The 57020-nt window shown below is 67.6% G+C and carries 47 protein-coding genes (2 of these 47 running past the window's edge); 24 read left to right on the top strand and 23 right to left on the bottom strand.

Features of this window, described 5'->3' with window-relative positions; genetic code table 11:
* The 5 genes from xdhA to ACJ7IV_RS07050 all read left to right on the top strand — a co-directional run.
* A protein-coding gene (gene xdhA / locus ACJ7IV_RS07070) for a xanthine dehydrogenase small subunit (protein ID WP_483866380.1) crosses the window boundary here: on the top strand, positions 1-386 show its end. Its footprint begins 1111 nt before the window's first position; 386 of the gene's 1497 nt are visible here — the last part of the coding sequence; the start codon falls outside the window, past its left edge; the stop codon is at positions 384-386.
* A complete protein-coding gene (gene xdhB, locus ACJ7IV_RS07065) occupies positions 370-2871 on the top strand; it encodes a xanthine dehydrogenase molybdopterin binding subunit (protein ID WP_483866379.1) in 2502 nt (833 codons plus the stop codon). The genes xdhA and xdhB overlap by 17 nt, the downstream gene beginning before the upstream one ends.
* Positions 2868-3713 carry a xanthine dehydrogenase accessory protein XdhC gene (xdhC, locus tag ACJ7IV_RS07060; RefSeq protein ID WP_483866378.1) on the top strand — a complete coding sequence of 282 codons (846 nt, stop codon included), beginning with the start codon at positions 2868-2870 and terminating at the stop codon, positions 3711-3713. Before xdhB ends, xdhC begins: the two co-directional genes overlap by 4 nt.
* A gap of 180 nt (positions 3714-3893) precedes the next feature.
* Complete coding sequence (gene guaD, locus ACJ7IV_RS07055) at positions 3894-5213, top strand: guanine deaminase (protein ID WP_483866377.1); 1320 nt, start codon at positions 3894-3896, stop codon at positions 5211-5213.
* Between the two features lie 36 nt (positions 5214-5249).
* A complete protein-coding gene (locus ACJ7IV_RS07050) occupies positions 5250-6617 on the top strand; it encodes an NCS2 family permease (protein ID WP_282040279.1) in 1368 nt (455 codons plus the stop codon).
* 69 nt (positions 6618-6686) lie between these two features.
* Here ACJ7IV_RS07050 and ACJ7IV_RS07045 read toward each other — a convergent pair whose 3' ends face one another.
* Positions 6687-7286, bottom strand: a complete 600-nt coding sequence (locus tag ACJ7IV_RS07045; RefSeq protein ID WP_483866376.1) for a protein-methionine-sulfoxide reductase heme-binding subunit MsrQ — start codon at positions 7284-7286, stop codon at positions 6687-6689.
* Positions 7287-7300: 14 nt separating this feature from the next.
* A complete protein-coding gene (gene msrP / locus ACJ7IV_RS07040) occupies positions 7301-8266 on the bottom strand; it encodes a protein-methionine-sulfoxide reductase catalytic subunit MsrP (protein ID WP_483866375.1) in 966 nt (321 codons plus the stop codon).
* Positions 8267-8498: 232 nt separating this feature from the next.
* Here msrP and ACJ7IV_RS07035 point away from each other — a divergent pair, with 232 nt between their 5' ends.
* The gene (locus ACJ7IV_RS07035) at positions 8499-9488 is read left to right on the top strand and encodes a cytochrome-c peroxidase (protein ID WP_483866374.1); all 990 of its coding nucleotides are present in this window, start codon (positions 8499-8501) and stop codon (positions 9486-9488) included.
* Between the two features lie 137 nt (positions 9489-9625).
* Here ACJ7IV_RS07035 and ACJ7IV_RS07030 read toward each other — a convergent pair whose 3' ends face one another.
* The 7 genes from ACJ7IV_RS07030 to ACJ7IV_RS07000 all read right to left on the bottom strand — a co-directional run bounded on the left by ACJ7IV_RS07030 (position 9626) and on the right by ACJ7IV_RS07000 (position 19804).
* Positions 9626-10618, bottom strand: coding sequence for an adenosine deaminase (locus ACJ7IV_RS07030; protein ID WP_483866373.1), 993 nt, complete (start codon positions 10616-10618; stop codon positions 9626-9628).
* An 83-nt stretch (positions 10619-10701) separates the two neighbouring features.
* Positions 10702-12678, bottom strand: coding sequence for a DUF4139 domain-containing protein (locus ACJ7IV_RS07025; RefSeq protein ID WP_483866372.1), 1977 nt, complete (start codon positions 12676-12678; stop codon positions 10702-10704).
* A gap of 38 nt (positions 12679-12716) precedes the next feature.
* The gene (cydC, locus tag ACJ7IV_RS07020) at positions 12717-14444 is read right to left on the bottom strand and encodes a thiol reductant ABC exporter subunit CydC (RefSeq protein WP_483866371.1); all 1728 of its coding nucleotides are present in this window, start codon (positions 14442-14444) and stop codon (positions 12717-12719) included.
* Positions 14441-16114 (bottom strand): thiol reductant ABC exporter subunit CydD, encoded by a 1674-nt coding sequence (gene cydD / locus ACJ7IV_RS07015; protein WP_483866370.1) that lies wholly within the window; start codon positions 16112-16114, stop codon positions 14441-14443. Before cydD ends, cydC begins: the two co-directional genes overlap by 4 nt.
* Before the next feature lie 4 nt (positions 16115-16118).
* Positions 16119-17120 (bottom strand): cytochrome d ubiquinol oxidase subunit II, encoded by a 1002-nt coding sequence (gene cydB / locus ACJ7IV_RS07010; RefSeq protein ID WP_483866369.1) that lies wholly within the window; start codon positions 17118-17120, stop codon positions 16119-16121.
* Between the two features lies 1 nt (position 17121).
* Entirely contained in the window at positions 17122-18534 is a 1413-nt protein-coding gene (locus ACJ7IV_RS07005; protein WP_483866368.1) for a cytochrome ubiquinol oxidase subunit I, read from the bottom strand.
* Positions 18535-18820: 286 nt separating this feature from the next.
* Positions 18821-19804 (bottom strand): calcium/sodium antiporter, encoded by a 984-nt coding sequence (locus ACJ7IV_RS07000; protein ID WP_483866367.1) that lies wholly within the window; start codon positions 19802-19804, stop codon positions 18821-18823.
* Positions 19805-19987: 183 nt separating this feature from the next.
* On the opposite strand from ACJ7IV_RS07000, the gene ACJ7IV_RS06995 reads away from it, so the two are divergent.
* The 9 genes from ACJ7IV_RS06995 to ACJ7IV_RS06955 all read left to right on the top strand — a co-directional run bounded on the left by ACJ7IV_RS06995 (position 19988) and on the right by ACJ7IV_RS06955 (position 28835).
* Positions 19988-21352, top strand: coding sequence for a PqiA/YebS family transporter subunit (locus ACJ7IV_RS06995; protein ID WP_483866555.1), 1365 nt, complete (start codon positions 19988-19990; stop codon positions 21350-21352).
* Positions 21349-23028, top strand: coding sequence for an intermembrane transport protein PqiB (pqiB, locus tag ACJ7IV_RS06990; protein WP_483866366.1), 1680 nt, complete (start codon positions 21349-21351; stop codon positions 23026-23028). The genes ACJ7IV_RS06995 and pqiB overlap by 4 nt, the downstream gene beginning before the upstream one ends.
* An 18-nt stretch (positions 23029-23046) precedes the next feature.
* Positions 23047-23652 carry a PqiC family protein gene (locus tag ACJ7IV_RS06985; RefSeq protein ID WP_483866365.1) on the top strand — a complete coding sequence of 202 codons (606 nt, stop codon included), beginning with the start codon at positions 23047-23049 and terminating at the stop codon, positions 23650-23652.
* A gap of 152 nt (positions 23653-23804) precedes the next feature.
* Positions 23805-25139, top strand: a complete 1335-nt coding sequence (locus tag ACJ7IV_RS06980) for a DEAD/DEAH box helicase (protein WP_483866364.1) — start codon at positions 23805-23807, stop codon at positions 25137-25139.
* Between the two features lie 69 nt (positions 25140-25208).
* On the top strand, positions 25209-25766 hold the full coding sequence (locus ACJ7IV_RS06975) for a hypothetical protein (RefSeq protein WP_483866363.1): 558 nt from the start codon (positions 25209-25211) through the stop codon (positions 25764-25766).
* Positions 25756-26964 (top strand): MFS transporter, encoded by a 1209-nt coding sequence (locus ACJ7IV_RS06970; protein ID WP_483866362.1) that lies wholly within the window; start codon positions 25756-25758, stop codon positions 26962-26964. Before ACJ7IV_RS06975 ends, ACJ7IV_RS06970 begins: the two co-directional genes overlap by 11 nt.
* Before the next feature lie 83 nt (positions 26965-27047).
* A complete protein-coding gene (locus ACJ7IV_RS06965; RefSeq protein WP_483866361.1) occupies positions 27048-27680 on the top strand; it encodes an ABC transporter ATP-binding protein in 633 nt (210 codons plus the stop codon).
* Complete coding sequence (locus ACJ7IV_RS06960; protein WP_483866360.1) at positions 27653-27781, top strand: hypothetical protein; 129 nt, start codon at positions 27653-27655, stop codon at positions 27779-27781. The genes ACJ7IV_RS06965 and ACJ7IV_RS06960 overlap by 28 nt, the downstream gene beginning before the upstream one ends.
* 4 nt (positions 27782-27785) lie before the next feature.
* Entirely contained in the window at positions 27786-28835 is a 1050-nt protein-coding gene (locus ACJ7IV_RS06955) for an ABC transporter permease (protein ID WP_483866359.1), read from the top strand.
* Positions 28836-29014: 179 nt separating this feature from the next.
* Here the strand turns inward: ACJ7IV_RS06955 and ACJ7IV_RS06950 are convergent, their stop codons facing one another.
* Positions 29015-30364: an RNA-guided endonuclease InsQ/TnpB family protein gene (locus ACJ7IV_RS06950; RefSeq protein ID WP_483866358.1), complete on the bottom strand. Its 1350-nt coding sequence runs from the start codon at positions 30362-30364 to the stop codon at positions 29015-29017.
* Positions 30365-30392: 28 nt separating this feature from the next.
* Between ACJ7IV_RS06950 and ACJ7IV_RS06945 the strand changes: the two genes are divergently transcribed.
* From ACJ7IV_RS06945 to ACJ7IV_RS06935, 3 genes are all read left to right on the top strand, one after another.
* Positions 30393-31334 carry an efflux RND transporter periplasmic adaptor subunit gene (locus ACJ7IV_RS06945; protein WP_483866357.1) on the top strand — a complete coding sequence of 314 codons (942 nt, stop codon included), beginning with the start codon at positions 30393-30395 and terminating at the stop codon, positions 31332-31334.
* A gap of 82 nt (positions 31335-31416) precedes the next feature.
* Positions 31417-32475, top strand: coding sequence for an asparaginase (locus ACJ7IV_RS06940; RefSeq protein WP_483866356.1), 1059 nt, complete (start codon positions 31417-31419; stop codon positions 32473-32475).
* A gap of 118 nt (positions 32476-32593) precedes the next feature.
* A complete protein-coding gene (locus ACJ7IV_RS06935; protein ID WP_161429873.1) occupies positions 32594-32830 on the top strand; it encodes a DUF2789 domain-containing protein in 237 nt (78 codons plus the stop codon).
* Between the two features lie 94 nt (positions 32831-32924).
* Here ACJ7IV_RS06935 and ACJ7IV_RS06930 read toward each other — a convergent pair whose 3' ends face one another.
* Positions 32925-33536 (bottom strand): anti-virulence regulator CigR family protein, encoded by a 612-nt coding sequence (locus ACJ7IV_RS06930; protein WP_483866355.1) that lies wholly within the window; start codon positions 33534-33536, stop codon positions 32925-32927.
* A gap of 115 nt (positions 33537-33651) precedes the next feature.
* On the bottom strand, positions 33652-35076 hold the full coding sequence (gene trhP / locus ACJ7IV_RS06925) for a prephenate-dependent tRNA uridine(34) hydroxylase TrhP (protein ID WP_483866354.1): 1425 nt from the start codon (positions 35074-35076) through the stop codon (positions 33652-33654).
* Positions 35077-35228: 152 nt separating this feature from the next.
* On the opposite strand from trhP, the gene ACJ7IV_RS06920 reads away from it, so the two are divergent.
* Positions 35229-35489, top strand: a complete 261-nt coding sequence (locus tag ACJ7IV_RS06920; RefSeq protein ID WP_483866353.1) for a YkgJ family cysteine cluster protein — start codon at positions 35229-35231, stop codon at positions 35487-35489.
* On the opposite strand, the gene ACJ7IV_RS06915 is transcribed toward ACJ7IV_RS06920, so the two are convergent.
* Positions 35486-35782 carry a hypothetical protein gene (locus ACJ7IV_RS06915; protein WP_483866352.1) on the bottom strand — a complete coding sequence of 99 codons (297 nt, stop codon included), beginning with the start codon at positions 35780-35782 and terminating at the stop codon, positions 35486-35488. The two genes, ACJ7IV_RS06920 and ACJ7IV_RS06915, sit on opposite strands and share 4 nt — an antisense overlap.
* Before the next feature lie 435 nt (positions 35783-36217).
* Between ACJ7IV_RS06915 and ACJ7IV_RS06910 the strand changes: the two genes are divergently transcribed.
* The gene (locus tag ACJ7IV_RS06910; RefSeq protein ID WP_483866351.1) at positions 36218-37027 is read left to right on the top strand and encodes a helix-turn-helix domain-containing protein; all 810 of its coding nucleotides are present in this window, start codon (positions 36218-36220) and stop codon (positions 37025-37027) included.
* 107 nt (positions 37028-37134) lie between these two features.
* Here the strand turns inward: ACJ7IV_RS06910 and ACJ7IV_RS06905 are convergent, their stop codons facing one another.
* The 8 genes from ACJ7IV_RS06905 to ACJ7IV_RS06870 form a co-directional block, all read right to left on the bottom strand.
* Entirely contained in the window at positions 37135-37515 is a 381-nt protein-coding gene (locus tag ACJ7IV_RS06905) for a histone-like nucleoid-structuring protein, MvaT/MvaU family (protein ID WP_483866350.1), read from the bottom strand.
* 366 nt (positions 37516-37881) lie between these two features.
* The gene (rpsA, locus tag ACJ7IV_RS06900) at positions 37882-39558 is read right to left on the bottom strand and encodes a 30S ribosomal protein S1 (RefSeq protein WP_483866349.1); all 1677 of its coding nucleotides are present in this window, start codon (positions 39556-39558) and stop codon (positions 37882-37884) included.
* 180 nt (positions 39559-39738) lie between these two features.
* The gene (gene cmk / locus ACJ7IV_RS06895; RefSeq protein WP_483866348.1) at positions 39739-40437 is read right to left on the bottom strand and encodes a (d)CMP kinase; all 699 of its coding nucleotides are present in this window, start codon (positions 40435-40437) and stop codon (positions 39739-39741) included.
* Complete coding sequence (locus ACJ7IV_RS06890; protein WP_483866347.1) at positions 40434-42713, bottom strand: bifunctional prephenate dehydrogenase/3-phosphoshikimate 1-carboxyvinyltransferase; 2280 nt, start codon at positions 42711-42713, stop codon at positions 40434-40436. The genes cmk and ACJ7IV_RS06890 overlap by 4 nt, the downstream gene beginning before the upstream one ends.
* A gap of 3 nt (positions 42714-42716) precedes the next feature.
* Complete coding sequence (gene pheA / locus ACJ7IV_RS06885) at positions 42717-43808, bottom strand: prephenate dehydratase (RefSeq protein WP_161429884.1); 1092 nt, start codon at positions 43806-43808, stop codon at positions 42717-42719.
* A gap of 7 nt (positions 43809-43815) precedes the next feature.
* The gene (gene serC, locus ACJ7IV_RS06880; protein ID WP_483866346.1) at positions 43816-44934 is read right to left on the bottom strand and encodes a 3-phosphoserine/phosphohydroxythreonine transaminase; all 1119 of its coding nucleotides are present in this window, start codon (positions 44932-44934) and stop codon (positions 43816-43818) included.
* A 49-nt stretch (positions 44935-44983) separates the two neighbouring features.
* Positions 44984-47662, bottom strand: coding sequence for a DNA gyrase subunit A (gene gyrA / locus ACJ7IV_RS06875; RefSeq protein WP_483866345.1), 2679 nt, complete (start codon positions 47660-47662; stop codon positions 44984-44986).
* A gap of 135 nt (positions 47663-47797) precedes the next feature.
* Complete coding sequence (locus ACJ7IV_RS06870; protein WP_483866344.1) at positions 47798-48217, bottom strand: acyl-CoA thioesterase; 420 nt, start codon at positions 48215-48217, stop codon at positions 47798-47800.
* Positions 48218-48372: 155 nt separating this feature from the next.
* On the opposite strand from ACJ7IV_RS06870, the gene ACJ7IV_RS06865 reads away from it, so the two are divergent.
* The 4 genes from ACJ7IV_RS06865 to ACJ7IV_RS06850 all read left to right on the top strand — a co-directional run bounded on the left by ACJ7IV_RS06865 (position 48373) and on the right by ACJ7IV_RS06850 (position 53264).
* Positions 48373-49296, top strand: a complete 924-nt coding sequence (locus ACJ7IV_RS06865; RefSeq protein WP_483866343.1) for a recombination-associated protein RdgC — start codon at positions 48373-48375, stop codon at positions 49294-49296.
* A 5-nt stretch (positions 49297-49301) separates the two neighbouring features.
* Positions 49302-50516 carry a 1-acyl-sn-glycerol-3-phosphate acyltransferase gene (locus ACJ7IV_RS06860; protein WP_483866342.1) on the top strand — a complete coding sequence of 405 codons (1215 nt, stop codon included), beginning with the start codon at positions 49302-49304 and terminating at the stop codon, positions 50514-50516.
* A gap of 77 nt (positions 50517-50593) precedes the next feature.
* Positions 50594-51310 (top strand): transglutaminase-like cysteine peptidase, encoded by a 717-nt coding sequence (locus ACJ7IV_RS06855; protein ID WP_483866341.1) that lies wholly within the window; start codon positions 50594-50596, stop codon positions 51308-51310.
* Between the two features lie 34 nt (positions 51311-51344).
* Positions 51345-53264 (top strand): bifunctional diguanylate cyclase/phosphodiesterase, encoded by a 1920-nt coding sequence (locus tag ACJ7IV_RS06850; protein ID WP_483866340.1) that lies wholly within the window; start codon positions 51345-51347, stop codon positions 53262-53264.
* A 78-nt stretch (positions 53265-53342) separates the two neighbouring features.
* Here ACJ7IV_RS06850 and ACJ7IV_RS06845 read toward each other — a convergent pair whose 3' ends face one another.
* On the bottom strand, positions 53343-53681 hold the full coding sequence (locus tag ACJ7IV_RS06845; RefSeq protein ID WP_483866339.1) for a tryptophan synthase subunit beta like protein: 339 nt from the start codon (positions 53679-53681) through the stop codon (positions 53343-53345).
* Positions 53682-53803: 122 nt separating this feature from the next.
* Positions 53804-57020, bottom strand: the final stretch of a protein-coding gene (locus ACJ7IV_RS06840; RefSeq protein WP_483866338.1) for a retention module-containing protein. It continues 5999 nt past the right edge of the window; 3217 of the gene's 9216 nt are visible here — the last part of the coding sequence; its start codon lies beyond the right edge, outside the window; it ends in the stop codon at positions 53804-53806.

Here is a 57020-nt window from a genome sequence, read left to right as displayed (position 1 = left end):
GACGACACCTGAAGGTCTGGAAGCTCTCCAAGCGGCGCGAGGACGATATCTCTGCGGTGCTCGGAGCCTTCGCCTGGCGCCTCGAGGAGGGCGTGCTGCGCGACGTGCGCCTCGCCTTCGGCGGCATGGCGGCGACCCCCAAGCGCGCCGCGGCCGCCGAGGCGGCCCTGGAGGGGCAGGCGCCCAGCGAGGCGTCCTTCGCGGCGGCCCGTGCCGCCCTTGCGGAGGACTTCCAGCCCATGAGCGATGTGCGTGGCAGCGCCGATTACCGCCGCCTCTCCGCCGCCAACCTGCTCGAACGCCTGCGCCTGGTGGTGACCGCCGATGGCCAGGACACGACTTCCACCAGCGCCCGGGAGGTGATGCTCGATGCGTACGCTCACTAGGCTTTCGACCCAGGCGCCCGAAGCCGCGCCGGCTCAGGCACCCGACACCCGCCCCGATGACCTCGATAGCAACGCCGCCGCGGCACGCCGCGACCTCGAGGGGCGTATCCAGGGCTCGGGCCCGGTCGCTCGCGAGACCCTGGGCCAAGGTGGCGCCGGCAGCGCCCGTGCCCACGAGAGCGCCATCAAGCACGTCACCGGCCGGGCCGCCTACATCGACGACCTCAAGGTGCCGGCGGACTACCTGCACCTGGCGCTCGCCCTCTCGCCGGTGGCTCATGGCCGCCTGACTCGCCTCGACCTCGACCGGGTCCGCGCCCTGCCCGGCGTGGTGGACGCCGTAGGCTTTCCCGACGTGCCCGGCCACACCGACATCGGGCCGGTCTTCCCCGGCGACCCGCTCTTCGTGGAGGAGGAGATCAGCTACGCCGGCCAGGTGCTCTTCGCGGTGGCCGCCGAGAGCCATCGCGCCGCCCGGGAAGCGGTGAAGGCGGCCCTTGATGCCGGTGTCGTGGAGATCGACGAGCACCCGGCGAGCCTCGACCCGGTGGCCGCTACCGAGCGCGGCGAGTTCGTGCGCCCCACCCATGTCCAGGAGCGCGGCGACTGGGCGTCCAGCCTGGAGGACGCCGCCCTGACGGTGACCGGCGAGCAGTTCGTCGGCGGCCAGGAGCACTTCTATCTGGAGGGCCAGGCCTGCCTGGTCACCCCTACCGAGGACGAGGGCGTGGTGGTGCACACCTCCAACCAGCACCCCAGCGAGACCCAGAAGCTGGTGGCCGAGGTGCTGGGCGTACCCCTGCATGCGGTTACCGTGGAGGTGCGCCGCATGGGCGGCGGCTTCGGCGGCAAGGAGACCCAGGCCTCGCCCTGGGCCTGCATGGCCGCCCTGATCAGCCGACGCACTGGCCGCGCGGCCAAGCTGCGCCTGCCCCGCGGCGAGGACATGCGGGTCACCGGCAAGCGCCACCCCTTCCACAACCGCTACCGGCTGGGGGTGGACGCGCAGGGCGTGATCCAGGGCGGCGAGATCACCGTGATCGGCGACTGCGGCTACTCCCCTGACCTCTCCGATGCCATCGTCGACCGCGCCATGTTCCACGCCGACAACGCCTACTCCCTGGGCCAGGCGCGGGTCACCGGCCATCGGGCGCGTACCCATTTCGCCTCCAACACCGCCTTCCGCGGCTTCGGCGGCCCCCAGGGGATGATGGTGATCGAGGCGGCCATGGACGACATCGCCCGGCACGTGGGCGAGGACCCGCTGACCATCCGCAAGCGCAACCTCTATCGCCAGGGTCGGGACGTTACCCACTATGGCCAGAGCGTGGAGCAGCTCGGCCTGCTGCATGAGCTGGTGGCGCGGCTGGAGGCGAGCAGCGACTACTGGACACGCCGTAGCGAGATCGCCGCCTTCAACGCCCAGAGCCCGGTGGTCAAGCGCGGCCTGGCGCTCACTCCGGTGAAGTTCGGCATCTCCTTCACCGCCCAGCACCTCAACCAGGCGGGCGCCCTGCTCCACGTCTATACCGACGGCAGCGTGCAGATCAACCACGGCGGCACCGAGATGGGCCAGGGCCTGCACACCAAGATCTGCCAGGTGGTGGCCCGGGAGCTGGGCCTCGACCTCGACGCCGTGCGCATTACCGCCACGCGCACCGACAAGGTGCCCAACACCTCGCCCACCGCCGCCTCCAGCGGCGCCGACCTCAACGGCATGGCCGCCCGGGACGCCTGCCTGAGGCTCAAGGAGCGCCTGTTCGACTTCGCCGCCGAGCACTTTTATCAAGGGCATGCCCTCGACCGCGAAGGCATGCGCCTGGAGGACGGCCACCTGGTGGCGGGCTGGGGTGAGAGCGAGCGGCGCATCCCCTGGGGCGAGCTGGTGCAGACGGCCTACTTCGGGCGGGTCTCGCTCTCCGAGAAAGGCTTCTACGCCACCCCGCTGATCCACTATGACCGCCAGACCGGCCAGGGGCGCCCGTTCTACTACTACGCCTTCGGCGCCGCGGTGGCCGAGGTGCGCGTGGACACCCTGAGCGGCGAGTACCGGGTAGAGGGAGTCGACATCCTCCACGACGTGGGTGACTCCCTCAATCCGGCCATCGACGCCGGCCAGGTGGAGGGCGGCTTCATCCAGGGCATGGGCTGGCTCACCAGCGAGGAGCTCAGGTGGAACGAGGGCGGACGACTGATCTCCGATGGCCCGGCCACCTACAAGATCCCCACCTTCGGTGACCTGCCGCCGCGCTTCAATGTCGCGCTGATGGAGGGCCACCCCAACTCCATGGCGAGCCTCTACCGCTCCAAGGCGGTGGGCGAGCCGCCCTTCATGCTGGCCATCTCGGTATGGTCGGCGCTGCGCGACGCACTGGCGAGCCTCACCGACTACCGCGAGTCGCCGCGGCTGGACACCCCGGCCACCCCGGAGCGGGTCTTGATGGCCGCCGAGGCGCTGCGCCGCCGCGGGGAGTCGACGCCATGAGCACCCATGCCGAGAGCTGGCATGCCGCCCTGCACCGGCTGCAGCGCGCGGGGGTGCCCCACGCCCTGGCCACCCAGGTGACCAGCGCCGGCTCCACCCCGCGGGAGCCCGGGGCGCGGATGGTGATCACCGCGGATGCCGTATTCGATACCCTGGGCGGCGGCACCTTCGAGTGGCAGACCATCGAGGCGGCCCGGCAGCGCCTGGCCGCCTGCGAGCCCGGCATGAGCCTCGAGGCTTTCAGCCTCGGCGGGCGCAGCGGCCAGTGCTGCGGCGGCTTCGTCAACGTGCTGCTCGAGGTCTTCCCGGGCAGCCCCGTAACCCTGGCGCTGTTCGGTGCCGGCCATGTCGGCCGCGAGATCGTGCGCCTGGCCGAGCCCCTGGGCTGGCAGCTCATCTGGCACGACAGCCGCGACGACGCCTTCCCGGCCTGGGCCGACGAGATCCCGCGCCTGGAGTGCCGGCGCACCCCGGACCCAGCCGCCGCCGTGGCCGAATTGCCCGCGGGCAGCCACGCCCTGGTGATGACCCACGACCACGCCGAGGACCGCGCCCTGGTGGACGCACTGCTGCGTCGCGACGACACGGCCTCGCTGGGCCTGATCGGATCAAGGAGCAAGTGGGCCAGCTTCCGCTCGCGGCTGTCAGACGCCGGCCATGATGCCGAATCGCTGGCCCAGGTGCGCTGCCCGATCGGCATGTCGACAGGGGGGACGGGCGGCGACAAGCGCCCCTACGCCATCGCGCTTGCCACCCTCGCCGAGCTGCTGCCGCTGACGGCCGACGCTGAGCGCCCCGACCAGCGCGGCCTGGACCCCGCCGTGCTGCGTGACCTGTTCTAGCCGGCGACCCCGAACGATCCACTGTGCCCCGAAACGATGGCCAGCGGGCGCCGGGAATAGGCCGAAGAGGAGGTCATTTGCCAATGATGGCAAATGTAGCGTCCAGGGAAGGATTCACAGCTCCTCCTCGAAGGCCTGTTGCCGGATGAGCCCGATGGCGGTAACAAACGAGCCCAAAAGATGACGAAAAACGACTCGCGCGTGCTGCGCGCCGAACTGCTGAGCTTCGATGCCGATCCCGGCGACGACGACACCCCTGCGCCGGGCAGCGTGCGCCACCACCCCGATGGCGCGGTATGGATCGAGAACGGCCGTATTCGCGCCGTGGACGACTATGCCACCCTGGCCCCCCTACTGCCCCCCGGCATCGAGGTGGTCGACCACCGCGGCAAGCTGATCACCCCCGGCTTTATCGACAGCCATGTCCACTACGTGCAGCTGGAGATCATCGCCTCCTACGGGCGCCAGCTGCTCGACTGGCTGAACGACTACACCTTCCCCGAGGAGCTGCGCTTCGCCGACCCCGACCACGCCGCCGCACTCTCCGAGGCCTTCCTCGACGAGCTGCTGCGAGTCGGCACCACCACCGCTCAGGTGTTCTGCTCGAGCCACCCCGCCTCGGTGGACGCCTTCTTCGCAGCCAGCCACCGCCGCGGCCTCTGCATGCTCGCCGGCAAGGTGCTGATGGACCGCCACGCGCCTGAGGGGCTCACCGACGACGTGGTGGGCGGCATCCGCGACAGCGAGCGGCTGATCAATGAGTGGCACGGCAAGGGTCGCCTCGGCTACAGCCTGACCCCGCGCTTCGCCCCCACCTCCACCCGCGCACAGCTCGACGCCACCGGCGCGCTGCTGTGCAACGACGAAAGCCTCTGGCTGCAGACCCACCTCGCCGAGAACACCGGCGAGCTCGACTGGGTGGCCGAGCTCTTCCCCGGCAGCCGCGACTACCTGGAGGTCTACGAGCGCTCCGGCCTGGTGGGCCCGCGCAGCACCTTCGCCCACGGCATCCACCTCGACCAGGAGATGCGCGGGCGGCTCGCCGCGCGCGGCGCCAACCTCGCCTTCTGCCCGAGCTCCAACCTCTTCCTGGGCAGCGGCCTCTTCGACCGCCAGGCCGCCCGGGAGATGGGGCTCAACGTCACCTACGCCAGCGACGTGGGGGGCGGCACCGACCTCTCGGGGCTCGCCACGCTCAAGGCCGCCTACCAGGTGGGCCAGCTGCGCGGCCAGCCGCTCACCGCCTGGCAGGGACTTTACGGCCTGACTCTGGGCAACGCCCGGGCGCTCTCGCTGGATGACCGCATCGGCCGCCTGGCGCCGGGCATGGACGCCGACCTGGTGGTCCTCGACCCCGCCGCCACGCCGCTGCTGGCGCGGCGCACCGCGCGCAGCCGGAGCCTGGCCGAGACCCTCTTCGCGCTGATGATGATGGGCGACGACCGCAGCGTGGCCGAGACCTGGGCGGCCGGGCGCCTACAGCACCGCCGCGACGACTGACTGACAAACTTCACTCACAACAACAACGGGTTCGACATGACAACCGAGACCTCCTCCCTGCCCGGCGAGGCGGCCACCGCCGCCTCAACCTCCGACGCCCCCTGGCTCGACCGCTTCTTCGGCGTCAGCCGACGCGGCTCCAGCCTCAGGACCGAGATCCTCGCCGGCATCGCCACCTTCCTGGCCTCGATGTATATCATCGTGGTGAACCCGGCGATCCTCTCCGAGGCCGGCATCCCCTTCTCCGCGGCGCTCTCCGCCACGGTGCTGATCAGCTTCATGAGCAGCCTGGCCATGGGCCTCTACGCCCGCAACCCCATCCTGGTGGCCCCAGGCATGGGCATGAACGCGCTGTTCACCTACACCCTGGTGCTGGGCGCCGGCCTCTCCTGGGAGGTGGCCCTGGGCTGCGTCTTCTGGTCCGGGGTGCTGTTCGCCCTGCTCGCGGTGTTCAACGTGCGCAAGGCGATCATCGAGGCAATCCCCGCCTCGCTGCGCTATGCCATCACCTGCGGCATCGGCCTGTTCATCACCTTCATCGGGCTCAAGAACGCCGGCTTCATCGTCGGCAGCGACGCCACCCTGGTGACGCTGGGCAGCTTCGGCCCGGGCCTGGTGACCTTCTTCATCGGCCTGATGGCCACCGCGGTGATGGTGATCCTGCGCATGAACGGCGCCCTGATCCTGGGCATCGCCCTGACCACCCTGCTGGCCACCCCCATGGGCCGGCTGTGGGGCGGCGAGATGGTGGTGGAGTGGAGCGGCCTGGCCGCCTGGCCCGACTTCGGCGCGGTGATGCAGGTCGACATCTGGGGCGCACTCAAGGTCGCCTACCTGCCCTTCATCTTCGTGATGCTGTTCACCAACTTCTTCGACGCCCTCTCCTGCTTCATGGCGCTCTCGGAGTCGGCGGACCTCAAGGACAAGGACGGTAACCCGCGCAACCTCAAGCGCTCCATGACCGTGGACGCCTTCGCCTCGATGATCGCCGCGCCGCTCGGCACCAGCGCCGCCCAGACCTTCATCGAGTCCGGCGCCGGCGTCGCCCAGGGCGGGCGCACCGGCCTGGTGGCGGTGACCATCGCCCTGCTCTTCCTGCCCTTCCTGTTCCTGTCGCCGCTGCTGTCACTGGTGCCCGGCATCGCTACCGCCCCGGCGCTGGTGCTGGTGGGGCTCTTCATGCTCTCGCCCATCGGCCGCATCGACTGGAGCCGCTACGAGGAGGCCTTCCCCGCCTTCCTGGCGATCATCCTGATGCCCCTCACCTACTCGATCACCCTGGGGATCGCCTTCGGTTTCCTGAGCTACGTGCTGATCAAGCTAGCCACCGGCAAGGCCGGCGAGATCCGCCCTGCCATGTGGGTCTCCGCGGCCCTCTGCGTGGTACTGCTCGCCACCACCTGAGCACGCCCCCCCTCTCACCACGTCGAAGGGCCGCCCGCGGGCGGCCCTTCGGCATTCAGGAGGCGTCGATCAGCGACGCTGCAGGGCCGCATCCACCAGCCGGAACAGCACCAGGGCGGCGAGCACGGCGACCACCAGCATCGGCAGTCGATAGTCCGCCCGGGTCAGGATCCACAGGTGAGTGGCACCCAGCGCCGCCGAGACGTAGACCAGGCGATGCAGCCAGTGCCAGGCGCGCTCCCCCATGACCTGACGCACTCGCCGGAAGGAGGTGAGCGCCAGCGGCACCAGCAGCACAAGGCCCACCACCCCATAGCGCACATAGGGCAGGTCCCACATGTCGTGCCAGATCCACTCCCAGGCCCAGTATTGTTCCAGCCCCATCCACGCCAGGGCGTGGGCGCAGAGCCAGGCGAAGGCCCATAGCCCCATCTGGCGTCGGGCGATCATGATGCCTACCCAGCCGGTGAGCCGGAAGGCGGGGCTGAAGGCGATGGTGGCCAGCAGCAGGACCAGGCCGGTGCGCCCGGTCAGGTGCACCACCGCCTCCTCGGGGACGACGCCGAGGTCATCCTGCCCCCAGCGCCAGGCGAGCCACAGCGCCGGCAGCAGGCCAGACGCCAGCACCAGCAGGCGGAACATCAACACCGGGCCATTGGCGATCGACATGAGACTCCCCGTCGTCAGAAGTGCTCGTTCAGGTCCATACCGGCGTAGAGCTCGGCGACCTCCTCGGCATAGCCGTTGAACATCAGCGTCTCGCGCTTGCCGCGCTTGCCGATACGCCGCTCCCGCGCCTGGCTCCAGCGTGGGTGATCCACCTCGGGATTGACGTTGGCGTAGAAGCCATACTCCTCGGGGTTCTGCTCCATCCAGGCGCTCACCGGCCGCTCCTCGGTGAGGGTGATGCGCACCACCGCCTTGATGCTCTTGAAACCGTACTTCCAGGGCACCACCAGGCGGATCGGTGCGCCGTTCTGGTTGGGCATCACCTCGCCGTACATGCCCACCGCCAGCAGGGTAAGCGGATGCATCGCCTCGTCGATACGCAGCGCCTCACGGTAGGGCCAGTCGAGGATCGAGCTCTTCTGGCCACGCAGGTTCTCGGGATCATGGATCGACTCGAAGTGCACGTAGCGGGCCCGGGAGGTGGGGGCGTGGCGCTTGAGCAGGTCAGCCAGCGGGAAGCCGACCCAGGGAATCACCATGGACCACGCCTCGACGCAGCGCAGCCGATAGATACGCTCCTCCAGGGTCTCACGCTTCAGCACCTCCTCCAGCGCCAGGGTGCCGGGCTTGCCCACCTCGCCATCGATGGTGAGTGACCAGGGGTCGGTAATCAGCTTGTGGGCATAGACCTCGGGATCACTCTTGCGGACCCCGAGCTCGTAGAAGTTGTTGTAGGCGGTGGCATCCTTGCGGGGCGTAAGGGTCTCGCCACCGGCGAATCCACGTGATGGCAGGTCGCCTTCGAGCCTGTCGGCCAGGCTCTCCTGCCAGGCGTAGGCGCTGCTCGGCAGCAGCAGCCCCGGCGCCAACGCCGCGGCGCCCAGGGCCGCCCCGCCCTGGATAAAGCGCCGTCGCTGGCGAAACAGCTCTCTTGGCGTCACCTCGGATTCGGCAATGACGGGGTAGCGGTAACGGGCCATGGCATCTCTCCCATAGGAAGGAATATTGCGCCAGCTTCCATGACCCGGCGTGACCGGTCCAGACGGCAATCCCTATCGGGGCAATTTCTTGATGCAGATCAAGCAGCGTCCTTATCCGAGTACTGCGCTAGGTTGATTAGACACAAGATTACTGCCTAACTGGCAGATAGAACGTTAACCATCGATTAACGGCTTCACTGCCTGACGGGTCATTACACAAAGGGGAATCATCATGTACAACAAGCGCCTGCTGGCCACGGCCGTCACCATCGGCTCGGCCCTCGCCATCTCGACCCCGGCCCTGGCCGATGACGGCCTCGGCGACTATCGCGACCGCTTCGAACCGCTGCCGCACCTGCCGGCGATTCCGGCGGACAACTCCCTCACCGACGCCAAGGTGGAGCTCGGTAACATGCTGTTCTTCGAGCCACGCATCTCCTCCAGCGGGGTGATCAGCTGCGCCACTTGCCATAACCCGGCGCTGGGCTGGACCGACCGTATCCCGCGGGCCACCGGCCACGACGGCCAGATCGGCGAGCGCAACACCCCCACGGTGCTCAACTCCGGCTTCCTGGGCTCGCAGTTCTGGGATGGCCGCGAGCCGGACCTGGAGGGCCAGGCAGTCGGTCCCATCGAGGCCGACGTGGAGATGGCCATGGATCTGGATCAGGCCCTGGAGCGCCTGGAGGGGTTCGAGGTCTACCAGCAGAAGTTCGCCGCGGCCTTCCCGGACGATGAGGACCCGATCAGCGCCGATAACCTGGCCCACGCCATCGCCAGCTTCGAGCGCACCCTCAATACCCCGGACTCGCCCTTCGACCGTTACCTGCACGGCGATCTGGACGCCCTGAGCGACCAGCAGAAGGACGGCATGGTGGCCTTCGTGGACAACGGTTGCATCGCCTGCCACCGCGGCCCGGCGCTGACCGACAGTCAGTTCCACCGCATCCAGGTACCCGGCTCCACCGATGTCGGCCGCTTCGACGTCACCGGCGAGGAGAGCGACCGCCATCGCTTCCGCACCCCGACCCTGCGCAACGTGGCAGTCACCTACCCCTACATGAACAACGGCGCCACCGAGACCCTCGAGGAGGCCGTGGCCATCATGGGTAAGGAGATGCTGGGTCGCGACTTCGAGGAGCAGACCATCGCCGACATCACCGCCTTCCTGCACAGCCTGACCGGCGGGCAGCCAGACTACGAGGTGCCGGCCCTGCCGTGACCCTGGCGCCGGGCTGTTGCGGCCCGGCCCTTGAGGAACATGGAATGCAACGCGGCCCCGAGGAGCTATCCCGGGGCCGCGTCGTGTTTCGCCACCGTGTTACACCACTCGTCGTGAGGTAGTGTGCGAGCCAGTGCCTACGCCTCGGCCAGCAGCCGGCGCAACTCGTCGCGGCGGGCCTCGTCGACGCAGGCCGCCTCGATGGCGTTGCCGGCCAGACGGCGGAAGGTAGCCTCGTCCCAGCCGAAGGCACGCTGGCAGGCGAGGAAGTTCTCCAGCATGCCACCACCGAAGTAGGCCGGGTCATCGGAGTTGAGGGTGACATTGAGCCCCTCGGCGAGCAGGCGCGGCAGCGGATGATCCTCGAGGCGTTCGACCACCTTGAGGCGCACATTGGAAAGCGGGCAGACGGTGAGCACCGTCTGTTCGTCACGCAGCCGGGCGACCAGCTCGGGATCCTCCAGGCAGCGCACCCCATGGTCGATGCGACACACGCCGAGGTGGTCCAGCGCCCCACGGATATAGGCGGGAGGCCCCTCCTCGCCGGCATGGGCCACCCGCGGGATCCCCAGGCACCGGGCCCGCTCGAATACCTCGGCAAACTTCTCCGGCGGGTTGCCCTGCTCGGCGCTGTCCAGCCCCACGGCGTCGAGCATCTCCCAGTAGGGGGCGGCCTCTTCCAGCACCTTGAGCGCCTCGTCGGCGTCGCGGTCGCGCAGGAAGGCCATGATCAGGGCGGTGGAGAGCCCCAGTTCGCGGGCGGCTTCACGCCGCGCCAGGGAGAGCCCCTCCATCACCACCTGAAGCTCGATGCCGCGTGCCAGGTGCGCCTGGGGGTCGAAGTGCATCTCCACGTGGACCACCCCCTCGGCGTGGGCGCGTCGGAAGTAGTCCATGGCCAGGTCATGGAAGTCCTGGGCGGTCTGCAGCACGCTCATGCCCTGATAGTAGAGGTCCAGGAAGGACTGCAGGTCCGAGAAGTCGTAGGCGGCGCGCACCTCCTCCACCGTGGCATAAGGCAGCGCGATCCCGTTGCGCTCGGCCAGGGCGAACATCAGCTCGGGCTCCAGCGAGCCCTCGATATGCAGGTGCAGCTCGGCCTTGGGCAGGCGGGTCAGGAAGTCACGCATGGTTCGTCTCGCTCTCCTCGGGTCCTATCATCACATCCTGATAGAAAGCGGGCCGCCGCGCAAAGCCCCGGCCTTCAACGCCCTCATGGCAGCCGGCGCAGGGTCTCGGCCAGCGCCTCGCGCCGCCGCTCGCGCTCCTGCTCGGCGCGCTGGCGCTGATCCTCCAGCTCGGCAATGCGCTCCTCCTGGTCCTCGAGGTCGGCCAGGTAGCGCTGGCCGAGCTCGTTGTCGGTGCCCACCGCCGCCAGGTTGTCGCGGATGCGAGCCTGGCCCTCTCCGGCCCGGCCCAGCCCCTGCTCGATACGCTCGAGTTCACGCTCCACCTCGGCCAGGGCCCGGCGCCGCTCCAGCACCGCCTCCAGCTGCGCGGCGGTATCCCCCTCGGCGCTGTCGCGCCACTCCACCAGCTGCGCCACTCCGGCATCCACCAGGGCCACGCTCTGGCGGCGGGTCAGCGTCTCCAGCGCCTCCACCTCGCCACTCTCGCCGGCGGCCAGGGTCAGTGCCAGACGACGATGGTTCGGCGTGCTCTCGACCAGGGCGTCGGAGGCGAACTCCCACCCCTCGCGGCGCGGATGCTCGATCAGCACCTCACGGCTCTCGCGGGCGTCGTTATCCACGGCATAGCGGGTCAGGCGCCGGGACTGGTGGGTGACGCGCAGCGCGCCGTCGACGATCACCATTCGCTCGAGCCGCTCCTCGGGACGGGTGCTCTCCACCACCCGCACCTGGCGGTCGGCGGCGAAACTGGCCAGCCGCGACTCACCGGCCGGGATGCCGGGCAGGTTGACGTCCCCGACGTGGCCGACCCGAGCCTCGTAGACGGTCACCAGGCCGGGCGGCAGCCAGGCATCGGTGGTGTTCTCCAGGCGAACCGCAGCCACCGGATGGCGCTCACCGCGCTCGGGCTGGTAGAGCGACACGCGCCGAGCGGGCACCTCGGCGTCGATATAGGGCAGCGACAGGGTGCGCCCCGCGGCGAGGTCGACCGCGTCGGGCAGCCGCCAGGTGGCGGCCGTCGCGCTCTCGACCACCTCGGGACGCGATGCCGGAGCCGCCGCCGGCATGCTGCGGCTTACCGCCGCGTCACCATAGGCCATCATGGATTCGGCCTTGGCCCCGCCCAGAGCGTCCATGGCGCCCTCGTCGGGCCGCACCGGGGCGGTGGCATCGGCACTCACCGGCACCTCCGGCCGGGACGCCCAGTAGCGCTCCAGCAGGCGCTGGGTCAGGGTCACCGGGGCGCCGCTGGAGAGGGTCAGGGCGACGTCGTCCCAGTCGCTGCCGCTGGCGTTCTCGACCACCGACCAGGCCTGCAGACGCGCGGCGTCGTCGGCCTCGAGCAGCAGCCGGTAGGCACTCTTCCACACCGGGGCGGCCACCACATAGGTCAGCGACACCTCACGCTCGCCCTCGCCATCGAGCTCGATGGCGATGCGGCGCATCTCCTCGGTGCGTGCCCGACCACTGACCTCGGCGGCCTCGCCCAGGCGTTCACGCAGGGCGCTATCCAGTACCTCCAGCCGCGCATCATCCCCCAGGCGCAGCGTCGCCACGCCACCCTCGGCATCGAGCAGCGACAGGGTGCGTACGCGGTGCCCCTCCTCGTCGGGTTCGCTCTCTGCCACCCCCAGCACCAGCCCCTCGAGGCGCTGACCGCCGGAGTTGACCCGCACCTCCACGCCCTGCAGGGTCGCGGCCAGGCGGGCCACCGAACCCAGGTCATCGGGACCGAAGGGTAGCCGACGGAAGGTCTCCTCCAGGGTCGCCAGGCCGTCGAGGCTGAGGCCCCGGATGCGGCCACCGGGGTCCCGGACGACGAGGCTCTTGAGTACATCATTGACCTGCTCGAGGGGCACCTCCAGGTAGAGGGTCCCGTCGCCGTCCAGGTGAGCGCTGCGCTGCACCTCGGCCAGGCCACCGGAGGAGAGGGTCACCGCCTCCACCGGCAGCTCCTCGGCCAGGACCGAGCCCAGTGGCCACACGGTGACCAGGGCGGTGGCGATACGAAGCGTGGAGTGGCGGCGATCCCGCCGGGGGGCTGCGTCCCTGACACTCATGGTCGTCTCCTTGGGTAGGCCGATTCGAAAAAACTGGTTCAGGTATAGCCTGCCAGCCGGCCTTCGACCAGCGTCAGGCGCCGATCGATCCCCGGCGGGTCGAAGACCCCGTCATCCAGCTGGTGCACCAGGAAGATCACGCTTCGCCCGGCCAGCCAGGCATCCAGGCGCGGCTTGAGGCGTGCCACGGTGCCGGCGTCCAGCCCGGCGAAGGGTTCGTCGAGCAGCACCAGGTCGGGATCCAGCAGGTGCAATCTTGCCAGGGCGAGGCGCCGCGCCTGACCGCCGGAGAGGCGCCTGCCACCCTCGCCCACCCGTGTCGCGAGCCCTTCGGGAAGGGCCTCCGCCCAGGCCGCCAGCTCGACCCAGGCCAGCGCCGCCCACAGCTCGCCCTCTCCCGCATCTGGCCTGGCCAGGCGCAGGTTGGCGGACAGGCTGTCATCGATCAGGTCGATGCGCTGGGTCAGCGCCGCCACGCGGCGACGCAGCTCGGCCTCGGGCCAGGCCGAGAGTGCCACCCCGCCCAGCCGGATCTCGCCGTCGGAGGGCTCGAGCTGGCGCAGCAGCAGCGACGCCACGCTCGACTTGCCCGCCCCCGAGGCACCGCACAGCGCCAGCCTCTCGCCCGGGGCCAGGCGCAGAGACACCGGCTCCAGGGCGGGCAGCAGCGCGCCGGGGTAGCGCAGCGATACAGCCTCAAGTTCTGCCGAGAGGGGCCCGGGAGGTGGCGCCTCACCCGCCGTCGCTTCGGTCCTACCCGCGGCCTGGCGCAGGCCGTTGAGCCTTGCTGCCGCGCCACGGGTGGCCCCCAGCCAGGTGAAGGCGGCGGACAGGCCGGCCAGCGCCTCGCTCATGGCCAGCACCGCCAGGGGCATCATCACCGCCAGGGGGCCCGAGAGTGCCCCGGCCTGCCAGGCCGTGGCGGCGAGCCACAGCGCCGCGAGCGCCGCCGCCCCGACCAGCAGGGCCGACAGGGCATTGCCCAGCGCCACCAGGGTGCCGAGCCGACGCTGGTCCCGGTAGAGCCCGGCCTCCAGGGTCTCGAGGCGGCGACGCTGAGCGTCCAGGGCCCCGTAGGCCTCCAGCTCCGCCAACCCCTGCAGCTGCTCCACGAGGCGCCCTCTCAGTGCCTCGCGGTCCTCGACCTGGCGCCGGCTGGCGGCCATGCCCAGGCGCGCCTGGCCGACCACCAGCCAGGCCCAGCCGACCAGCAGCAGCCCGCCCGCCGCGAGTCCCGCCGTCGGCCCCCACAGGGCGAGGAAGCCTGCCAGGCCGAAGATCGCCAGCAGCGCCACCGCGGCGGGTGCCAGCAGGCGCAGGAAGAGGCTGTCCAGGGCGTCGATATCGGCGGTCAGCCGGTTGAGCCAGTCGCTGGCACGACGCTGTGCCAGGACGTGGGCGTCAAGGCCGGCGACCACGCCGAACAGTCGCCCACGCAGGTCGGCGAGCAGGCGCAGCACCGTGTCATGGTTGTAGAGCCGCTCCAGGTAGCGGGCCACGGTGCGGGTCACCGCAAAGGTGCGGATGCCGCCCCCCGGCAGGTAGACATCCAGGCGCGCCGCCACGCCTGCGGCCAGCAGTATCCCGGTGAGACCGGTGGCGGTGATGAACCAGCCGGACAGCGCCAGCAGGCCGATGGCGGAGAGCAGGGTCAGCGCCATCAAACCTGCTCCGCCGGCCAGCCGCCCGCGGTGGCGGGCCAGCATGGCCAGCCAGGGCGCGAGCTCGGCCAGCAGGCCTCGGAAACCCTCGCCGGGTCGGCTCATGACGATGCTCCTGCGTCTGCATCCAGTACCAGGTGCCGGTCGGCCAGCGCCATCAGCGCCGGATGGTGGGTGGCGATAACCAGGCAGCGCCCCTGCTCGGCGAGCTCGCCCAGCGCGGTGATGACCCGCGCCTCGGTCTCGGCGTCGAGGCTCGCCGTGGGCTCGTCGAGCAGCACCAGCGGGGCGTCGGACAGGAAGATCCTGGCCAGTGCCAGGCGCTGGGCCTGCCCGCCGGAGAGCCCGGCCCCACGCTCGCCCAGCGGCGTAGCGAGCCCCCGGGGCAGCCGCGCCAGCAGCTCGCCCAGGCCGGCACGCCCAAGCGCCTCGACAAGGCTTGCGTCATCGGCATCGGGGGCGGCCAGGCGCAGGTTGTCGGCCAGGCTGCCCTGGATCAGCAGCGGGCGCTGGTCCATCCAGGCGAAAGTCAGGCCCGGGGCCGTGAGCCTCCGCCCCTCGCCCGGCCCCAAAAAGCCGGCAAGCAGCTGCAGCAGCGTGGACTTCCCCCCGCCCGAGGGAGCGGTGACCGCCACCACCTCGCCGGGCACCAGCGTCAGGTCCAGAGGCCCCAGCACGCGGCCGCGCCCGGGGTAGTCGACGCAGGCGCCCTCGAGGCGCACCAGCTCGCCCGCCGGCGCCGGCAGGGCCTCCTCGGACACACCACGCAGCGCCTCGACATCCGCGTCGAGCAGCGCCACCAGGCCATCGGCCGCGCCCAGGGCCGCGGCACGGTCGTGATAGTGCTGGGAGAGCACGCGCAGCGGCTGGAAGAATTCCGGAGCGAGCAGCAGCACCAGCAGGCCGCTGTAGAGGGTCAGATCGGGCGAGGGGCCGTAGCCGATATAGCCGAGCAGGCCGAACCCGACGTAGATCGCCACCACGGCGATGGCCACCGAGGCGAAGAACTCCAGCACCGCCGAAGAGAGGAAGGCCACGCGCAAGGTGCGCAGGCTGCGCCGGCGATAGTCATCGGCGGCGGCATGGACCTCGTCGGTCGCCTCCCGGGTGCGACCAAAGAGCTGCAGGGTACTGACCGCCCGGACCCGGTCGATGAAGTGACCGGAGAGCCGCGATACCGCCTCGAACTGCTCGCGATTGAGGCGCTCCGCCCCCATGCCCACCAGGGCCATGAACAGCGGGATCAGCGGTGCCGAGAGCACCAGGAACAGCGCCGCCAGCCAGTCGAGCCAGGCCACGACGGCGAGCACCAGCAGCGGCTGGATGACCGCGAGGAGTCGCTGGGGGCGATAGCGCGCCACATAGCCGTCGAGGGCCTCCACCTGCTCGACCAGCTGACTGGCCAGGGACGCCGAGTGGCGCGCGGCAAGCCCCGCCGGCCCCAGGCGCGCCAGGTGATCGAGCAGTTCGCCACGTACCCGATGACGCAGGGCCAGGCTGGCGGCGACTCCCAGGCGCTCCTGGGCGAACAGCGCCAGGCTGCGGACCCCCAGCAGCCCCAGCATGCCCAGCGCCAGGGGAGCCAGGTCGGCACCCAGCACCTCGGCGACCAGCAGCTCGCTGACGAAGCGGGCGACCAGCCCAAGCTGCCCCAGGGTCGCCAGGGTGCCCGCCACCCCGGCGGCGACGGCCAGGCCGAGGCGAACACGCTCCGCGGCGGCATGCGCGGCCAGCCACCGGGACGCCTGCCCGGTGGCACTGCGGCGACTGGCCACCGGCCTAGTGGTAGCCGTCGCCGGGACGGACCTTGCCGCGGAACACCCAGTAGGTCCAGGCGGTGTAGGCCAGGACGATGGGGATCACGAAGAGCACGCCGATCAGCAGGAAGAGCTGCGACTCGGGCGCCGAGGCGGCATCCCAGATCGTGTAGTTGGGGGGCACGATCACCGGCCACTTGCTGGCCACCAGGCCCAGGTAGGTGAAGATGAACAGGCCCAGGGTGGCGATGAACGGCTGGCCCTCCTGACGGCGGTAGACCGCCATCAGCAGCCAGGCGGCACAGGCCAGTGCCAGGGTCGGCAGCACCCAGATGAGGTGGATATGGTTGAACCAGCGCTGAAATACCGCCGGGTCAACCAGCGGCGTCCAGAAGCTGATCATGGCGAAGGCGGAGAGCACCGCCAGCAGCAGGGTCGGGGTGATGCGATAGGCCCAGCGCTGCACCTCGCCTTCCGACTTGAGGATCAGCCAGGTGGCACCGAGCAGCGCATAGCCCGTCATCAGGCTGATGCCGGTGAGCACCGCGAAGGGGGACAGCCAGTCCAGGGCACCGCCGACGAACACGAAGTCCTCCACCGGGAAGCCCTCGATATAGGCGCCCACCACGGCTCCCTGGGCGAAAGAGGCCACCGCGGAGCCCCAGCAGAAGGCGCGGTTCCACCACACCCGGTTGCGCCGCGACTTGAAGCGGAACTCGAAGGCGATGCCGCGGAAGATCAGCCCGGCCAGCATCAGGAAGACCCCGATATAGAGCGCCGGCAGGTAGACCGAGTAGACCAGCGGGAAGGCGCCCAGCAGGCCGGCCCCGCCCAGCACCAGCCAGGTCTCGTTGCCGTCCCACACCGGGGCCACGGAGTTCATCATCACGTCCCGGGCCTCCTCGTTCGGCGCGAAGGGGTAGAGGATGCCGAGGCCGAGGTCGAAGCCATCCATGAGCACATACATGATCACGCCGAAGCCGATGATCAGAGCCCAGATCACGGAGAGGTCGAAGGATTCCATGTCACTGCCTCCAGGTCGGTGCCGCATCGTCATCGAAGCGGGCGTTGGCTGCCGAGAAGGGACGCTTGGCGTGATGGGCCTCGCCGGAATCATCCCCCGATTCGGGCAACATGCCCTGGCGTACCACGCGGGTCAGGTAATAGAGGCCGCAGGCGAACACCACGGCATACACCGCCATGTAGCCGAGCAGGGTGAACAGCGCCATGCCGCCGGTCAGCGACGGAGTCACGCCCTCGGCATGGGTCATGACACCGTAGACCAGCCAGGGTGCGCGTCCGGTCTCGGTGACGAACCAACCGGCCAGCACCGCGACGAAGGGCGTCACGCTCATCACGCGCAGCGTCTGCAGGAAACCGCGATGCCGATAGACGCGGCCTCCGCGGCGCAGCCACAGACCGGCCAGGGCGACACCGATCATCAGGAAGCCCAGCCCCACCATGACCCGGAAGGACCAGAACACCAGCCACACCGGCGGCTGCTCCTCCGGCGGCACCTCGCTGATACCTGGCACCACGCCGTCGGCATGGTGGGTCAGGATCAGGCTGGCCAGGCTGGGGATGCCGATCTCGAAGAGATTCTCCTGGGCCGCCTGGTCGGGCCAGGCGGCCAGCAGCAGCGGCACGTTGGACTGGGTCTCCCAGTTGCCCTCCATGGCGGCCACCTTGGTGGGCTGGTGCTCCAAAGTATTGAGGCCGTGGAAGTCGCCGATCACCGCCTGGGCGGGGGTCAGCACCAGCAGCAGCCACAGGCACATGGAGAGCGCCCGGCGGTTGGCCTCGACGTCACGGCCGATCAGCAGGTACCAGGCGCTGACACCCGCCACCACGAAGCCGCCGGTGACGAACGAAGCCATCACCTTGTGCGAGAAGCGCCATGGGAAGGAGGGGTTGAAGATCGCCGCCGCCCAGTCGGTGATATGGAAGCGACCATCGATCAGTTCGGCACCGGCCGGGGTCTGCATCCAGCTGTTGGCGGAGAGGATCCAGAACGAGGAGATGAAGGTGCCCAGCGCCACCATGATCGAGGCGAACAGGTGCACCCCCTGGGGCACCTTGCCGCGGCCGAACAGCAGCACCCCGAGGAAGGCCGCCTCCAGGAAGAAGGCCGTGACCACCTCGTAGCTGAGCATCGGCCCCATGAAGTTGGCGGTGGCATAGGAGAAGTTGCTCCAGTTGGTGCCGAACTGGAAGGACATCACGATGCCCGACACCACCCCCATGCCGAACACCACGGCGAAGACCCGCGTCCAGAACAGCGCAAGGCGGTCCCAGGCGGGATTTTCGGTCTTGTAGAAGAGGCCGTTGAGCACGGCGATATAGGACGCCAGGCCGATGGTGAACACCGGGAAGATGGCGTGGAAGGAGACCACGAAGGCGAATTGCAATCGCGACAGCAGGAGAGGATCCAGTTCCATGACGCTTGCCTCGTTACGCAGGTAACTCGAGAAGGTCGCAAGGGATGCGGATGCGCCGCTGGCGCATTGTGCCTCGGGAACCGACAGCCGCCGGTACCGTGACGCATTCCTCCTGGACACCAAGGGGACAGGCAAAGCCTAGCAGGCCCGAGAAAAATAAGGAGCACTCCTTAAATAACCCGGACAGCTAAGCTTATTCCTTTCCCATGATCAGCATACGCCTATTCGCCACTGAGCGGACAGCGCTGGCAACGCTTTCCGGGGTGTCTCGTTGTCGCAGCCTGCCTCAGCCGGCAGCTCCGCTGATCACCAGGTTGACCATCCAGCCGGTGTAGGCGATGAACATCGAGAGCAGCACCGCCCCTTCATAGCGGTTGATGCGTCCCTCGCGCCCCCGCCAGCCCATGGCGAACACCCCCAGCAGGACCGTCATGACGGTCATCAGGCTCCAGTCACGCAGCAGCACCTCACTGCCCACCTCGATGGGAGCGATCACCGCCGCGAGGCCCACCACGCCCAGGGTATTGAAGAGGTTGGAGCCCACCACGTTGCCCAGCACCAGGTCGTGCTCACGGCGACGCAGCGCGCTGATCGACGAGGCGAGCTCGGGCAGCGAGGTGCCCACCGCCACCACGGTCAGGCCGATGATCAGGTCGCTGACCCCGAAGCCCTGGGCGATGGCCACGGCCCCCCACACCAGGACGCGCGAGCTGATCACCAGCAGCACCAGGCCGACGCCGGTCCAGATCAGGCCGACCTTCAGGCTCATGGGGTGGACCTGCAGGCTCTCCTCGGTCTCGGCGGCCAGCGGGTCCGCGCCCTCGCCGCGGGCCCGCCAGATGCTGATGCCCATGAAGGCGGCCAGCAGCACCAGTAAAAGCCACCCCTCCAGGCGACCGATCATGCCTCCCCACATCAGCAGTGCCGAGAGCAGCGTCACCGCCCCCAGCACTGGCAGTTCACGGCGCACCACCGCGGAGTGCACGGCCAACGGGGCAATCAGCGCCACCAGGCCGAGGATCAGGCCGATGTTGGCGATATTGGAGCCGTAGGCGTTGCCCAGCGCCAGGCCGGGATTGCCCTGCCCCGCCGCCAGCGCCGAAACCACCAGCTCCGGCGCGGAGGTGCCGAAGCCGATCACCAGCATGCCGATCAGCAAAGGGGAGAGCCCCAGCCGAGCGGAGGTCGCCGCCGCACCATCGACGAAGCGCTCGGCGCTCCACACCAGCAGGACAAGGCCTGCCACTACCGCCACTGCGGGTAGGATCATTGTCTCGTTCCCGTTACATTCAGGCTTGCATGTTGGAATATGGTAGTGCCTGCGGGGACGTGTCACACTTTCAACCAGCCCGCGGCCCGGCGCAGTGTACGCCCGCGCCGGGTATCGAGTGAAGCCGAGCCCCTGGAGAGACGACGCCCCTTGGCCAAGCCCCCCCTGCGCATCCCCCACCGCCTGACCTCCCCGCAGCTGCTGCAGGGCGAGGCGCCGCGGGTCGAGCGCACACCACCGGAGAGTCGCGCACGCCGCCGCCTGCGTGCCTGCGAGGAGTGCGACTGGGTGGTGGCACTGCCGCCGCTACGCCCCGGCGAGAAGGCCGACTGCCCGCGCTGCGGGCATACCCTGGTCAAGCGCCACTTCCGCCCCGCCCAGCGCAGCATGGCCCTGGCCCTGGCGGCCCTCATGGCGCTGGGGCTGGCGCTCGCCTTCCCCTTCCTCAGCTTCAGCGTGGGCGGTATCGGCAATCGCATCGAGCTGACCCAGACCGCCACCACCCTGATCGGCTTCCATCAGCCGGTGGTGGGCGGCGCCGTGATCATGACCATCGTGGTACTGCCGGCGGTCTACCTGGCCGGGGTGATCTGGCTGCAGTTTGGCTTGCTGCGCGACGATCCGCTGCCGGCCAGCCGCACCATCGCCCGGTCGCTTGCGCACCTCAACCCCTGGATGATGGCCGATGTCTTCATAATTGGCGCGCTGGTCAGCCTGATCAAGATTGCCGGGATGGCCGACATCGACCTCGGTGTGTCGTTCTGGTCATTCTGCGCCTTTGCCCTGCTGCTGCTGATGACCACCCAGTCGCTGGATGCCGACTGGATGTGGTTCTCCCTGGCCGGTGAACCCCGCGCCCCGGAGGGCACCCGCACCGGCGAGACCGCCGCACCCCAGCGACTCTCCGGCTGTCACACCTGCGGCCTGATCGGCCGCCTGGATGCCGACGGCCATGGCCGCTGTGAACGCTGCGGCGAGGCGCTGCATGCCCGCCATCTGCACAGCGTGCAACGGACTTGGGCACTGCTGGCCGGCGCCTCGATCATGTATATCCCGGCCAATGTCTATCCCATCATGACCACCACCAGCCTGGGTCAGAGCTCCCCCTCCACCATCGTCGGTGGGGTGGTGGAACTGATCCAGATGGGCTCCTGGCCGGTGGCCGTGATCATCTTCATCGCCAGCGTGATCGTGCCGGTGGGCAAGCTGGTGGCCCTGGCCTGGCTGTGCCTGGTGGTCCGCCGCAGCAGCGAGCTCAATGCGGCCACCCGCACCCGGCTCTACCGGGTCACCGAGTTCATCGGTCGCTGGTCGATGATCGATGTCTTCGTGGTCGCCATCCTGGTGGCGCTGATCCGCGCCGGCTCGCTGATGTCCATCGAACCGGGATCCGCCGCCCTGGCCTTCGGTGCCGTGGTGGTGATCACCATGGTGGCCGCCATGACCTTCGACCCGCGCCTGCTATGGGACAGCCCGCTGCCGCGCAGCGAGCGAGCGCCTCACGCGCCCCGCCCCACTGGACGACACCCGGAAGGAAACTCTGGATGAGTGAAGACGCACCGCGTCACGACGACGCCTCCGAAACTCTCGACCGTGCCAGGGCCACACCCCAGGCGCGTTTCTCGCCGATCTGGATCGTGCCCATCGTGGCGCTGCTGATCGGTGCCTGGCTGGTGTGGGACAACTACCGCAGCCGCGGCCCGCAGATCACCCTGACCATCGGCAACGCCGAGGGCATCGAGGCCGGCAGCACCCTGATCAAGACCCGCAACGTCGAGGTGGGCCGGGTCGAACAGGTGCACCTCTCCGAGGACCTCTCCACGGCGGTGATCACCGCGCGCATGGGCCCCGGCAACGAGGCGATGCTGGTCGAGGACAGCCAGTTCTGGGTGGTCAAGCCGCGCGTCGGTCGCGAGGGCATCAGCGGGCTGGGCACCGTGCTCTCCGGCGCCTATATCCAGCTTCAGCCAGGCGAGAGCGAGATCGAGTCCCGCGAGTTCGAGGTCAGCGACCAGCCCCCGGTGGCACCGGCCGGCGCCGCGGGCCTGCGCATCAACCTGATCAGCCAGTTGGGCAACTCGTTGCGTGTCGGCGACCCGGTCACCTACCAGGGCTACACCGTGGGCCGCGTCGAGGAGGCCACCTTCGATGCCACTACCCGTCGCATGCAGCATCGCGTGTTCATCGAGGCCCCCTACGACAGCCTGGTCACCGAGAGCACCCGCTTTTGGTCGGCCAGCGGCATCGACCTGCGCCTGGATTCCGAGGGCTTCCGTGTCAACGTCGAATCCTTCGAGGCGCTGCTCGGTGGTGGCGTCACCTTCGGCGTGCCAGAGGACCTCCCACTGGGTGGCACGGTGGAGGCCGACACCACCTTCAACCTCTACCCGGACGAGGACACCGCGCGCCAGGGTACCTTCAACCGCTACCTTGAGTTCGTGCTGCTGGTCGACGATTCGGTGCGCGGCCTCTCCAAGGGCGCTCCGGTGGAGTTCCGCGGGGTCCGCGTGGGCACCGTGGCCGCCGTGCCCTGGAACTTCACCGCCGAGCAGCCCACCGGTCGCGGGGGCTTCGCCATCCCGGTGCTGATCCGCATCGAACCCCAGCGCCTGGGCATCGAGAACCAGGAGGTCGACATTGAGGAGTGGCGGGAGCGCTATGACCGCTTCTTCGAGCTGGGCCTGCGTGCCACGCTCAAGAGCGGCAACCTGCTGACCGGGGCGCTGTTCGTGGACCTCAACTTCCACCGCGACCTGGAGGACGACTACGCGCCGCTGAGCTTCGCCGAACAGCGTGTCTTCCCCACCACCTCCGGCGGCTTCGCGCTGATCGAATCCCAGGTCACCGACCTGCTGGCCAAGCTCAACGATCTGGAGGTGGAGCCGCTGCTCGAGGGCCTGGATCGCAACCTGGCCGCCTCCCAGGCAATGCTCGAGGAGGTACGAAGCCTCTCCACCTCGTTGCGCGAAGTGGTCGAGGATCCCGGCACGCGACAGATGCCGGCCAACCTCAACGCTACCCTGACCGAGCTGCGCGGCACCCTGGAGGGCCTCTCGCCCGAATCCGCGGCCTACCAGGAGCTGGTCGGCGCCGTGGAGCGCCTGGAGCGGCTGATGCGCGACCTGCAACCGGTGGCCCGGACGCTCTCCGACAATCCACGCGCCCTGCTCTTCGACAGCCTCGATGCCGAGGACCCACTGCCCCGCGCACCGCGCAACGACTGAGCACAAGGAGACCAGGCGATGAAAGCAAGACGATGGATCGGCGTAACCCTGATGGCGGTGCTGCTGGGTGGCGCCCTGGGGGGCTGCGCCAGCAGCACGCCGGCACCCGAGCGCTACACCCTGCCCGCCGCTCCGGTTCAGGACGCGGCTGGCGCCGAGGCGCGCCACCAGCTGCTGCTGGCGTCGCCGCGGCTCGCCCATTACCTGGATGTGGATGGTATCGTCATGCAGGTCGACGACATTACCCTGGTGGAGGCCCGAGGGCACCAGTGGGCCGAGGCCCTGGGCCGCCAGCTGCAGCGCGCCCTGCGCGACCGCCTGGCGAACCGCCTGCCCGACACCCGGGTCATGCTCGAGGAGCCCGGGAGTCGTGAGGCCCAGGCGCTGCGCCTGGCACTGGAGGTCGACCGCTTCCAGGGTCGCCACGACGGCCTGGCAGTGATCGGCGGGCGCTTTCGGCTGTATGCTCCCGACGGCAGCCTGCTCGCCATGCACAGCCTGGACGTGGAGACCGTCCTGGCGGCCGACGGCTATCCGGCGCTGGTGCGCGCCCTGGGCCGTGGCTGGGACGAGGTGGCCGAGCGGCTCGCCGAGGTCATTGAGCAGGAGCGCCCGCAAGAGTAGCTGCGTAGCGGCCACCGATCTGGCATAATGGCGCTCGCGGCACATCAGCGAGTCCCTCCTGCCGCGCCCTGACCCCCGAATTTTATACGCCCCGGCCCGGGACTGGTCACGCGCGACTGCGTGGCACGGCCGAGGCGTTCTGCGGAGACCGCATGACCTTTTCCGACCTCGGCCTGCGTGCCGAACTGCTGAGTGCCGTCGAGGCACAAGGCTATACCACCCCGACCCCGATCCAGCTCAAGGCCATCCCCGCCGTGCTCAAGGGCGGCGACCTGCTGGCGAGTGCCCAGACCGGCACCGGCAAGACCGCCGGCTTCACCCTGCCGATGCTGCAGCGCCTGGCCGACGGCCCGCGCCCCGGCAAGCGCCAGGTGCGCGCCCTGGTGCTGACGCCGACCCGCGAACTGGCCGCCCAGGTAGGCGAGAGCGTGGCCGACTACGGCCGCCACCTGACGCTGAAGAGCCACGTGATCTTCGGCGGTGTCGGCCAGCAGCCCCAGGTGGACGCCATCCGTCCGGGCCTGGATGTGCTGGTTGCCACGCCGGGTCGCCTGCTCGACCTGCAGCAGCAGAAGCACGTTGACCTGTCGAAGGTCGAGATCCTGGTGCTCGACGAAGCCGATCGCATGCTCGACATGGGCTTCATCCACGACATCAAGAAGATCCTGCGGGTACTGCCCGAGAAGCGCCAGAACCTGCTGTTCTCGGCGACTTTCTCCAACGAGATCCAGGCGCTGGCGAACAAGCTGCTCGACGATCCCGAGATGATCGAGGTCGCCCGCCGCAACACCACCGCCGAGCTCGTCGACCAGGCGATCTATCGCGTCGACCGCGAGAAGAAGCGCGAGCTGCTGGCTCACCTGATCCAGCAGCACGACTGGCACCAGGTGCTGGTCTTCACCCGCACCAAGCACGGCGCCAACCGCCTGGCCGAACAGCTCTCCAAGCAGGAGATTCCGGCCATGGCGATCCATGGCAACAAGAGCCAGTCGGCACGTACCAAGGCGCTGGCCGCCTTCAAGACCGGCGACCTGCAGGTACTGGTGGCCACCGATATCGCCGCCCGCGGCCTGGATATCGAGGAGCTGCCCCACGTGGTCAACTTCGAGCTGCCCAACGTCGCCGAGGACTATGTGCACCGCATCGGCCGCACCGGCCGCGCCGGCAGCGAAGGCCAGGCGGTCTCGCTGGTCTGCGTCGACGAGCACGGGCTGCTCAAGGGCATCGAGCGGCTGATCAAGCGCGACCTGGAGAAGCGCATCGAGCCCGGCTTCGAGCCCGACCCCAATGCCAAGCCCGAACCCATCGAGAACGGCCGCAATCGTCGCGGCGGTGGCGGTGGACGCGGCGGCAATGGCCAGAAGCGCGGCGACGCCGGCCAGAATCGAGGGCAGGGGCAGCGCCGCAGCGCCGAACAGCCCACCGCCACTCGGCGTCGTCGGCGCGGTGGTGGCGGTGGTAGCGGCGGTGGTCGCCAGCAGGCCTGACGCCAGACTGGCAGACAGCATCGCAATATGCGAATGTAGCTCGTTTCCTCCACCAAGCGTCACGCCACCATGCTGAAACGACTCTTCGGCAAGCAACCCATCGAGGTCTGGGTCATCAAGCAGGTCGACAGCGACCTGCTTCACCTGTGCGGGCGCGCCACCCTGCCCGCCAAACCCAGCCGCAAGGCGGTGCTGGCGGCGCTGGCCGAATCCGGAACCGGGTACCAGGGCCCCGTCACCATGCTGGCGGGCGGAGCCGTGCTCAATGCGCAGCTCTTCCAGGTCCTGGTGCCGATCGACGAGCTGCAGCTGCTCCCCGATGGCCAGGCCCGCTGGCGGGAGCGTGACTGGCAGCTCGCCCAGGTTCCCCAGCGCTGTTGGACCTTCCTAGGCCGCCTGGTGGCCAGGCCGGACCCGCTGGGCGGTACCGGCGCCCTGGTCAGCGCCGAGGATGTCTCCGGCATCCGCCGCCAGGCGGAGCAGGAGGCGCCCCGGCGGCCGGGCGAGGTGGTCTTTCGCCCCGAGAACCGCACCGAGGATCACCCGCTGATCGTCTCCCGTGATGAGGGGACGCAGCGTGCCCCTCGACCCAAGCCCGGATGGGAGCGCCGCCACGATGATGGCTGAGCGTACGCCTAAGGCAAGCCTGGCCCTGTTCATTGCCCTGATGGTGCTGGTGGGACTCAACCTGCGCCCCGCCCTCTCCTCCCTGGCCCCGGTACTGACCCGCATCCAGCAGGATACCGGGCTCTCGCCGCTGGCCATCGGCGCCCTTACCACTCTTCCCGTGCTCTGCCTGGGGCTGTTCGCCCCTCTGGCCCCCTGGCTGGCCAAACGTCTCGGGCCCGAGCGGGCCCTGGCCGCCGGCCTGATGCTGCTGGCCGCCGGCCTGCTGCTGCGCGGCGTGCCGCTGATCGCCCCCCTGTTCATCGGCACCCTGATGGTCGGCGCTGCCATCGGCGTGGCCGGTACCCTGCTGCCGGCCCTGGTCAAGCGCGAGCTCCCCGCCGGGGCCGACCTGATGACCGGTGTCTACACCATGGCGCTGTGCCTGGGGGGCGCCCTGGGGGCGGGGCTGAGCATTCCCCTGGCCGACTGGCTGGGTGCCTGGCATCTGGGGCTGGCCAGCTGGTCGGTGCTGGCACTGATCGCCCTGCTGGCCTGGCTGGCACTGGCTCCCCGCCGCGACGAGACGGCGCTGCCCGGGGGCGGCGGCTCGATGCGCTCGGTGCTGGGCCAGCCCCTGGCCTGGCAGGTCATGCTGCTGATGGGGCTGCAGTCGTCGCTGGCCTATATCGTCTTCGGCTGGCTGCCCACCCTGCTGGTGGCCCGCGGCTACGGCGAGGCCGAGGCGGGCTGGATGATGGGCGCCTCGGTGATGGTGCAGCTGCCCGCCGCCCTCGCCGCGCCCTGGCTGGCGCGCCTGGGTCGGGACCAGCGACCCGCCCTGCTCTGCGTGCTGACGTTCAGCGCCACGGGATTCTGGCTGCTGCTCCAGGCCGCCCCCTCGCTGCGCTGGCTCGGCGTGATCCTCCTCGGCCTGGGCCAGGGGGGCAGTTTCAGCCTGGCGCTGACGCTGATCGTGCTGCGTACCGGCAACTCGCGCCTGGCCGGCAAGCTCTCCGGGCTGGCCCAGGGCGGTGGCTACAGCCTGGCCGCCATGGGTCCGCTGGGGGTTGGCGTGATGCTCCAGTTCGACCTGGGCCTCGCCGCCATCACCAGCGTACTGCTGGCCATCTGCGCGCTCTCCGCCGGCTTCGCGCTGTTCGCTGGCCGCAATCGCCGCCTGGAGATCGACGACGGCGGGCAGGTGGTGACCCGCTGATTGCACGCCGCCTGCACCGGGTCAATGCCGGAATGCCGCCCCACCGCTAGACTGTGGGCAGTGCATCGCCAGGAGGGCCCGCAGTGGATGACGGCAAGGAGATCGCCCTGGAGGCCCGCGGGCTGACGCGGCGCTATCGCATGGGCGAGGTCACCATCCAGGCCCTGCGCGGCGTGGACATGGCCCTCTATCACGGCGAACTGCTGGTATTGCTGGGCGCCTCGGGTTCCGGCAAGTCCACCCTGCTCAATATCCTGGGCGGCCTCGACAGCGCCAGCGAAGGCGAGATGCGCCATATCGATCGTCACGGCCACGCCCAGGATCTCGGCCGCGCCAACCAGCGTGAGCTCACCCGCTATCGTCGCCACCATGTCGGCTTCGTGTTCCAGTTCTACAACCTCATCTCGAGCCTCACCGCCCGCGAGAACGTGGCCATCGTCACCGAGATCGCCCGTGACCCCATGCCCCCCGAGACCGCCCTGGCCCTGGTGGGGCTAGGCGAGCGACTCGATCACTTTCCCTCCCAGCTCTCCGGTGGCGAACAGCAGCGAGTGGCCATCGCCCGGGCCGTGGCCAAGCAGCCCGAGCTGCTGCTGTGTGACGAGCCCACCGGCGCCCTGGACTTCCGCACCGGCATACGCGTCCTCGAGAGGTGCTCGAGACGATCAACCGCGAGACCGGTGCCGCGGTGGCGATCATCACCCACAACGAGGTGATCGGCGAGATGGCCGACCGGGTGATCCGCCTGCGCGACGGCAGGGTCGACGAGATCCAGAGCAATCCCCGGCGGCGCCCCGCCTGCGAGCTGCGCTGGTGAGCCCATGACCCGCACCCTGGACCGCAAGCTGCTGCGCGACCTGTGGCGCCTCAAGGGCCAGGCACTGGCGATCGCCGTGGTGATCGCCGGCGGCGTGATGACCCTGATCCTCGCCGTGACCACCCTGGACGCGCTCTCCGGTGCCCGGGACCGCTTCTACGCCAGTCACCACTTCGCCGAGGTGTTTGCCGATGTGAAGCGCGCGCCGCTCGGCCTGGTCGAGCGCCTCCAAGAGATCGAGGGGGTCAACCTGATCGAGCCCCGGGTGCAGGCCGCCATGCGTCTTTCGCTGGCCGGCTTCCGGGACCCCATCCGCGGCCTGGCACTGTCGATCCCCGACGGTCGCCAGCCACTGCTCAACCGCCTCCACCTGGTCGCCGGCAGCCTGCCCGAGGCGGGCCGCGACGACCAGGCGGTGGTCTCGGACGCCTTCGCCGAGGCCCACGGCCTGGTGCCGGGCGACCGCCTGGAGGCGATCATCAACGGGCGCCGTGTTCCCCTCAGGCTCACGGGCATCGCCCTGAGCCCGGAGTTCCTCTACCAGGTCGCCCCCAGCGACCTGATGCCCGACTATCGACGCTACGCCGTGCTGTGGATGAACCGCCGCGCCCTGGCCAACGCCCACGGCATGCAGGGCGCCTTCAACCGCCTCAGCCTGACCCTGCAGGCCGGTACCCACCGCGAGGCACTCAACGCGGCCCTCTGGGAGATGCCCGGGGTGGCGGCCATCGGCCTGCTGGATGAGGCCGAGCGCGGTATCCGCGACTACCTGGACGAGACGCTGCTGCTGTTCGCGCTGATCTTCGTGGCCATCGCCTCCTCCATCGCCTTGGGCGTGGTCTACAACGATGCCCGCATCGCCCTTGCCGAACGGGCACGGGAGCTGGCCACCCTGCGGGTGCTGGGCTACACCCGAGTGGAGGTGGCCCGCATCCTACTCGGCGAGATCACCCTGGTGACACTGGTCGCCATTCCGCCGGGCTGGGCCCTCGGGATCCTCTTCAGCCGACTGCTCAACCAGGCCTTCAGCAACGACATGCCCGCATCCCGCTGATACTCACCCCCCAGGCATTCGGCATCGCCGCCGGTGGCGTGCTGGTGGCATCGCTGCTGGTGGGTATCATGGTGGGACGTCGCCTGAACCGGCTGGACATGTTGACGTCCTCCCCTCCCTCAGCTGCTTAGGCAGCTGCCGCTGCCGCCTGGCGGAAAGGAAGAGGGTTCCTACGGCGCTCAGGCGCAGCCAACGGCTGCCCCTGAGTCGCTTCGGCGGGTTCCTGCTGCTGGCGGCCTTACTGCACCACTCACTTCACAGGCTAACCGGGCGTGCCCCGCCCTTAATACATTGATGGCGCCGACATGATCGGCATTGGACTCGAAGCCACATTCGACACAGGCAAACCGGGCCTGACTGCGCCGGTTCTCGGCGGCAACATGACCGCACTCGGGGCAGGTGCGGCTGGTGTTGTGCGGTGGCACAACGACAAGATGCGCCCCTCGCCAGGCCAGCTTGTAGTCGAGCTGGCGCCGGAACTCGAACCACCCCTGGTCGAGGATCGAACGGTTGAGGCCGGACTTCTGGCGAATTTGGCGGCCTGGCTGCTCGACACTGCCTCTGGCCGAGCGCGACATGTTGCCTACCTGCAGGTCTTCCAGCACCACGAGCGCGTGGGTTTGGCTGATCATGGCGGAAGCCTTGTGCAGGAAATCACGCCGGGCATTGGCGATGCGAGCCTGGAGTTTCTGGACTCGGGCCTTGGCCTTCTTCCAGTTGTTGCTGAACTTGGCCTTGCGGCTCATGGCTTGCTGCGCCTTGCGCAGTGCCGTCTGGTGTTTCTTGAAGCTATTGAGTGGTGCCAGGTAGCTGCCATCGGAGAGCGTAGCGAACCGCGTCACGCCCAGGTCGATGCCCACGGCACCGCCGGTCGGCGCCGGCACCGCGACCTCGCGCTCGGTCTGGATCGAGACGAACCATCGCCCCGCCGACTGGCTGACGGTGACGTTCTTGACCGCTCCCAGCACCTCGCGGCTCTTGCGGAAGCGCAACCAGCCGAGCTTGGGCAGGTAGAGCCGCCGGTTGCCCTGGTCGAGCCGGATCTGCTTGGGATCGGGATAGCGGAAGCTGTCACGCTGGCCCTTCTTCTTGAACCGCGGGAAGTCGGCCCGCTTGGCGAAGAAGTTAGCATAGGCGCGATCGAGATCTTTCAGCGACTGCTGGAGCGGGTGGATCGGCCCATCCTTGAGCCATGGCGTGTCGTCGCTGTTGCGCCAGCCGGTAAGCTGCTTGCACAAGGCCGCATACCCCAACTTCTTCTCACCGGCTGCATACCGCTCTTTCTGCAACGCCAGCCCTCGGTTGAACACGTACCGTGCCATGCCGGCAAACTGGCGCATCTTGCGCACCTGCTCGCCGTTGGGCATCAGTTCGAATTTGAAGGCTTGGAGACGTTGCATGAAGCACCTTGTGCTGTCGATACATCCAGTATTATAGGGCGCCTGCGGCGCCCGCGCTACCTCGGCGGCCCCATCCTTCCCCGCACTAGAAGTACGGGGCATGTCGCGCTTTTTGGTCAGCTCGCTCAAGGCGTCAGCTTAATCGAGGAAAAACGCGATGAGACCGTCACACCGCTGGATTCGCCGCCTGGCCTGGGGCCTGGCCGCCCTCGGCCTGCTGCTCCTGCTGGCTTGGGCGCTGCGCCCGGCACCGGTGGCAGTGAGCGTGGCCCGCGCCGAGCGACGCTTCACCGAGGCCGAGTTCGAGCGCTACCAGACGCTGCACCAGTGCAACCTGGTCTCCGGCACCGACCTGGATCAGCGGCGCAGCCAGCTCGACCGCCAGCGTGCCGTGGAGCGCTCCGCCGCCTCCAGCATTGAGGCGGCTCGCTTCGAGGTAGAGAGCGCCCGGGCCGTCCTGGCGATGGACAGCGGCCAGCGCGGCGACATCGAGCATCCCGAGCTCGAGGTGCGCTCACCCATCGAGGGCACGGTGTTGAACCGCTACCGCTGCTGCGAGGGGAGCGTGGCCGCCGGTGAACCGATACTCGAGCTCGGCAGCCTGGATACCCTGGAGGTGCAGGTGGACCTGCTCTCCATGGACGCGGTCAGGATACGTCCCGACATGCCGGTGCGCCTCACCGGCTGGGGCGGCGAGGCTCCCCTCGCGGGTCGGGTGCGGCGCATCGAGCCCGCCGGCTTCACCCGGGTCTCGGCGCTGGGCGTCGACGAGCAGCGAGTGCCGGTAATCGTGGATTTCTCCGCGCAGAGTGCTCCCGCCGAGCTGGGCCTGGGCAGCGGCTTCCGGGTCGATGCCGAATTCCTTATCTGGCAGGCCGATGAGGTGCTGCAGTTGCCTACCAGCGCCCTGTTCCGCGCCGATGGTCAGTGGTCGGTGTTCCGCGTCGAGGAGGAGCGTGCCCGGCGCGTCGCGGTGACGCCGGGACGGCGCAGCGGGCTGGTCACCCAGGTACTGGCAGGCGTGGAGGCCGGGGACCGCGTGATCGTGCACCCCGGTGAGCGGGTCGAGGATGGCATCCGGGTCGCAGTGGCACCATGACAGCCAATGGGCTGGCAGCGTGGGGTTGTGACGCCACGGTCACCGGGTATCATTGGGCGCTGCCATCGCCCCGGAGCCGCCCATGACCGCCCCCGTATCCGACCCTTCTCGTCCCCTGCTGGTGATCTACACCGGCGGCACCCTGGGCATGCGCGAGACGCCCGAGGGGCTGGCGCCGGGCGGCGATATCGCCGAGCGGCTCGCGCACGCCCTGGAGCAGCTGCCACCAGGGCCTGGTGCCGGTTTGCCACCCTACCGGCTGCTCGCCTTCGACGCGCCCATCGATTCCAGCGCCGCCACCCCCCGCGACTGGTCGCGGCTGGCCGGGGTGATCGCCGCGCGCTACCGCGACCACGCCGGCATCGTGGTGCTCCACGGCACCGACACCCTGGCCTGGAGCGCGGCCAGCCTCGCCTATCAGCTGCAGGGCATCGACCGCCCGGTGGTGCTTACCGGCGCCATGCAGCCCCTGGAAGCGCCCGGCAGTGATGCCGCGGAGAACGTGGCCCTGGCGCTGCGCTTCGCCGCCAACCCGGCGCTCCAGGAGGTCGCCATCGCCTTCGACGGCAGGCTGCTGCGCGGCGTGCGAGCCCGAAAGTGGCATACCCGCGACGCGGCGGCCTTCACCAGCCCCAACTATCCGCTGCTCGGCGAGCGGGTCGGCAGCGATGCCGTGCTCTATCCGGGACGCGGCCTACAGCGGCAGCAGCGCGGCGCGCCACGCTTTGAGCTGCCCGACTACGCCCCCCTGTGCGATGGCGGGGTAGCCCGGATCGCCCTATGGCCCGGCATTACCGCCCGCCAGCTGGCGGCGTGGCTGGACGACTCCCACCTCAAGGGGGCCCTGCTCGAGGTATGGGGTGGCGGCAATATCCCCGAGGACCCGGCCCTGCTGGGGGTCCTGGCCAGGGCCAGCGGCGAGGGCAAGCTGCTGGTCGCCATCAGCCAGTGCCCGCATGGCGCCATCAGCCCCGGCGACTACGCCGCCGGCCAGGGTCTCAAGGCGGCCGGGGTGATCTCGGGGGATGCCATGACGCCCGAGGCGGCCTTGACCAAGCTGGTCCATCTGCTCGCCCAGCCGCTTGCCGATGCCGAGCGGCGGCGGCGCTTCCTCTCTCCCCTGGTGGGCGAGCGAATTTAAGGAAAGCCAAACGTTGACGCCGGTCAGGCAACAGGCGCGCAGAGCGGCTATGGTGGGAAGGGCATTCCCCGCGGTCGCCACTCAGGTACCGCCCCTGGCCAACGCAAGGAGCACCGTCATGGAACACCCCGACCATCCCTTCACCGAACTCTTCGAGCAGCTTGGGCTCGCCTCCGAGCCCGAGGCGATCAAGCGCTTCATCGATCGTCATGCCCCGATCCCCGAGGATATCGCCCTGCCCGACGCCCCCTGCTGGAACGAGGGCCAGGCTGAGTTCCTGCGCGAGGCGATCGAGGAGGATGCCGACTGGGCCGAGGTGGTCGACCATCTCAACACCTCGCTGCGCAAGGGCTGACGCCCTTTCAGGTCCCGGCATCAAAGCAACGAGCCCGCCCCTTTTCGAGGGGCGGGCTCGCTGTTGTCTCGGCTGACGGCCGGGCCTTGCGGGCCTAGTAGAGCACGTCGCGGATCACCCGATAGATGACCTCGTTGGCGGCATCGACGAGGATCGCATCGGGGCCGACGCGGCGCCACTCGTAGCCGTCATAGCGCGGCAGGTCGCGCAAGGCACGCTCATCGAAGCGCTTGGCGATCCCCGGAGGCAGTGGCTTGCCGCGCTCCAGGTTCATGCGAATGCCGGGCGGCAGACCCGCGCGCTCATCCTCGCGGACCCAGTCGCGGCGTTCGCCGAAGAGGCGACGCAGGTCACGCTCGTCGATGATCGGCCTGTCCCGGTCGCGATAGTCGCGGCGTTCGCCGTAGTCACGGCGGTCATCGCGGTCGCGATAGTCTCGGCGCTCATCGTAATCGCGGCGCTCGCGGTCACGATAGTCATCGTTACGACGCTCGCGGTAGGACTCCTCGCGACGCTCGCGAGTTTCCCGGGTCTCCTGCTGCTGTTTCTGCTTCTGCTGGCCGGGGGGGCCCTTGCGCTGTTCCTGGCCCTGGCCCTGGCCACGGCCAGGGTTGTCGGCGGGCTGGGCCAGCGCCGGGCCGGCTGCCAGCAGCAGTGCCAGGCCGGATGCGGCCAGGGCCGTGCGCAGATCGATTCGCTTGCTCATGAGAACCTCCGGTTCCATGTGTGGATGACGATAGCCTAGTCCCCAATCATGCAGCCGGCATGGATTCTGCTGTCGCCACCCAGCGACAGCACCGGACAGAAGACCCGCACCGGGGTCAGCCGAGGTCCCGCATCAGCAGCGCGAACTCGATGCGCTCGGGGGCGATCGCCTCGCCGGGCACCGGGATGCGTACCACATGTCCGGAACCGGGGGCGGCACCCACGGATTCGCCGCGCCGGTTCTCGATATGCTCGAGGGTGAAGCGGCGATTGCCGCCGGGCAGCATCAGCTCCATGCCGTCGCCTACCTCGAAGCGGTTCTTGACGTCGATCTCGAGCACGCCGCGGTCGGGGTCGTAGCCGATCACCTCACCGACGAACTGCTGGTGCACTCCCACGGAGTTGCCGCGCTCGTAGTTCTGGTACTCGTCGTGGACATGACGGCGATAGAAGCCCTCCGTATAGCCGCGGTTGGCCAGGTTGTCGAGCTCGTCCATCAGGCGCATGTCGAAGGGACGGCCGGCCACGGCGTCGTCGATGGCACGGCGATAGACCTGGGCGGTGCGCGCCACATAGTAGTGGGACTTGGTGCGCCCCTCGATCTTCAGCGAGGTGACACCCATCTCGGTGAGCCTCGGCACGTGCTGCACGGCGCGCAGGTCCTTGGAGTTCATGATGTAGGTGCCGTGTTCGTCCTCGAAGATCGGCATCAGCTCGCCGGGGCGGGTGGCATCCTCGATCAGCGCCGAAAGCTCGTCCTGGCCCTCCACGCCGCCGGCGGTGGCGGTGCTGTGGCGAGTGCTGCCGCCGCCGGAGGCGATCAATCCACCCTTAGCGCCTCCCTCTCCCGGGGTCCACAGGCCGCTGGCGGCGTGCGCCGCGGCCGAGTTGGCCGGGACCAGGTCACCGGTCTCGTCGTGGGACGCGGCCACGGTGTTGTACTGCCAGCGACAGGCGTTGGTGCAGGTGCCCTGGTTGGGATCGCGATGGTTGAAGTAGCCCGACAGCAGGCAGCGCCCGGAGTAGGCGATGCACAGCGCGCCGTGGACAAAGGTCTCGATCTCGAGGTCGGGACACTCGGCACGGATCTCGGCAATCTCTTCAAGTGACAGCTCACGCGAGAGGATGATGCGGCTGATGCCCTGCTGTTGCCAGAAACGGGCCGCCGCCCAGTTGACCACGTTGGACTGCACCGAGAGGTGGATCACCTGCTCGGGCCAGCGCTCGCGGATCATCATGATCAGGCCCGGGTCGGACATGATCAGCGCATCCGGGCCGGCCTCGATCACCGGCTCCATGTCACGCAGATAGGTCTTCAGCTTGCTGTTGTGCGGCGCGATGTTCGAGGCTACATAGAACTGCTTGCCCCGCTCATGGGCATAGGCGATGCCCTTGTGCAGGTTGTCGATCTTGAAGTCGTTGTTGCGCACGCGCAGCGAGTAGCGAGGCTGGCCGGCATAGACGGCATCGGCGCCATAGGCGAAAGCGTAGCGCATGTTCTTGAACGTCCCCGCCGGGGAGAGCAGTTCGGGAGCTTGCATGTGGGATCACCGTTGTCAGGACGATGGCGCCCGGGGGCGCAGGGAATGAAGGGGGGCGGATTATAGCAGCGACGCGGGCCACCCTGCAGCGAGTCGGGAGCTGATGTAGGATGGCGCCTTCACGACCCACCTGCGCAGGGCTGGTGCATCTGATGAGCAACGACGATTGTCGCCCGGGCTGTGGTGCCTGCTGCATTGCCCCCTCGATCTCCTCGCCGATTCCCGGCATGCCGAACGGCAAGCCGGCGGGCGTGCGCTGCGTGCAGCTCGACGACGCCAACCTCTGCCGGCTGTTCGGCGATCCGCGCCGTCCGGCGGTCTGCGCTCGCTTCGAGTTCGACGGCGAGCTGTGTGGCAGCCACCGCGACCAGGCGCTCGAGCGCATCGCCGCCCTGGAGCTGGCGACCGACTAGGCGATCCGGTCGAAGCGCTGCAGGGTCTGCAACAGCTCCCTGACGCGCTCGGCAGAGAGCTCGTAATCCGCCATCAGCGCCTCGAGACGCTGCTCGAAATCCTCACCAGGCTCGGCCAGTGCGACCTCCTGCTCCGCCGCTGCTGGCTGCCTGCTTTCGAGTTCGGCGGGCGGCTCGGCCGCTGGAGAAGAGTCCAGCTCGCGTAGTGCCTCGGCGAAGGCGTCGTCGAGTTCCCGGAACTGGCGCAGTTTATCGCGCTCACCCATGGCTTTGCGTGGAGTCTGCTGTTTCATGCCTGATCGTCGTAAAGCGGGCGAACGGGATGTGCTCGCGGCACCGCCGCCCGGATGGAGAAGCGAGGATTATACCCCTATTCACGCGCGCGGCTAAGGGGCGCCCTTCCTCCTGCCAGGGCTACCGCAGATGGAAAGGCTTTCCCGGCGCCTTTCGCTATCACCCTATGGCTAGCTGCGATAGCCCTGTTCCCCCTCCCAGGATTAGCCGGGAATTACGCCCTTGATCCAGACTGTGACCGGGAGCAGTGAAACTATGCATCAGCGCGCAAAGGTGTATTCCAAACTTGCCTTTGCTGTTGTTTAGCACGCATAAAGGAATCAGGCGCGATACGCGACCACACCCCGGATTGCGAGGCCTCAGCATCTGCCTGGCAAAGAAGAGGGCCGGGCCAATGCCCGGACGGGATCATCCGCAAGGAACAGGGCCAGACAATGTTCAACGAGATCATGCGAGCAGAGATCTGGCTGCAGGACACCCTGGAGAGCCAGGAGAGCATTGAAGCCCTGGCCGAGAGACTGGGGTACTCCACCTCCCAGGTCAGGCGGCGTTTTCGCCAGTACTTCGGGATGTCACCCAGTGCCTACCGTGAGGCCCTGCGTCTGGAGAAGGCCGGCAGGTTGCTGGTCCATACGCCAATCAGCATCCGGGAGATCGCCCGGCTCTGCGGCTACACCAATCACTCGGCATTCAGCCGGGCCTTTCTGCGCCGTTTCCGCTGCAGTCCGCGGCAACACCGCCGGGACGGGCGCAAGGCGCTGGCCGAGGCCGCCAACGGGGCCGGCCTGGATGTCTCGCCACGGATCAGGCAGGTACCATCCTGTGCGGCGGTAGTGGCACGCCAGTATGAAGCGACCGATACGCTTCCTTCTCCCGATAGCTGGCACAGGTGCCTGAATGGCTATCAACTGCCCCTGCCCGGTGCCCCTGAGCGTGCGGCGGCCATCACCCTGCTGTACACGCCGCGAACGGAGGCCTGCCTGCCGCGTCGCGACACTGGCGTGCTGGTGGATGAACAGGCAGCCAACTCACTGGCCGTCCCCCCGTCGCTGCGCATGCTGCGGATGCCGACGGAACGCTGTGCCTGCATCGAGCTCACCGACCATCGTGCACTGGATGACACCCTGGCTTCGCTGCTGACGGCACTGCCCGACATGGCCGAGCACTATAGCGGCGAACCGATACGCCTGGTAAAGAGTGACGCGGGGGTCGAACTCCAGCTGCCCCTGCTCGAGACAGGCTGACCGGGCTCGGCGAGACTGCAACGATAAAACGGCGCCCCGAAGGCGCCGTTTTTTCATGCTCGCCGAACTGCAAATCACAATCCGGTACCGAGCCGATAACTCCGAGCTTACTCTTCGACACGCACCAGCCAGGACTCGACGGTATCGGAACCGAACTCGTCCTTCCACGCCTTCAGGGTCTTCTGATTACCACCGCGAGTCTCGACGACTTCACCGGTATTGGGGTTCTTGTAGATCTTCAGCTTGCGCTTGCGACGCGTGCCGGTAGCGGAGGAAGAAGCCGCCTTCGGAGATGCGGCCGCCGGCTTGGGGTCGAGCAGCGCGATAACGTCGGCGGCGCTCTTGTCGTACTCCTTCATCAGCGTTTCGAGCTTGTCCTTGAACTCGAGCTCGCTCTGGAGACGCTTGTCGTTCTGCAGCTTGTCCAGGTTGGACTGGAGTTCCTTCAGCTGCTGTTCCATCTGCATGTATTCGTTAAGAAGTGACATCTAGTGTTTTCCTTGATGCGGGTTTGGCGGGAAACAACGGGCAAGCATTATGTGTGGTAATAACGTCTTATTGCAATAGTCTGGTCGAGTTATCCGATTGAAGCAAGTTGTCACACTTTATAAGGGCGATAACATTTCATGGATTCCACCGGATGAGTTGCCAAGCAACCCGAGGAAGTTGAACTCCTGGGCACCGCCGCCGTGAATGTCGACTCGACGCTTTGCTGAATCCAGAGTTCACCCAGCAGCCGTACAGAAAAGGGGCCCGCCGATTCCGCAAGGCAACTTCGCATATGCGGCCCCATCAAAAAGAAAACCGCCGCCCCGAAGGGCGGCGGTTCTTGTCCGTCGGAAGCGTGCTTCCGATCAGTCCTGACCCATCTGCTGCTTGATCAGGTCGCCGATGGTGGTCGGGCCACCGCTCTCGGGCGCCTCTTCACGCAGCTTCTTCAGGTTCTGACGAGTGTCGTCCTGATCCTTGGCCTTGATGGAGAGGTTGATCTGACGGTTCTTGCGATCGACACCGATGATGCGGGCCTCGACGCTGTCGCCTTCGTTCAGGACGTTGCGGGCATCCTCGACGCGGTCGGCGCTGATCTCGGAAGCCTTGAGCACGGCAACGACATCGGTGGCCAGCTCGACCTGGGCCTGCTTGGCATCGACCTCTACCACACGGCCGGTGACGATGGAGCCCTTGTCGTTGACTGCCAGGAACTCGGAGACCGGATCAGTATCCAGCTGCTTGATGCCCAGGGAGATGCGCTCACGCTCCGGATCGATGGAGAGGATCACGGCCTCGGCCTCATCGCCCTTCTTGAACTGGCGCACCGCTTCTTCGCCGGTATCGGTCCAGGAAATGTCGGAGAGGTGAACCAGGCCGTCGATGCCGCCTTCCAGGCCGATGAAGATGCCGAAGTCGGTGATCGACTTGATGGTGCCGGCAACACGATCGCCCTTGTTGTAGGTGGCGCTGAAGGTCTCCCAGGGGTTGGCGGTGCACTGCTTGATACCCAGGGAGATACGACGACGCTCCTCGTCGATATCCAGGACCATGACGTCCACATCGTCGCCGACCTGGACGACCTTGGACGGATGGATGTTCTTGTTGGTCCAGTCCATTTCGGAGACGTGGACCAGACCCTCGACACCCTCTTCCAGCTCGGCGAAGCAGCCGTAGTCGGTGAGGTTGGTGACGGTAGCGTGAACCTTGGTGCCTTCCGGGTAACGATCCTTGATGTTGACCCAGGGATCCTCGCCCAGCTGCTTCAGGCCCAGGGAGACGCGATTGCGCTCGCGGTCGAACTTGAGCACCTTGACGGTGATCTCGTCGCCCACGGCCACGATCTCGCTCGGATGCTTGATGCGCTTCCAGGCCATGTCGGTGATGTGCAGCAGGCCATCGACGCCGCCCAGGTCGACGAAGGCGCCGTAGTCGGTGAGGTTCTTGACGATACCGACGATCTGCTGGCCTTCCTGCAGGGTCGCGAGCAGTGCCTCACGCTCGGCACTGTTCTCGGCCTCGAGCACGGCGCGACGGGAAACGACAACGTTGTTGCGCTTCGGGTCGAGCTTGATGACCTTGAAGTCGAGTTCCTTGTTTTCGAGGTGCGTGGTGTCGCGCACCGGACGCACGTCGACCAGGGAACCCGGCAGGAAGGCACGGATGGAGTCGACGTCGACGGTGAAGCCGCCCTTGACCTTGCCGTTGATCACGCCCTTGACGATCTCGTCCTTCTCGAAGGCGGCTTCCAGCACCTTCCACGCTTCGGCGCGCTTGGCCTTCTCGCGGGAGAGGCGGGTCTCGCCGAAACCGTCCTCGACGGCTTCCAGGGCGACGTGGACTTCGTCACCGACTGCGATGGCCAGTTCGCCGTTCTCGTCACGGAACTGGGCCGAGGGGATCTGACCTTCGGACTTCAGGCCGGCATTGACGGTGACCCAGTCACCCTCGATGTCGACGACGGTAGCCACGACGATGGCGCCGGGCTCCATGTTGATGTCCTGGAGAGACTGTTCAAAAAGTTCAGCAAAGCTTTCGCTCATGATGTTCCTACGTGATCAACGTTAAAGTGCGGCGGAGCCGCTTCCTCCGCACCACCAGCGAGTGCGGGCCTTATTCACCAAACCCCCGGAGATGTTGGCGCTGGTTCGACCTGGCTCGGCTCTCGGCTAACGGTGCCGAACCACGTCATCACATGCTGCCGGAGGCGCCGCAAGGGAGTTTCAGGCGTCGGGGAGCAGACCGCGTTGGGTCAGGAGCTCCGTCAGCCGATCCACCACTTCCGGTATCGTCAGGCGCGTGGTATCAAGCGTGATGGCGTCATCGGCCGGCTTGAGTGGCGCCACGCTGCGCTGCATATCGCGGGCGTCGCGCGCCTGAATCTCCTTCAAAAGACTCGATAGACTAGCATCCACCCCGGCCTCTCGCAACTGGCGCTGGCGGCGATGGGCGCGTTCCTCGGCACTCGCGGTGAGAAAGATCTTCAGCGGCGCCTCCGTGAATACCACCGTGCCCATGTCACGCCCGTCGGCCACCAGGCCCGGGGGCTTGCGGAAGTCGCGCTGGCGACTCAGCAGCGCCTCGCGCACCGCGGGCAGCGCGGCGACCCGCGAGGCGGCGTCGCCCACCTGCTCGGTGCGGATGGTGGTGGTGGCGTCATCACCCTCGAGCAGCACCCGGGTGGAGTCGGCCTCGGCCACGAACACCACATCGAGACCGCGCGCCACCTCGGCGAGCCGCGCCTCATCCTCCAGAGACACGCCGTGCTTGCCGGCGGCCAGGGCGGTCAGGCGATAGAGGGCGCCGCTGTCGAGCAGGTGCCAGCCCAGCCGCTCGGCGACCAGGCGACTGATGGTGCCCTTGCCGGCACCGCCGGGGCCATCGATGGCCAACACCGGTGCCTGGGTCCGGGATTCACTCATGCGCCCTCCTCGTTCGACTCTTCCTGCAGTGTCAGCCCCACCTTGCGTGCCAGGTCGACGAACCCGGGGAAGGAGGTGGCCACGTTGGCGCAGTCATCGATGATGATCTCGCCACTGGCGCGCAGGGCGGCGATGGCAAACGCCATGGCGATGCGGTGATCCTCGAGGCTGTCGATGCGCCCGCCGCCATAGTTGGGACCCTCGACATTGCCACCGCCCACGATATCGATGCCATCGGGATACAGAGTGTGCTCGACGCCGATGGCGGCCAGTCCGTCGGCCATGGCCTGCAGCCGGTCGGACTCCTTGACCCGCAGCTCCTCCGCCCCGCGCAGTCGGGTAGTGCCCTCGGCGTTGGCCGCAGCGATAAACAGCGCCGGGAACTCGTCGATGGCCAGCGGCACCTGATCCACCGGGATCTCGATGCCCTTGAGGGGAGCGTAGCGGATATGCAGGTCGGCCACCGGCTCGCCGCCCACCTCACGCTCGTTCGTCAGGCGCAGGTCGGCCCCCATGAGCTGGAGGATATTGATCACCCCGATGCGGGTCGGGTTGATGCCGACATGCTCCAGCACCAGGTCGGAGCCGGGGGTAATCGCCGCCGCCACCAGGAAGAAGGTGGCGGAGGAGATATCGCTGGGCACGTCGATGGGGGCCGCGGTCAGCTTGCCGCCACCCTCGAGCCAGCAGGTGTCGCCCTCACGATGCACCGCGTAGCCGAACCCGGTCAGCATGCGCTCGGTATGATCCCGAGTCGGTGCCGGCTCGCGCACACGGGTCTCGCCCTCGGCGTAGAGGCCGGCGAGCAGCAGGCAGGACTTCACCTGGGCGCTGGCCATGGGCATGTCGTAGGTGATGCCCTTGAGCGCACGGCCGCCGTGGAGATGCAGCGGCGGGCGGCCGCCCTCGGCGGTATCGATCTCGGCACCCATCAGGCGCAGCGGATCGGCCACCCGGTTCATGGGGCGCTTGGTCAGCGAGGTGTCGCCGGTCAGCTCGGTATCGAAGGCCTGGCCGGCCAGCAGTCCGGCAAACAGCCGCATGGCGGTGCCGGCGTTGCCCACATACAGGGGCCCGGAGGGCGCCTTGAGGCCGTGCATGCCCACACCGTGGACGGTCACCCGGCCCTGATGGGGGCCCTCGATGGCCACGCCCATCTCGCGGAACGCCTGCAGGGTCGCCAGGCTGTCCTCGCCCTCCAGGAAACCCTTGATCTCGGTAACCCCCTCGGCCAGGGCGCCGAGCATGATGGAGCGGTGGGAGATCGACTTGTCGCCGGGCACGCGGATGCGTCCGACCACGGCGCCGCCGGGGCTCACCCGGTAGCGCAGCTTGCCTTGCTGTTGCATCTGGTATTCCGCCTGATAACTGGTCTTGTTGAGCAGGGATTCGAAGTAGTGCCGGGCGTGGCTGGCGCGATCGAAGGTCGCCAGCATGGCATCGCCGTCGCCGCGCTCCACGGCGTCACGCAGCCGCGCCACACCCGCCTCGAAGTCGTCGAGGGAGGCGAGCACGGCATCGCGGTTGGCGGTGAAGATATCGCGCCACATCACCGGATCACTGCCGGCGATACGGGTGAAGTCGCGAAAGCCGCCGGCGGCGTAGCGGAAGATCTCGAGGCGCTCGTCCTGGCGGGCCAAGGTATCCACCAGCGAGAAGGCCAGCAGGTGCGGCAGATGACTGGTACGGGCCAGCACCTGGTCGTGGCGGGCCACGTCCATCTCCAGCACCTCGGCGCCGCACGCCGCCCACAGCGCACGCACGCGGGCAAGTGCCGCCGGGTCGGTATCCGGCTCGGGCGTGAGAATCACCTTGTGGTCGACATAGAGCTCGGGGTTGGCCGCCGCCACGCCACTCTTCTCGGAGCCGGCAATGGGATGGCCGAGCACCAGGTTCGGCGGCACGCGGCCGAAGGCGGCGAGGGCGCAGTCGCGGATGGCGGCCTTGGTGCTGCCCACATCAGTGATCACCACCTCGGGGGCGGCGCGCCCGAGCTGGCCGGCCAGCTCGCCCATCACGCTGCGCATGGCCAGCACCGGCACCGCCAGCACGATCAGCGAGGCGCCGTCGATAACGTTCTCGAGGCGCGTATCGCCGCCGTCGATCAGCCCCATCTCGATGCCGCGGGCGATCTCGTCCCGGTCGGGGTCACAAGAGAGAATGGTGCCCCGAAACCCGGCAGCGCGCAGGGCCGCGGCCAGGGACCCGCCGATCAGGCCGAGCCCGACGATCAGGATGCGGGACTCGGCGACCGGCTGTTTCACCAGTGATGCCATGCCTCAGAGCACGCCGACGGGGTAGGAACCCAGCACCTTGACCTCGGCGGCGCGCAGGCGCACCTCCTCCAGCACCGCGGCGACCCGGGGCTCATCGCGGTGGCCCTTGAAGTCGATGAAGAACACGTAGTTCCACACGCCGCTGCGCGAGGGGCGGGTCTCCAGGCGAGTCATGTCGATCTGGTGACGATGGAACGGCTCCAGCAGGTCATGCAGGGCACCCGGCTGGTTGCGCATGGCCACCACGATGGAGGTCTTGTCCTCGCCGGACATCGGCACGTCCTGGTTGCCGATGATCAAAAAGCGCGTGGAGTTGTCCGGGCGATCCTCGATCTTCTCGGCGAGCCGGGTGAGGCCGTAGAGTTTGGCCGACATGTCACCGGCGATGGCCGCACTGTGCCACTCGGTCTTGACCAGGCGCGCCGCCTCGGCATTGGAGGAGACCGGCACCCGCTCGGCCTGGGGATAGTGGGCGTCGAGCCACTTGCGGCACTGGGCGAAGGACTGCGGATGCGAGTAGATGCGCGAGACCTTGTCCTGGCGGGTGGTCTCGCTCACCAGCAGGTGATGGTGGATGCGCAGCACCACCTCGCCGCAGATGCGCAGGCCGGAGTCCATGAAGGAGTCCAGGGTGTGGTTAATCACCCCCTCGGTGGAGTTCTCCACCGGCACCACGCCGTAGTTGACCGCGCCGGCCTCGACCTCACGGAACACCTCGTCGATGGCGGCCATGGGCAGGCTGACAGCGCTCTCGCCGAAGTGCTTGAGGGTAGCCTGCTGGGTGAAGGTGCCCTCCGGCCCCAGGTAGGCGACCTTGATGGGCTGCTCCAGGGCCAGGCAGGCAGACATGATCTCGCGGAACAGCCGCGCCACCTCCTCGCTGTCCAGCGGACCCTTGTTGAGCGCCATGATCCGGCGCAGCACCTGGGCTTCCCGCTCGGGGCGATAGAACACCGCCCCGGCGTCGGCGGCGGTCTTGACCTGGGCGACCCGCTGGGCGCACTCGGCGCGCTCGTTCATCAGCGTCAGCAGCTGGCTGTCCAGGTCGTCGATGCGGTCACGCAGCGCATCGAGATCGATGGGGGTGTCACTCATGGTTTTATCAGCCCCTTCTGTTTTCGAAATCGGCCATGAAGTCGATCAGCGCATCCACGGCGGCCTCGGGCACGGCGTTGTAGAGGCTCGCGCGCATGCCCCCCACGCTACGGTGACCCTTGAGGTTCAACAGCCCGGCCTCTTCTGCCTCGGCGAGGAACGGCTTGTCCAGGCGCTCGTCGGCAAGCACGAAGGGCACGTTCATGCGTGAGCGGTTGGCCGGCGCGATGGGATTCGAGTAGAGCGCGCTGGCATCGATCGCCTCATAGAGCTTGGCGGCCTTGCGGGCGTTGATCGCCTCCATGGCCGCAAGGCCGCCGATATCCTCCTTGAGCCACTCGAACACCAGCCCCGCCAGGTACCAGCTGTAGGTGGCCGGGGTATTGACCATGGAGCCGGCCTCGGCCAGGGCCTTGTAGCCGAACAGCGAGGGCATGTCGGGCCGCGCGCGGTCGAGCAGGTCCTCGCGCACGATCACCACCACCAGGCCGGCGGGGCCGATGTTCTTCTGGGCACCGGCATAGATGATGCCGAACCGCGAGACATCCAGCGGGCCCGAGAGGATGGACGAGGACATATCGCAGACCAGCGGCACCTCGCGCCCGTCCGGCCGGCGGGGCCCGCCACCTTCACTGCCGGGTATGTAGTCGAAGGCCAGGCCGCCGATGGTCTCGTTGGCGGTGTAGTGCAGGTAGGCGGCGTCACCGGAGAGCTCGAGCTGCTCCGGGCGCGGCACCGCGGTATTGCCGTCGGCTTCGCTCGACGCCGCCACCCGGACATCACCGAACAGGTGGCGCGCCTCGGCGATGGCCTTGCGGCTCCAGATGCCGGTGTCGACGAAGTTGGCGCTGCCTCCCTGACCGAGCAGGTTGTAGGGCACCGCAGCGAACTGCTGGGTCGCCCCACCCTGGGTGAAGAGCACCTTGTAGTTGGCGGGGATGGCGAGCAGCTCGCGCAGGTCCGCCTCGGCCTTCTCGGTGATGGCGACATACTCCGGCGAGCGGTGGCTCATCTCCATCACCGAGAGGCCATGGCCGCGGTAGTCGAGCATCTCGTCGCGGGCCCGCTCCAGCACCGCGGTGGGCAGCGCCGCGGGACCGGCGCAGAAGTTGAAATGGCGTGTCATGCGTCCTGGTTCTCCATCGGGGTCAGCCCCCTCGATCCATGTTGGGGGTCTATTCCGCGCTGGTGTCTGACCCCGTGCCCTCGTCGTCGACAGCTTCCTCGATCGGCTCTTCCGGCTCCTCGGGCTCGTCGATGCGTACCGTCTTGACCAGCTTCTCGTCGTTGCCCAGGCGGATCAGCATCACGCCCTGGGTGTTGCGTGAGGTGATCGAGACCTCGTCGACGCGGGTCCGCACCAGGGTCCCGCGGTCGGTGATCAGCATCATCTCGTCGGAGGAGTAGACCTGCATGGCGGCGACCAGCGAGCCGTTACGCTCGCTGGTCTGCATGGCGATAACACCCTGGCCGCCGCGGCCGCGCAGCGGGAACTCCTCGAGGCGGGTGCGCTTGCCGTAGCCGTTCTCGGAGGCGGTGAGGATATAGATCTGGCCACCGTTGGCGTGCTCGACGGTGGTGCCCTCCTCGTCCTCCGCTTCGACGTCGGCCTCGGCATCGATCAGCTGGCTCTGGGGGATGATCAGGCTGATCACCTCGGCGTCATCCAGCAGGCGCATGCCGCGTACGCCGCGGGCGGTGCGGCCCATGGCACGCACATTGCCCTCCTCGAAGCGGATCGCCTTGCCGTTCGAGGAGAGCAGCATGACGTGGTCGGAGCCCGAGGTGATCTGGGCGCCGATCAGGCGGTCTCCCTCCTCGAGGTCGATGGCGATCAGGCCCACGCTGCGCGGCCGCGAGAACTGCTCGAGGCTGGTGCGCTTCACCGTACCGCGAGCGGTGGCGAAGAAGATGTAGTTATCCGGGTCATAGTGGCGCACTGGCAGGATGGCGTTGATCGCCTCGCCCTCGTCCAGCGGCAGCATGTTGACCAGCGGCTTGCCCCGCGAGCCACGGCTGGCCGCCGGCATCTCGTAGACCTTGAGCCAGTAGACCTTGCCACGATTGGAGAACAGCAGCACGGTATCGTGGGTGGAGGCCACCAGCAGGTGCTCGATGACGTCCTCGTCCTTCATAGCGGTGGCCGACTTGCCGCGACCGCCGCGGCGCTGGGCCTGGTAGTCGGAGAGCGGCTGGGTCTTGGCGTAGCCGGTACGGGACACGGTGACCACCATGTCCTCCTCGGCGATCAGGTCCTCCATGGAGAGGTCGAGGTGGCTGGCCTGGATCTCGGTCTTGCGCGGATTGCCGAACTGGTCGCGCACCGCGATCAGCTCCTCGCGGATCACCTCGAGCAGGCGCTCGGCGGAGGCCAGGATCGCCATCAGCTCGGCGATCTTCTCGAGGATGCCCAGGTACTCGTCGAGCAGCTTCTCGGTCTCCAGCCCGGTCAGGCGGTGCAGGCGCAGCTCGAGGATGGCCTGGGCCTGGGCCGGCGACAGGCGATACTGGCTGCCGGCCTGGTCGAGGCCGAAGCCTTCCTCGAGGTCCTCGGGCTTGCAGGAGGTGGCGCCGGCCCGCTCGAGCATGCCGGTGACCTGCCCCGGCGGCCAGGTGCGGGCGAGCAGCTTCTCCTTGGCCTCGGCGGCGTTGGGCGAGCCCTTGATCAGCTCGATGACCTCGTCGATGTTGGAGATCGCGACGGTGAGGCCCTCGAGGATATGGCCCCGTTCGCGCGCCTTGCGCAGCTCATAGAGGGTGCGCCGGGTGACCACTTCGCGGCGGTGGCGAATGAACGCCTCGAGGATCTCCTTGAGATTGAGGATCTTCGGCTGGCCGTTGTCGATGGCGACCATATTGATGCCGAAGACGGTCTGCAGCTGGGTCTGGGCGAAGAGGTTGTTGACCACCACCTCGCCGGATTCGCCGCGCTTGACCTCGATCACCACCCGCAGGCCGTCCTTGTCGGACTCGTCACGCAGCTCGGCGATGCCCTCGATCTTCTTGTCCTTGACCAGCTCGGCGATCTTCTCGATCAGACGCGCCTTGTTCACCTGGTAGGGAAGCTCGTTGACGATGATATGGTCGCGGCCACTCTTGTCGTCATGCTCGATGGTATGGCGGGCACGCACATAGATGCGCCCGCGGCCGGTGCGGTACGCCTCGAGGATGCCGGCACGGCCGTTGATGATGCCACCGGTGGGGAAGTCGGGCCCGGGGATATGCTCCATCAGGTCGTCGACGGAGAGGGTGTAGTCGTCGATCAGCGCCAGGCAGGCATTGATGATCTCGCCCATGTTGTGGGGCGGGATATTGGTCGCCATGCCCACGGCGATGCCCGAGGAGCCGTTGATCAGCAGGTTGGGGACCTTGGTGGGCAGCACCTCGGGGATGCGCTCGGTACCGTCGTAGTTGTCGACCCAGTCGACGGTCTCCTTCTCCAGGTCGGCCAGCAGCTCGTGGGCCAGGCGCGACATGCGCACCTCGGTGTAACGCATGGCCGCGGCGCTGTCGCCGTCGATGGAGCCGAAGTTGCCCTGGCCATCCACCAGCACGTGGCGCATGGAGAAGTCCTGGGCCATGCGCACGATGGTGTCGTAGACGGCACTGTCACCGTGGGGGTGATACTTACCGATGACATCGCCCACCACACGGGCGGACTTCTTGTAGGGCTTGTTCCAGTCGTTGCCGAGCTCGTGCATGGCGAACAGCACACGCCGGTGCACCGGCTTGAGGCCATCGCGCACATCCGGCAGCGCCCGGCCGATGATCACGCTCATCGCGTAATCGAGGTACGACTGCTTGAGCTCGTCCTCGATGTTGACTGGCAGAATCTCTCTGGCGATGTCACCCATGGGTCGTCGAATCCTTTGCACTGCAGGAGGTTGGCCGCCCGCCGTGGCGTTGCCCGGGGCGCCATAACAGCCTCACATCATACCACTCCGGCACGGGCAAAGGGAGCTGGCTGTTCCGGCCCCAACCCCGGCGGCCTACTCCAGCACGAGCGGAGCCAGCAGGTCATGCAGCTCGCCCTCGATGGGGATGGCACGATTGGCGGCCACGTCGAGCAGCACGAAGGTGATGGTGGCGCGACTCACCAGCGCATCGTCGCCGGGCCTGCGGATCTCCTGGGCCATACGGGCGCTGCGCCTGCCCAACTCGCAGATACGGCTGGCGATCTCGAGATCATCGCCGGCCACCGCCGCGGCGCAGTAGTCGATATTGACGTTCACCGCCACGAAGGCCACGTCGCCGCGCTGCAGGCGGCGAAACAGCTCGGGGCGATCATCGAAGTAGGCCCAGCGCCCCTCCTCCAGAAACTCCAGGTAGCGGGCGTTGTTGACGTGGCCATAGCCATCGAGGTGGTAGCCGCGAACGCGCAGCGAGGTCCGGGAGATTCGGCTGTCCATGGGGTAGCGCTCCTTGGTCGAGGGGAAGCCTCGATTCTAGGCATCCACCCGCCCCATGTTCAAACAGATGTTTAAAATCTGACCCGGGATCGACGCTGGCACCCCTGCGCTCCTTCGGTGATAATGGCTGCCCTTTTCTCCGGGAAAAATGCTTCATGTGGTTCAAGCACTTACACCTTTATCGGCTGCACGACGCGCCTGAGCTGGACGCCGCCACCCTGGAAGAGGCCCTGGCCGAGCAGGCCGCCCGCCCGCTAGGTGGCCAGGATCCCCGCCGCCTGGGCTGGACCTTCCCGGGCGGTCGCGCCGATACCGCCCGCCTGCACGAGCTGCAGGGCCAGCGCCTGCTCAGCGCGCTGCGCCAGGAGCGCCTGCTGCCCGCCAGCGTGGTCAAGGAGGAGGTCGACGAGCGCGCCGCCGAGGTGGAGGCCCGCGAGGGCCGCAAGCTGCGCCGCCAGGAGAAGATCGCCATCAAGGAACAGGTGGTCGAGGAGCTGCTGCCGCGTGCCTTCGTGCGCAGCCAGAAGATCGACCTGTGGTGGGACACCCGGCGCCGGCTGATCGGCATCAACGCCAGCTCGCGCACCCGCGCCGAGGAGCTCCTCGACCTGCTGCGCGAGACCCTGGGCAGCCTCAAGGTGACGCCACTGGCGACCCAGGTGATGCCCATGCGTGCCATGACCCAGTGGCTTACCGACCCCGCCTCGCGCCCCGCCGACCTGGTGATGGGCGACCAGGTGGAGCTCAAGGCCAAGGGCGACGACGGCGTGCTGCGGGCCCGCCAGGTGGACCTCGACAGCGACGAGATCCAGCAGCTGCTGGAGAGTGGCCGCCAGGCCAGCAAGCTGGCCGTGGAGGTCGAGGGGCGGCTAAGCTTCGTGCTGCATGACGACCTGGCACTGAAGTCGCTGCGCTTCGGCGACGCCCTGATCGACGAGGCCAACGCCACCGACGACGGTGACGACGCCCTGCTGCGCCTGGATACCGACTTCATGCTGATGGCCCGGGCCCTGGGCGAGAACACCGAGCGCCTCATCGCCTGGCTAGGCGGCGAGGCCGGCACCGCAAGCGACGCTTGAGCACCATGACCGAGAATCGACCCGACAACGACGCCCAGGACCCCTGGGCCGAGATCCGCCCCTACAACGACGACGAGGTCGCCGGGGTACTGGCGCGGCTGACCCATGAGCCGGAACTGCTCGACGCCCTGACCCGTTTCCGCCTGCCACGACTCTCGCGCTTCATGCCGGGCCTCTCGCGCACCCTGGCCAGCCTGGCGCTGCGCCGGCAGGCACGGGGCGTGGCGAGCGTCAGGGAGTTCCAGCAGCGCATCGCCGGCTACATGGAGCGGATGATTCGCACCTCTACCGACGAGTTCGAGACCGAGGGCCTGGATCTGCTGGATTCGGAGACGGCCTACCTGTTCATCGGCAACCACCGCGATATCTCGCTGGACCCGGCCTTCGTCAACTACGCCCTCTACCTGGCCGGACGCAATACGGTGCGCATCGCCATCGGCGACAACCTGCTCAAGAAGCCCTACGTCACCGACCTGATGCGCTTGAATAAGAGCTTCATCGTGCCACGCAGCGCCCGTGGCAAGCGCGCCATGCTTGCCGCCTACCAGAAGCTCTCCAGTTATATCCGCCACTCCATCACCGCCGACAACCACTCCATCTGGATGGCCCAGCGTGAGGGGCGCGCCAAGGATGGCATCGACCGCACCGACCCGGCGATCATCAAGATGATGACCATGGCGCGGCGCACCGAGGATCGCCAGGCGAGCCTGGGTGAGGCGATCGCCGAGCTGCGACTGGTGCCGGTGGCAATCAGCTACGAGTACGACCCCTGTGACGTGCAGAAGGCCCGCGAGCTGTATGCGCTGCACTCCAGCGGCGCCTACGAGAAGGGGCAATACGAGGATATCCAGTCCATCGTCGCCGGCATCACCGGCCACAAGGGTCGCGTCAGGCTCAGCTTCGGGACGCCGCTCGACGCCTCCTTCGGCGCACCAGACGCCGTCGCCGCCGAGATCGACCGCCAGGTGCTCGAGGGCTATCACCTCTTCCCCAGCCACTACCTGGCGCTGGAGACACTGGGCGAGGCCCCCGAGCTGGTCGACCAGAGCGAGGTCACCGACGCCGACCGTGCCCGCTTCCAGGCCCGTCTGCAACAGGTACCGGCCGAGCTGCGCGACTGGTGGCTGGCCCAGTACGCCAACCCGGTACTCAACAAGGCAGGCCGCGCGCCCTACGATCCTGCTGCCGAGCAGGACGAGCAGGCCCAACAAGGCGAGTGAGCCCCGTCACGGGGCTCGCAAAGCCGGGTCCGGCCACCTAGACTTCAGCAAACACTGATCCACCCCTCGAGCCCTTCATGCCAGCCGCCCTGCCCGCCTCGTCTCGCCCGCTCGCTTCGCCGGCGCGTCGCCGCCTCCTGGCGGGGCTGGGCGGCATGGCGCTGGCCGCGGGTCTGGGCCTGCGGATCCCGGCCGTCGACGCCAACCTCGATCCCTCCCGGCTGCGCCAGAGCATGCAACGCCTGTATGGCCAGAGCGGCGTGGCCGTGCTCGAAGAGTGGTTCACGCTCCTCGACCGCCTGGCGGGCGCCGACCTGCAGAGCCAGCTCAAGGGGGTCAACGACTTCTTCAACCGGCGGGTGCGCTGGGTGGACGACGACAAGAACTGGGGCCCGGTGGATCACTGGGCCACGCCGCTGGAGACGCTGGGCCAGGGCAAGGGCGACTGCGAAGACTACTCCATCGCCAAGTACGTCACCCTCAAGCAACTCGGCGTGCCGGGCAACCAACTGCGCATGATCTATGTAAAGGCGCGTATCGGCCGCAGCAGCATCACCCAGGCGCACATGGTGCTGGGCTGGTACGAGACACCCTCGGCCCAGCCGCTGGTGCTCGACAACCTGGTGCCGTCGATCACCCCCGCCGAGCAGCGTACCGACCTCGACCCGGTCTTCAGCTTCAACAGCCAGGGGCTCTGGGCCGGCGGCAGCAGCCAGTCCCGCGCCGACCCGCTGGCTCGGCTCTCGCGCTGGCGCGGGGTCATCGACCGCATGCGTGACCAGGGATTCATCTGAACCGGGTGCCACACCCGTGGGGAGAACAACGACCATGTCGCTTATCAAGCAGCTCTGGCTCACCGTCATCATCCTGCTGCTGCTCGCCTTCGGTGGCAGCCTGTTCATCGGCGTGACCACCAGTCGTGGCTATATCGAGCAGGAAGTCGAGATCAAGAACCGCGACAACGCCAACGCCCTGGCGCTGACCATGAGCCAGATGGAGAAGGACCCGGTCACCATCGGCCTGCTGCTGGCGGCGCAGTTCGATACCGGCCACTATCGCCGCATCGAACTGCGCGACCCCGAGGGCGATATCATCGACCTGCGCGAGGGTCCCGAGACGGTGCCCGACGTGCCGGGCTGGTTTGTCGATCTGGTCAGCTTCGAGGTGCCCGCCGGTCGTGCGGTGATCCAGGATCGCTGGAACCAGTACGGCACCCTCACCCTGGAGAGCCAGCACAGCTTCGCCTATCGCTCGCTTTGGCGCAGCACCCTGGAACTCATGGGCTGGTTCGCCCTGGCCGGCGTGATCAGCCTGGCGCTCGCGGCCTGGATCGTGCGCACCATCCGTCGCCCGTTGCGCCAGGTGGTCGAACAGGCCCGGGACATCGGCGACCGCCGCTTCACCACCTCCCCCGAACCGCGCACCCGTGAGCTCAAGGAGGTGGTGCAGGCCATGAACCAGCTCTCCGGCTCGGTGGCCGAGATGCTCGGCCGCGAGAGCGAGCGCCTCGACCTGCTGCGCAAGCGGCTGCAGCATGACCCGGTCTCCGGCGTGCTCAATCGTGAAGCCTTCATGCATCAGCTACGCATCATGCTGGAGAGCAACAACCGCCGCGCCACCGGCACCCTGCTGATGGTGCGCGTCGCGCAGCTGGGCGAGGTCAGCGAACACCTCGGCCATGCCGAGACCGACAAGCTGCTGCACGCCCTCGCCCAGAGCCTGGAGCAGCTGGGCGATATCCGTGGCGAGGGCATCGCCGGGCGCCTCTCCGGCACCGACTTCGCCCTCTTGGTGCCGGCCAACACCGATACCAATGCCATCGGCCAGGAGCTGACCCAGCGGCTGGCCGCACTCAAGCAGGATCATCACGGCATCCGCCTCGGGCTGCCCTCAGCGCTGATCGCCTACGCCCAGGGCGACCGCCCCCGCGCCCTGCTGGCGAGCCTCGACGGCGCGCTCTCCACCGCCGAGCACCGCGGCGACCTAGCCCAACTGGTGGCCGAGGGGCAACAGCGCCTGCCGCTCTACCAGAGTCATACCGAATGGCGCCAGGCCCTGACCCAGGCACTGGAGGACGGCATCTACCTCGGCCGCTTCCCGGTGCTCGACGCCGAGGGCAAGCTGCTGCACCTCGAGTGCCCCTCACGCCTGCGCCTCAAGGGGGAGTGGCGGCCGGCCGGCATCTTCATGCCGTGGATCTCGCGGCTCGGCCTGGATGCCCGCCTCGACCTGGCGGTGGCTCGGGAGACGCTGCGCGAGATCAACCGTCACGGCAAGCCGCTGGGGATCAACCTCTCCCCTGCCTCGGTGCACGATGGGCGCTTCGTGATGGACCTCAGCGGATTGCTACAGGGCAACCGCGAGGCCGCCCGCCAGCTGTGGATCGAGGTGCCCGAGGCCATGGTGATCCACGACCTGGAGAGCTTCCGCAGCCTGTGCCGCCAGCTGCAGCCCTTCGGCTGCAAGCTCGGCCTCGAGCATGTCGGCCGCGAGTTCCGCCGCATCTCCGACCTCAAGGACCTGGGGCTCACCTACCTCAAGATCGACGCCTCTCTGGTCAAGGGCATCGCCGAGAGCCCCGAACGCCAGACCCTGCTGCGCGGCATGGCCACCCTCTGCCACTCCATCGGCATCCTGGCCATCGCCGAGGGCGTCGACAGCCTGCAGGAGTCCGAGCTGGTCCATGAGCTCGGCATCGACGGCGTCACCGGCCCCGGTATCCGCCAGCTCGACCGACCCGGCGGCTGAGAAACAGCCTCCACGACGAGAAGCGCCGCCTGGCAAACAAGCCAGGCGGCGCTTTCGTTGTGGGCCGTACCATTGCATTCAGATCACCCCGCTCTCCTCATCCTCCGAACCGACTAGCCGCAGCCCGTTGAGCCGACGACGCAGAGACTGGCGCTCCATCACCTTCTCCTGGGCCGCCTCCGGCAGCTCGGTAAAGCTGATCACCCCCTTGTCCATCAGTAGCTCGAGCACGTCCTCCAGTACCCGCACGAAGGCCAGGTCCGTCGCCTGAAAATAGGCACGCCCACGACTCGACTCCCCCTCGGTCAGGAACGCCAGCAGCTCAGGCGAATCCGCCGCCAGGTACTCGTCACACTCCGCCGTCAACTCCCGGCTGACCAGCTCGATGCGACCGTCACTGTCGCGCTTGATGTACATGGGTGAGCTCCTGAACAGGGTATGAAGGCAGCTTAGGCCTTCGGGGTATAAGGCGGCAAGGTGGCTGTTGCAGATAAAGACAGCGCCCGGCAGGGCCGGGCGCTGGGGTGGGTTAGTAATGGTTACTCAATATCGAGCTGGCCGTCATCAATGAGGGTTTGAAGCAGGGTGCTGGTGTAACTGACATCCTCCAGAAGAATGGTCTGATCGGCACCGCTGATGGTAGTACCATCAGAAGTCAGCTCACCTGAGGTGCTGATATGCAGGAGAGTACCTGAGGCACTGGCTTCAGCCTGAATATAAGACGACAAACTATCACCATCATCCATCCCGCTCAGCAGGTCGGAGAGATTCAGCACATCGCCTTCTGTAGCGGAGAAATCAGTGACCGTATCATTCGCAGGAGTGCCAGGCTCACCTTCATCACCAAGGTTCCAGACGAAGGTGTCGGCACCTGCGCCGCCAGTGAGTGAGTCGCTGCCGGGCCCACCTACCAGAATGTCCTCACCTATATCGCCGATTAGAGTGTCGTCACCTTCGAGACCGACAAGTGTCATGGCCTGCCCGTCATCAGCCTCCAGATTATCTGAGCCAGCCGTACCCATGTCGATTTCATGGTCATCCGGGCTTAGGTGAATATCAATGGCATCCTCAATCAACACCGTATCACCATCGCCATCGGTCAGGTTCAGATCAAGGGCGAAGTCTACGGCTTCACCCGGCGTGACAGCGACGCCACTGAAGCTGTTGACCGTGAATGCGGTTCCGGCATCATAGTGGAATTCAAGGCTGCTGAATCCATCATCGGTCACCGCGGCAAGAGCAGTGCCATCAACAACACCTCCGACAAGAACCTGACCTTCATAGCTAGAGTTATCCCAATCCAGAGTGAAAGTTTGTCCACCGACCGCGACAGACTCAATACCGGCGTAAACGGTAACACTCTGATTATTGTACTCAATCACCACTGCTGTAATTGGGTCCAGATCCCCATTACCAATGGAAATATCATCCGGATCTACACTAGTACCGTCATCGTAATCATCATAGGCAGCAATACGGACCGTCGTAGACCCTTTGACACCAATTATTGCTCCTGCCCCCTGCACAGTATAATGGCTATCGTAAGTAATAGGTCCTGTTTTGAAATCCCCATCCAAGCCTTGGACGAAATCAATTCGGATGCCCTCACCACCCCCAATTGTCATTCCTGTACCAGTCGCAAAGTCATTATTACTGGTGTTCACAGTAGATCCAGCTTCCGTCGGGGTTAACAAGATATCTCGATCGTCTCCTGTTGTATCATCAAAGAAGAAGTAGGATGAATTACCGCCATCAGGTGCATAACCACCATCCGCCACCGAGAACGATGATGCTCCACCATCAATCTGCTGGTGCAGAGTAAAGGAGTACGTATCGCTCGCGCCGCCCAAATCGGCATCAGGGTTCAACTCAACCGTAAACACCTTGCTAGATAAATTCGATGGATCAGCGACAGCACTATAGCTGCTATTCGCAAGCATCGAGCCAATAAGGGTCAGACCATTGCTGTACAGATAAACCAAAGAACCGGAAGCAGTGACCTCCGAGGGAGTTCCAGTACCTGCGATACCAGCAAAGCTGATCGACCCAGCCTGATCCGCCCCATAGTTGTCATCGACATTGCCATCGATATCGAGAGGGATAGCGGTTACGGCCTGACCAACCAAGTTAACGAGATATGCCTTGTCTGGATCGACCGCGTAAGGCACGTCGTCGATGATGTCGACGGTCAGCGTGCCGGTGCTGCTGTTGCCGTTGGCGTCGGTCACCGTGTAGCTGAAGCTCTCGGCGTTATCGATGGTATCGGTGCTGTTGTCGGCCGTCGGACCCTCGACCGGTGCGGTCAGCGTGTAGGTGTAGTTGCCCGCGGTATCAATCGTCAGCGTGCCGTAGCTGCCAGTGAAGGTACCGGCGGTATAGGTCAGCGCATCCCCGTTGGGATCGCTGGCCGCCAGCGTGCCGCTGATCGTCTCGGCGGTGCTGGTCGGGTCGCTGCCTTCCACCGTACCCGCCGCCAGGTCGGCGCCGTCCTGAACGAGATCCAGCGCCGCTTCGTTGACGATCACATCGGCCGTCGGGGCCGTCGGCGAGCCGTCGGTCACGCTGAGGGTCAGCGTGGCGGTCGCTGTGTCGCCGTCACCATCGGTGATGGTGTAGGTGAACACGTCGCTGTAGGTGGCGTTGGGCAGCGCCGTGTAGGTGTAGCTGCCGTCGGAATTCCAGGTCAACGTGCCTTGGGCGGTACTGTCGTCCACGGCGGTGACCGTGGCACCGTCGGCACCCAGGGTGTCGTTGGCCAGCAGGCCAGCGGCGGCCGCGACCGTCAGGGTGCCGCCGGACTGCACGCTGCCGGTGTCGGCCACGGCTGTCGGCACATCGTCGATGATGTCGACGGTCAGCGTGCCGGTGCTGCTGTTGCCGTTGGCGTCGGTCACCGTGTAGCTGAAGCTCTCGGCGTTATCGATGGTATCGGTGCTGTTGTCGGCCGTCGGACCCTCGACCGGTGCGGTCAGCGTGTAGGTGTAGTTGCCCGCGGTATCAATCGTCAGCGTGCCGTAGCTGCCAGTGAAGGTACCGGCGGTATAGGTCAGCGCATCCCCGTTGGGATCGCTGGCCGCCAGCGTGCCGCTGATCGTCTCGGCGGTGCTGGTCGGGTCGCTGCCTTCCACCGTACCCGCCGCCAGGTCGGCGCCGTCCTGAACGAGATCCAGCGCCGCTTCGTTGACGATCACATCGGCCGTCGGGGCCGTCGGCGAGCCGTCGGTCACGCTGAGGGTCAGCGTGGCGGTCGCTGTGTCGCCGTCACCATCGGTGATGGTGTAGGTGAACACGTCGCTGTAGGTGGCGTTGGGCAGCGCCGTGTAGGTGTAGCTGCCGTCGGAATTCCAGGTCAACGTGCCTTGGGCGGTACTGTCGTCCACGGCGGTGACCGTGGCACCGTCGGCACCCAGGGTGTCGTTGGCCAGCAGGCCAGCGGCGGCCGCGACCGTCAGGGTGCCGCCGGACTGCACGCTGCCGGTGTCGGCCACGGCTGTCGGCACATCGTCGATGATGTCGACGGTCAGCGTGCCGGTGCTGCTGTTGCCGTTGGCGTCGGTCACCGTGTAGCTGAAGCTCTCGGCGTTATCGATGGTATCGGTGCTGTTGTCGGCCGTCGGACCCTCGACCGGTGCGGTCAGCGTGTAGGTGTAGTTGCCCGCGGTATCAATCGTCAGCGTGCCGTAGCTGCCAGTGAAGGTACCGGCGGTATAGGTCAGCGCATCCCCGTTGGGATCGCTGGCCGCCAGCGTGCCGCTG

Source organism: Halomonas sp. C10-5 (assembly GCF_057169305.1).
This window is presented reverse-complemented; position numbering and strand designations above follow the sequence as displayed.

What these genes read in the sequence shown, in the direction of transcription:
- xdhB (WP_483866379.1), top strand. Translation starts at nt 370, where the DNA reads ATGCGTACGCTCACTAGGCTTTCGACCCAGGCGCCCGAAGCCGCGCCG.
- xdhC (WP_483866378.1), top strand. Translation starts at nt 2,868, where the DNA reads ATGAGCACCCATGCCGAGAGCTGGCATGCCGCCCTGCACCGGCTGCAG.
- guaD (WP_483866377.1), top strand. Translation starts at nt 3,894, where the DNA reads ATGACGAAAAACGACTCGCGCGTGCTGCGCGCCGAACTGCTGAGCTTC.
- ACJ7IV_RS07050 (WP_282040279.1), top strand. Translation starts at nt 5,250, where the DNA reads ATGACAACCGAGACCTCCTCCCTGCCCGGCGAGGCGGCCACCGCCGCC.
- ACJ7IV_RS07045 (WP_483866376.1), bottom strand. Translation starts at nt 7,286, where the DNA reads ATGTCGATCGCCAATGGCCCGGTGTTGATGTTCCGCCTGCTGGTGCTG.
- msrP (WP_483866375.1), bottom strand. Translation starts at nt 8,266, where the DNA reads ATGGCCCGTTACCGCTACCCCGTCATTGCCGAATCCGAGGTGACGCCA.
- ACJ7IV_RS07035 (WP_483866374.1), top strand. Translation starts at nt 8,499, where the DNA reads ATGTACAACAAGCGCCTGCTGGCCACGGCCGTCACCATCGGCTCGGCC.
- ACJ7IV_RS07030 (WP_483866373.1), bottom strand. Translation starts at nt 10,618, where the DNA reads ATGCGTGACTTCCTGACCCGCCTGCCCAAGGCCGAGCTGCACCTGCAT.
- ACJ7IV_RS07025 (WP_483866372.1), bottom strand. Translation starts at nt 12,678, where the DNA reads ATGAGTGTCAGGGACGCAGCCCCCCGGCGGGATCGCCGCCACTCCACG.
- cydC (WP_483866371.1), bottom strand. Translation starts at nt 14,444, where the DNA reads ATGAGCCGACCCGGCGAGGGTTTCCGAGGCCTGCTGGCCGAGCTCGCG.
- cydB (WP_483866369.1), bottom strand. Translation starts at nt 17,120, where the DNA reads ATGGAATCCTTCGACCTCTCCGTGATCTGGGCTCTGATCATCGGCTTC.
- ACJ7IV_RS07005 (WP_483866368.1), bottom strand. Translation starts at nt 18,534, where the DNA reads ATGGAACTGGATCCTCTCCTGCTGTCGCGATTGCAATTCGCCTTCGTG.
- ACJ7IV_RS07000 (WP_483866367.1), bottom strand. Translation starts at nt 19,804, where the DNA reads ATGATCCTACCCGCAGTGGCGGTAGTGGCAGGCCTTGTCCTGCTGGTG.
- pqiB (WP_483866366.1), top strand. Translation starts at nt 21,349, where the DNA reads ATGAGTGAAGACGCACCGCGTCACGACGACGCCTCCGAAACTCTCGAC.
- ACJ7IV_RS06985 (WP_483866365.1), top strand. Translation starts at nt 23,047, where the DNA reads ATGAAAGCAAGACGATGGATCGGCGTAACCCTGATGGCGGTGCTGCTG.
- ACJ7IV_RS06980 (WP_483866364.1), top strand. Translation starts at nt 23,805, where the DNA reads ATGACCTTTTCCGACCTCGGCCTGCGTGCCGAACTGCTGAGTGCCGTC.
- ACJ7IV_RS06975 (WP_483866363.1), top strand. Translation starts at nt 25,209, where the DNA reads ATGCTGAAACGACTCTTCGGCAAGCAACCCATCGAGGTCTGGGTCATC.
- ACJ7IV_RS06970 (WP_483866362.1), top strand. Translation starts at nt 25,756, where the DNA reads ATGATGGCTGAGCGTACGCCTAAGGCAAGCCTGGCCCTGTTCATTGCC.
- ACJ7IV_RS06955 (WP_483866359.1), top strand. Translation starts at nt 27,786, where the DNA reads ATGACCCGCACCCTGGACCGCAAGCTGCTGCGCGACCTGTGGCGCCTC.
- ACJ7IV_RS06945 (WP_483866357.1), top strand. Translation starts at nt 30,393, where the DNA reads ATGAGACCGTCACACCGCTGGATTCGCCGCCTGGCCTGGGGCCTGGCC.
- ACJ7IV_RS06940 (WP_483866356.1), top strand. Translation starts at nt 31,417, where the DNA reads ATGACCGCCCCCGTATCCGACCCTTCTCGTCCCCTGCTGGTGATCTAC.
- ACJ7IV_RS06935 (WP_161429873.1), top strand. Translation starts at nt 32,594, where the DNA reads ATGGAACACCCCGACCATCCCTTCACCGAACTCTTCGAGCAGCTTGGG.
- ACJ7IV_RS06930 (WP_483866355.1), bottom strand. Translation starts at nt 33,536, where the DNA reads ATGAGCAAGCGAATCGATCTGCGCACGGCCCTGGCCGCATCCGGCCTG.
- trhP (WP_483866354.1), bottom strand. Translation starts at nt 35,076, where the DNA reads ATGCAAGCTCCCGAACTGCTCTCCCCGGCGGGGACGTTCAAGAACATG.
- ACJ7IV_RS06920 (WP_483866353.1), top strand. Translation starts at nt 35,229, where the DNA reads ATGAGCAACGACGATTGTCGCCCGGGCTGTGGTGCCTGCTGCATTGCC.
- ACJ7IV_RS06915 (WP_483866352.1), bottom strand. Translation starts at nt 35,782, where the DNA reads ATGAAACAGCAGACTCCACGCAAAGCCATGGGTGAGCGCGATAAACTG.
- ACJ7IV_RS06910 (WP_483866351.1), top strand. Translation starts at nt 36,218, where the DNA reads ATGTTCAACGAGATCATGCGAGCAGAGATCTGGCTGCAGGACACCCTG.
- ACJ7IV_RS06905 (WP_483866350.1), bottom strand. Translation starts at nt 37,515, where the DNA reads ATGTCACTTCTTAACGAATACATGCAGATGGAACAGCAGCTGAAGGAA.
- rpsA (WP_483866349.1), bottom strand. Translation starts at nt 39,558, where the DNA reads ATGAGCGAAAGCTTTGCTGAACTTTTTGAACAGTCTCTCCAGGACATC.
- cmk (WP_483866348.1), bottom strand. Translation starts at nt 40,437, where the DNA reads ATGAGTGAATCCCGGACCCAGGCACCGGTGTTGGCCATCGATGGCCCC.
- ACJ7IV_RS06890 (WP_483866347.1), bottom strand. Translation starts at nt 42,713, where the DNA reads ATGGCATCACTGGTGAAACAGCCGGTCGCCGAGTCCCGCATCCTGATC.
- pheA (WP_161429884.1), bottom strand. Translation starts at nt 43,808, where the DNA reads ATGAGTGACACCCCCATCGATCTCGATGCGCTGCGTGACCGCATCGAC.
- serC (WP_483866346.1), bottom strand. Translation starts at nt 44,934, where the DNA reads ATGACACGCCATTTCAACTTCTGCGCCGGTCCCGCGGCGCTGCCCACC.
- gyrA (WP_483866345.1), bottom strand. Translation starts at nt 47,662, where the DNA reads ATGGGTGACATCGCCAGAGAGATTCTGCCAGTCAACATCGAGGACGAG.
- ACJ7IV_RS06870 (WP_483866344.1), bottom strand. Translation starts at nt 48,217, where the DNA reads ATGGACAGCCGAATCTCCCGGACCTCGCTGCGCGTTCGCGGCTACCAC.
- ACJ7IV_RS06865 (WP_483866343.1), top strand. Translation starts at nt 48,373, where the DNA reads ATGTGGTTCAAGCACTTACACCTTTATCGGCTGCACGACGCGCCTGAG.
- ACJ7IV_RS06860 (WP_483866342.1), top strand. Translation starts at nt 49,302, where the DNA reads ATGACCGAGAATCGACCCGACAACGACGCCCAGGACCCCTGGGCCGAG.
- ACJ7IV_RS06855 (WP_483866341.1), top strand. Translation starts at nt 50,594, where the DNA reads ATGCCAGCCGCCCTGCCCGCCTCGTCTCGCCCGCTCGCTTCGCCGGCG.
- ACJ7IV_RS06850 (WP_483866340.1), top strand. Translation starts at nt 51,345, where the DNA reads ATGTCGCTTATCAAGCAGCTCTGGCTCACCGTCATCATCCTGCTGCTG.
- ACJ7IV_RS06845 (WP_483866339.1), bottom strand. Translation starts at nt 53,681, where the DNA reads ATGTACATCAAGCGCGACAGTGACGGTCGCATCGAGCTGGTCAGCCGG.